The sequence below is a fragment of the Ruegeria sp. R13_0 genome (assembly GCF_017743995.1).
Classification (GTDB): Bacteria; Pseudomonadota; Alphaproteobacteria; order Rhodobacterales; family Rhodobacteraceae; genus Ruegeria.
In genome coordinates, this window is sequence record NZ_JAGHRB010000009.1 from 170,936 (window position 1) to 226,456 (window position 55,521).

Annotated in this window: 58 protein-coding genes (2 of these 58 only partly in view); 32 read left to right on the forward strand and 26 right to left on the reverse strand. The window is 58.5% G+C overall.

Annotated elements, in window-relative coordinates; all coding sequences use genetic code 11:
* The 3 genes in view from alr to J7394_RS13550 are tightly spaced (each overlapping or abutting the next) and all read left to right on the forward strand, a layout consistent with a single transcriptional unit that may run on beyond the window.
* Positions 1–174: the 3' end of an alanine racemase gene (alr, locus tag J7394_RS13540; RefSeq protein ID WP_209253723.1), read on the forward strand. It extends 861 nt beyond the left edge of the window; the window shows 174 of its 1,035 coding nt (coding positions 862–1,035); the start codon falls outside the window, past its left edge; the stop codon is at positions 172–174.
* Positions 171–953, forward strand: coding sequence for an ABC transporter permease (locus J7394_RS13545; RefSeq protein ID WP_209253725.1), 783 nt, complete (start codon positions 171–173; stop codon positions 951–953). The genes alr and J7394_RS13545 overlap by 4 nt, the downstream gene beginning before the upstream one ends.
* Positions 950–1,696 (forward strand): ABC transporter ATP-binding protein, encoded by a 747-nt coding sequence (locus J7394_RS13550; RefSeq protein WP_170764502.1) that lies wholly within the window; start codon positions 950–952, stop codon positions 1,694–1,696. Before J7394_RS13545 ends, J7394_RS13550 begins: the two co-directional genes overlap by 4 nt.
* Here J7394_RS13550 and J7394_RS13555 read toward each other — a convergent pair.
* The gene (locus J7394_RS13555) at positions 1,693–2,121 is read right to left on the reverse strand and encodes a thioesterase family protein (protein ID WP_209253727.1); all 429 of its coding nucleotides are present in this window, start codon (positions 2,119–2,121) and stop codon (positions 1,693–1,695) included. The genes J7394_RS13550 and J7394_RS13555 overlap by 4 nt on opposite strands.
* Before the next feature lie 103 nt (positions 2,122–2,224).
* Between J7394_RS13555 and J7394_RS13560 the strand changes: the two genes are divergently transcribed.
* The 7 genes from J7394_RS13560 to J7394_RS13590 all read left to right on the forward strand — a co-directional run bounded on the left by J7394_RS13560 (position 2,225) and on the right by J7394_RS13590 (position 9,031).
* A complete protein-coding gene (locus J7394_RS13560) occupies positions 2,225–2,671 on the forward strand; it encodes a paraquat-inducible protein A (RefSeq protein WP_170638573.1) in 447 nt (148 codons plus the stop codon).
* A 218-nt stretch (positions 2,672–2,889) separates the two neighbouring features.
* A complete protein-coding gene (locus tag J7394_RS13565; RefSeq protein WP_247748212.1) occupies positions 2,890–3,609 on the forward strand; it encodes a DNA repair protein in 720 nt (239 codons plus the stop codon).
* A 120-nt stretch (positions 3,610–3,729) separates the two neighbouring features.
* Entirely contained in the window at positions 3,730–5,094 is a 1,365-nt protein-coding gene (gene radA / locus J7394_RS13570; protein ID WP_170483608.1) for a DNA repair protein RadA, read from the forward strand.
* 40 nt (positions 5,095–5,134) lie between these two features.
* Positions 5,135–5,725 carry a CvpA family protein gene (locus tag J7394_RS13575; RefSeq protein ID WP_170641868.1) on the forward strand — a complete coding sequence of 197 codons (591 nt, stop codon included), beginning with the start codon at positions 5,135–5,137 and terminating at the stop codon, positions 5,723–5,725.
* 600 nt (positions 5,726–6,325) lie between these two features.
* Positions 6,326–7,849: an amidophosphoribosyltransferase gene (gene purF, locus J7394_RS13580; protein ID WP_209253733.1), complete on the forward strand. Its 1,524-nt coding sequence runs from the start codon at positions 6,326–6,328 to the stop codon at positions 7,847–7,849.
* Between the two features lie 234 nt (positions 7,850–8,083).
* Positions 8,084–8,332 (forward strand): hypothetical protein, encoded by a 249-nt coding sequence (locus J7394_RS13585; protein WP_170373882.1) that lies wholly within the window; start codon positions 8,084–8,086, stop codon positions 8,330–8,332.
* A gap of 42 nt (positions 8,333–8,374) precedes the next feature.
* Positions 8,375–9,031: an SDR family oxidoreductase gene (locus tag J7394_RS13590; RefSeq protein WP_209253735.1), complete on the forward strand. Its 657-nt coding sequence runs from the start codon at positions 8,375–8,377 to the stop codon at positions 9,029–9,031.
* Positions 9,032–9,090: 59 nt separating this feature from the next.
* On the opposite strand, the gene J7394_RS13595 is transcribed toward J7394_RS13590, so the two are convergent.
* The 4 genes from J7394_RS13595 to J7394_RS13610 all read right to left on the reverse strand — a co-directional run bounded on the left by J7394_RS13595 (position 9,091) and on the right by J7394_RS13610 (position 11,708).
* Entirely contained in the window at positions 9,091–9,933 is an 843-nt protein-coding gene (locus J7394_RS13595; RefSeq protein WP_209253737.1) for an ATP-binding protein, read from the reverse strand.
* A 222-nt stretch (positions 9,934–10,155) separates the two neighbouring features.
* The gene (gene tatC, locus J7394_RS13600) at positions 10,156–11,031 is read right to left on the reverse strand and encodes a twin-arginine translocase subunit TatC (protein WP_209253739.1); all 876 of its coding nucleotides are present in this window, start codon (positions 11,029–11,031) and stop codon (positions 10,156–10,158) included.
* On the reverse strand, positions 11,028–11,486 hold the full coding sequence (gene tatB, locus J7394_RS13605; protein WP_209253742.1) for a Sec-independent protein translocase protein TatB: 459 nt from the start codon (positions 11,484–11,486) through the stop codon (positions 11,028–11,030). Before tatB ends, tatC begins: the two co-directional genes overlap by 4 nt.
* Positions 11,487–11,492: 6 nt before the next feature.
* Positions 11,493–11,708, reverse strand: coding sequence for a twin-arginine translocase TatA/TatE family subunit (locus J7394_RS13610; RefSeq protein ID WP_170373887.1), 216 nt, complete (start codon positions 11,706–11,708; stop codon positions 11,493–11,495).
* 218 nt (positions 11,709–11,926) lie between these two features.
* Between J7394_RS13610 and J7394_RS13615 the strand changes: the two genes are divergently transcribed.
* Entirely contained in the window at positions 11,927–12,229 is a 303-nt protein-coding gene (locus J7394_RS13615) for a hypothetical protein (protein ID WP_209253744.1), read from the forward strand.
* 21 nt (positions 12,230–12,250) lie between these two features.
* Complete coding sequence (locus J7394_RS13620) at positions 12,251–12,922, forward strand: YafY family protein (RefSeq protein ID WP_209253746.1); 672 nt, start codon at positions 12,251–12,253, stop codon at positions 12,920–12,922.
* Between the two features lie 63 nt (positions 12,923–12,985).
* Here the strand turns inward: J7394_RS13620 and J7394_RS13625 are convergent, their stop codons facing one another.
* The 7 genes from J7394_RS13625 to J7394_RS13655 all read right to left on the reverse strand — a co-directional run bounded on the left by J7394_RS13625 (position 12,986) and on the right by J7394_RS13655 (position 19,278).
* A complete protein-coding gene (locus tag J7394_RS13625; RefSeq protein WP_209253748.1) occupies positions 12,986–14,167 on the reverse strand; it encodes a peptidoglycan DD-metalloendopeptidase family protein in 1,182 nt (393 codons plus the stop codon).
* A gap of 65 nt (positions 14,168–14,232) precedes the next feature.
* Positions 14,233–14,883: a protein-L-isoaspartate(D-aspartate) O-methyltransferase gene (locus tag J7394_RS13630; RefSeq protein WP_170373891.1), complete on the reverse strand. Its 651-nt coding sequence runs from the start codon at positions 14,881–14,883 to the stop codon at positions 14,233–14,235.
* A complete protein-coding gene (surE, locus tag J7394_RS13635; protein ID WP_209253750.1) occupies positions 14,880–15,662 on the reverse strand; it encodes a 5'/3'-nucleotidase SurE in 783 nt (260 codons plus the stop codon). Before surE ends, J7394_RS13630 begins: the two co-directional genes overlap by 4 nt.
* Positions 15,663–15,773: 111 nt before the next feature.
* A complete protein-coding gene (locus tag J7394_RS13640; protein WP_247748213.1) occupies positions 15,774–16,817 on the reverse strand; it encodes an ABC transporter ATP-binding protein in 1,044 nt (347 codons plus the stop codon).
* A gap of 126 nt (positions 16,818–16,943) precedes the next feature.
* Entirely contained in the window at positions 16,944–18,059 is a 1,116-nt protein-coding gene (locus J7394_RS13645) for a hypothetical protein (RefSeq protein WP_209253752.1), read from the reverse strand.
* A 2-nt stretch (positions 18,060–18,061) separates the two neighbouring features.
* Positions 18,062–18,841 carry an SDR family oxidoreductase gene (locus J7394_RS13650; RefSeq protein ID WP_209253754.1) on the reverse strand — a complete coding sequence of 260 codons (780 nt, stop codon included), beginning with the start codon at positions 18,839–18,841 and terminating at the stop codon, positions 18,062–18,064.
* A gap of 74 nt (positions 18,842–18,915) precedes the next feature.
* On the reverse strand, positions 18,916–19,278 hold the full coding sequence (locus J7394_RS13655; protein WP_209253756.1) for a nuclear transport factor 2 family protein: 363 nt from the start codon (positions 19,276–19,278) through the stop codon (positions 18,916–18,918).
* 110 nt (positions 19,279–19,388) lie between these two features.
* Here J7394_RS13655 and J7394_RS13660 point away from each other — a divergent pair, with 110 nt between their 5' ends.
* The 4 genes from J7394_RS13660 to J7394_RS13675 all read left to right on the forward strand — a co-directional run bounded on the left by J7394_RS13660 (position 19,389) and on the right by J7394_RS13675 (position 24,285).
* On the forward strand, positions 19,389–20,996 hold the full coding sequence (locus J7394_RS13660; protein ID WP_209253758.1) for a peptide chain release factor 3: 1,608 nt from the start codon (positions 19,389–19,391) through the stop codon (positions 20,994–20,996).
* Positions 20,997–21,045: 49 nt separating this feature from the next.
* Positions 21,046–21,801, forward strand: coding sequence for a hypothetical protein (locus J7394_RS13665; RefSeq protein WP_209253760.1), 756 nt, complete (start codon positions 21,046–21,048; stop codon positions 21,799–21,801).
* A complete protein-coding gene (locus J7394_RS13670) occupies positions 21,798–22,727 on the forward strand; it encodes a glycosyltransferase family 2 protein (protein ID WP_209253762.1) in 930 nt (309 codons plus the stop codon). Before J7394_RS13665 ends, J7394_RS13670 begins: the two co-directional genes overlap by 4 nt.
* A gap of 184 nt (positions 22,728–22,911) precedes the next feature.
* Positions 22,912–24,285, forward strand: coding sequence for a DEAD/DEAH box helicase (locus J7394_RS13675; RefSeq protein WP_209253764.1), 1,374 nt, complete (start codon positions 22,912–22,914; stop codon positions 24,283–24,285).
* 12 nt (positions 24,286–24,297) lie between these two features.
* On the opposite strand, the gene J7394_RS13680 is transcribed toward J7394_RS13675, so the two are convergent.
* The 3 genes from J7394_RS13680 to J7394_RS13690 are packed head-to-tail and all read right to left on the reverse strand — an operon-like array spanning position 24,298 to position 26,311.
* The gene (locus J7394_RS13680) at positions 24,298–25,200 is read right to left on the reverse strand and encodes an EamA family transporter (protein ID WP_209253765.1); all 903 of its coding nucleotides are present in this window, start codon (positions 25,198–25,200) and stop codon (positions 24,298–24,300) included.
* Between the two features lie 21 nt (positions 25,201–25,221).
* Complete coding sequence (locus J7394_RS13685; RefSeq protein WP_209253767.1) at positions 25,222–26,115, reverse strand: fatty acid desaturase; 894 nt, start codon at positions 26,113–26,115, stop codon at positions 25,222–25,224.
* Positions 26,102–26,311 carry a DUF2061 domain-containing protein gene (locus J7394_RS13690; protein WP_209253769.1) on the reverse strand — a complete coding sequence of 70 codons (210 nt, stop codon included), beginning with the start codon at positions 26,309–26,311 and terminating at the stop codon, positions 26,102–26,104. The genes J7394_RS13685 and J7394_RS13690 overlap by 14 nt, the downstream gene beginning before the upstream one ends.
* A gap of 109 nt (positions 26,312–26,420) precedes the next feature.
* Between J7394_RS13690 and J7394_RS13695 the strand changes: the two genes are divergently transcribed.
* The 3 genes from J7394_RS13695 to J7394_RS13705 all read left to right on the forward strand — a co-directional run bounded on the left by J7394_RS13695 (position 26,421) and on the right by J7394_RS13705 (position 28,821).
* Entirely contained in the window at positions 26,421–27,287 is an 867-nt protein-coding gene (locus J7394_RS13695; protein ID WP_209253771.1) for a helix-turn-helix domain-containing protein, read from the forward strand.
* A gap of 80 nt (positions 27,288–27,367) precedes the next feature.
* Positions 27,368–27,550, forward strand: a complete 183-nt coding sequence (locus J7394_RS13700; RefSeq protein WP_170373905.1) for a hypothetical protein — start codon at positions 27,368–27,370, stop codon at positions 27,548–27,550.
* Between the two features lie 290 nt (positions 27,551–27,840).
* Positions 27,841–28,821: a GlxA family transcriptional regulator gene (locus tag J7394_RS13705; protein ID WP_209253773.1), complete on the forward strand. Its 981-nt coding sequence runs from the start codon at positions 27,841–27,843 to the stop codon at positions 28,819–28,821.
* Positions 28,822–28,923: 102 nt separating this feature from the next.
* On the opposite strand, the gene J7394_RS13710 is transcribed toward J7394_RS13705, so the two are convergent.
* The 3 genes from J7394_RS13710 to J7394_RS13720 are packed head-to-tail and all read right to left on the reverse strand — an operon-like array spanning position 28,924 to position 31,934.
* Positions 28,924–29,970 (reverse strand): aldo/keto reductase, encoded by a 1,047-nt coding sequence (locus tag J7394_RS13710; RefSeq protein WP_209253775.1) that lies wholly within the window; start codon positions 29,968–29,970, stop codon positions 28,924–28,926.
* Positions 29,971–30,004: 34 nt separating this feature from the next.
* Positions 30,005–30,463, reverse strand: a complete 459-nt coding sequence (locus J7394_RS13715) for a DNA polymerase III subunit chi (RefSeq protein WP_209253777.1) — start codon at positions 30,461–30,463, stop codon at positions 30,005–30,007.
* Positions 30,464–30,467: 4 nt separating this feature from the next.
* The gene (locus J7394_RS13720) at positions 30,468–31,934 is read right to left on the reverse strand and encodes a leucyl aminopeptidase (RefSeq protein ID WP_209253779.1); all 1,467 of its coding nucleotides are present in this window, start codon (positions 31,932–31,934) and stop codon (positions 30,468–30,470) included.
* 229 nt (positions 31,935–32,163) lie between these two features.
* On the opposite strand from J7394_RS13720, the gene lptG reads away from it, so the two are divergent.
* From lptG to rsmA, 5 genes are all read left to right on the forward strand, one after another.
* The gene (gene lptG, locus J7394_RS13725) at positions 32,164–33,264 is read left to right on the forward strand and encodes an LPS export ABC transporter permease LptG (RefSeq protein ID WP_209253781.1); all 1,101 of its coding nucleotides are present in this window, start codon (positions 32,164–32,166) and stop codon (positions 33,262–33,264) included.
* Entirely contained in the window at positions 33,264–35,426 is a 2,163-nt protein-coding gene (locus tag J7394_RS13730; RefSeq protein WP_209253783.1) for an LPS-assembly protein LptD, read from the forward strand. The genes lptG and J7394_RS13730 overlap by 1 nt, the downstream gene beginning before the upstream one ends.
* A complete protein-coding gene (locus tag J7394_RS13735) occupies positions 35,417–36,670 on the forward strand; it encodes a peptidylprolyl isomerase (RefSeq protein ID WP_209253785.1) in 1,254 nt (417 codons plus the stop codon). The genes J7394_RS13730 and J7394_RS13735 overlap by 10 nt, the downstream gene beginning before the upstream one ends.
* Positions 36,667–37,632, forward strand: coding sequence for a 4-hydroxythreonine-4-phosphate dehydrogenase PdxA (gene pdxA, locus J7394_RS13740; RefSeq protein WP_209253787.1), 966 nt, complete (start codon positions 36,667–36,669; stop codon positions 37,630–37,632). The genes J7394_RS13735 and pdxA overlap by 4 nt, the downstream gene beginning before the upstream one ends.
* A gap of 84 nt (positions 37,633–37,716) precedes the next feature.
* Positions 37,717–38,559, forward strand: a complete 843-nt coding sequence (gene rsmA / locus J7394_RS13745; RefSeq protein WP_209253789.1) for a 16S rRNA (adenine(1518)-N(6)/adenine(1519)-N(6))-dimethyltransferase RsmA — start codon at positions 37,717–37,719, stop codon at positions 38,557–38,559.
* Positions 38,560–38,981: 422 nt separating this feature from the next.
* Here the strand turns inward: rsmA and J7394_RS13750 are convergent, their stop codons facing one another.
* From J7394_RS13750 to J7394_RS13770, 5 genes are read right to left on the reverse strand one after another with little or no spacing between them, the layout of a single operon-like run.
* On the reverse strand, positions 38,982–39,266 hold the full coding sequence (locus J7394_RS13750) for a hypothetical protein (RefSeq protein ID WP_209253790.1): 285 nt from the start codon (positions 39,264–39,266) through the stop codon (positions 38,982–38,984).
* Positions 39,256–40,308, reverse strand: a complete 1,053-nt coding sequence (locus J7394_RS13755; RefSeq protein ID WP_209253792.1) for a hypothetical protein — start codon at positions 40,306–40,308, stop codon at positions 39,256–39,258. Before J7394_RS13755 ends, J7394_RS13750 begins: the two co-directional genes overlap by 11 nt.
* Positions 40,305–40,706: a hypothetical protein gene (locus J7394_RS13760; RefSeq protein ID WP_371812012.1), complete on the reverse strand. Its 402-nt coding sequence runs from the start codon at positions 40,704–40,706 to the stop codon at positions 40,305–40,307. The genes J7394_RS13755 and J7394_RS13760 overlap by 4 nt, the downstream gene beginning before the upstream one ends.
* A gap of 5 nt (positions 40,707–40,711) precedes the next feature.
* Positions 40,712–42,199, reverse strand: coding sequence for an FAD-binding oxidoreductase (locus J7394_RS13765; RefSeq protein WP_209253796.1), 1,488 nt, complete (start codon positions 42,197–42,199; stop codon positions 40,712–40,714).
* Between the two features lie 2 nt (positions 42,200–42,201).
* Positions 42,202–43,194, reverse strand: coding sequence for an alpha/beta fold hydrolase (locus J7394_RS13770; protein ID WP_209253798.1), 993 nt, complete (start codon positions 43,192–43,194; stop codon positions 42,202–42,204).
* Positions 43,195–43,362: 168 nt separating this feature from the next.
* Here J7394_RS13770 and J7394_RS13775 point away from each other — a divergent pair, with 168 nt between their 5' ends.
* Genes J7394_RS13775 through J7394_RS13785 form a run of 3 tightly spaced genes read left to right on the forward strand, consistent with a single transcriptional unit; the run spans position 43,363 to position 45,838 of the window.
* On the forward strand, positions 43,363–43,908 hold the full coding sequence (locus tag J7394_RS13775; protein WP_247748214.1) for a GbsR/MarR family transcriptional regulator: 546 nt from the start codon (positions 43,363–43,365) through the stop codon (positions 43,906–43,908).
* Between the two features lie 41 nt (positions 43,909–43,949).
* Positions 43,950–44,651: a DUF4166 domain-containing protein gene (locus J7394_RS13780; RefSeq protein WP_209253802.1), complete on the forward strand. Its 702-nt coding sequence runs from the start codon at positions 43,950–43,952 to the stop codon at positions 44,649–44,651.
* Positions 44,648–45,838 carry a saccharopine dehydrogenase family protein gene (locus J7394_RS13785; RefSeq protein ID WP_209253804.1) on the forward strand — a complete coding sequence of 397 codons (1,191 nt, stop codon included), beginning with the start codon at positions 44,648–44,650 and terminating at the stop codon, positions 45,836–45,838. The genes J7394_RS13780 and J7394_RS13785 overlap by 4 nt, the downstream gene beginning before the upstream one ends.
* Before the next feature lie 262 nt (positions 45,839–46,100).
* On the opposite strand, the gene J7394_RS13790 is transcribed toward J7394_RS13785, so the two are convergent.
* A complete protein-coding gene (locus J7394_RS13790; RefSeq protein ID WP_209253806.1) occupies positions 46,101–46,700 on the reverse strand; it encodes an HdeD family acid-resistance protein in 600 nt (199 codons plus the stop codon).
* Positions 46,701–46,721: 21 nt separating this feature from the next.
* The gene (locus J7394_RS13795) at positions 46,722–47,033 is read right to left on the reverse strand and encodes a hypothetical protein (protein WP_209253808.1); all 312 of its coding nucleotides are present in this window, start codon (positions 47,031–47,033) and stop codon (positions 46,722–46,724) included.
* A 163-nt stretch (positions 47,034–47,196) separates the two neighbouring features.
* Between J7394_RS13795 and J7394_RS13800 the strand changes: the two genes are divergently transcribed.
* Positions 47,197–48,789: a hypothetical protein gene (locus J7394_RS13800; protein ID WP_209253809.1), complete on the forward strand. Its 1,593-nt coding sequence runs from the start codon at positions 47,197–47,199 to the stop codon at positions 48,787–48,789.
* 97 nt (positions 48,790–48,886) lie between these two features.
* Positions 48,887–49,117: a hypothetical protein gene (locus J7394_RS13805; protein WP_209253810.1), complete on the forward strand. Its 231-nt coding sequence runs from the start codon at positions 48,887–48,889 to the stop codon at positions 49,115–49,117.
* Between the two features lie 446 nt (positions 49,118–49,563).
* On the opposite strand, the gene J7394_RS13810 is transcribed toward J7394_RS13805, so the two are convergent.
* The gene (locus tag J7394_RS13810; RefSeq protein ID WP_209253811.1) at positions 49,564–52,944 is read right to left on the reverse strand and encodes a hypothetical protein; all 3,381 of its coding nucleotides are present in this window, start codon (positions 52,942–52,944) and stop codon (positions 49,564–49,566) included.
* 57 nt (positions 52,945–53,001) lie between these two features.
* Here J7394_RS13810 and J7394_RS13815 point away from each other — a divergent pair, with 57 nt between their 5' ends.
* From J7394_RS13815 to J7394_RS13825, 3 genes are all read left to right on the forward strand, one after another.
* On the forward strand, positions 53,002–53,292 hold the full coding sequence (locus J7394_RS13815) for a hypothetical protein (protein WP_209253812.1): 291 nt from the start codon (positions 53,002–53,004) through the stop codon (positions 53,290–53,292).
* 978 nt (positions 53,293–54,270) lie between these two features.
* Positions 54,271–55,173: a LuxR C-terminal-related transcriptional regulator gene (locus J7394_RS13820; RefSeq protein ID WP_371812013.1), complete on the forward strand. Its 903-nt coding sequence runs from the start codon at positions 54,271–54,273 to the stop codon at positions 55,171–55,173.
* A 121-nt stretch (positions 55,174–55,294) separates the two neighbouring features.
* Positions 55,295–55,521 carry the beginning of an MBL fold metallo-hydrolase gene (locus J7394_RS13825; RefSeq protein WP_209253815.1) on the forward strand. Its footprint extends 766 nt past the window's final position, so only the first 227 of its 993 coding nucleotides appear in the window; it begins with the start codon at positions 55,295–55,297; its stop codon lies off the right edge, out of view.

The following is a 55,521-nucleotide window of genomic DNA, read 5'->3' on the forward strand; positions in this document are numbered from 1 at the left end:
ATCTCGATGGATCTGATCACCATCGACGTCACCGATCTGGGCTTTGAGCCCGAGAAACTGCGCATCCTGAACGGTCATCAGACCGTCGATGATCTGGCCGAGGCCGCCGGTACAATCGGTTATGAAATCCTAACCTCAATGGGCCGCCGTTATTCACGAGGGTACGTGGAATGAACCCGCTGACTCTGCTGGGTGGGTTGGGCCGCGCAGTTCTGACCCTGCTGGCCGCATTTGGGCGCGTGACCTTGTTCGCTCTGGACTCGCTGTCGCATATCCTGCGCCCACCCTACTACCCGCGCGAGATCGCGATGGCGTTGTTGAATATCGGCTGGCTGTCGCTGCCCGTGGTCGGCCTGACCGCCATCTTTACCGGAGGCGCGCTGGCCCTGCAGATCTACGCAGGCGGCGCGCGGTTCAATGCCGAGGCCGTGGTCCCTCAGATCGTTGCCATCGGCATGGTGCGAGAGCTTGGCCCGGTGCTGGTCGGCCTGATGATCGCCGCCCGCGTAACCTCCTCCATCGCTGCCGAAATCGCCACGATGAAAGTGACCGAGCAGATTGACGCGCTGGTCACCCTGTCGACCCATCCGATGAAATACCTCACCGCTCCGCGCGTGCTGGCGGCACTGATCACGGTGCCGATCCTTGTCGGTATCGGAGACATCATCGGCATCATGGGCGGCTATACGGTGGCGACACAAAACCTTGGGTTCAACCCGGCCGCCTATCTGCAAAACACGGTCAACTTCCTTGAGGCCCGCGACATCGTCTCATCCCTTGTCAAAGGGGCAGCCTTCGGCCTGATCGCGGCCATCATGGGCTGTTACTACGGCATGAACTCGGGCCGAGGTGCCCAGGGCGTGGGCCGCGCCACCAAAGGCTCGGTCGAGGCCGCAGCCGTGCTGATCCTCGCCGCCAACTTCGTTCTGACAGGAGTGTTCTTCTCGCTATGATCCGGATGGAGAACGTCAAAAAGTCCTTTGATGACAACCACGTGCTGCAAGGCATGAACCTTGAGATCCCCAAGGGCACTTCGATGGTGATCATCGGAGGGTCCGGCACGGGCAAATCGGTCGCGCTGAAATGTATCCTCGGCCTAATCAAGCCCGACAGCGGTATGATCTATGTCGACGGCAAGGACGCCAGCAAGGGCGACCGCGACGCATTCCTGGCGCGCTTTGGCATGTTGTTTCAGGGCGCGGCCCTGTTTGACTCGCTGCCCGTCTGGCAGAACGTGGCCTTCCGCCTGCTGCGTGGTTCGCTGAAACGCCCCACGGAAGAGGCGCGCGAGATCGCCATCGAGAAACTCCGCCGCGTGGGTCTGAAATCCAACGTCGCCGACCGTTTTCCGTCCGAGCTGTCGGGCGGGATGCAAAAACGCGTTGGCCTCGCCCGCGCCATCGCCGCCGAGCCCGAGATTATCTTTTTCGACGAACCCACAACCGGTTTGGACCCGATCATGTCCGGCGTCATCAACGATCTGATCCGCGAGATCGTGACCGAGATGGGCGCAACCGCCATGACCATCACACACGACATGACCTCCGTCCGCGCAATTGCCGACAACGTGGCGATGCTGCATGACGGGGTGATCCAGTGGACTGGGCCTGTGGGTCAGATGGATGCCTCGGGCGATCCGTATCTGGAGCAATTCATCAGCGGAAGCGCAGAGGGGCCGATTGAGGCGGTGCGTTAATCTTCGCTCTTTGCCATCCACTTAGTCGAACGTTCAATAACGTCCTGCGGAATAGCTTCTGCGCGCCTTGTCTGCAGGTTGAGCAAAACGCATTTGAAAACAGTGGAAAATGTCGTTTCACCATCCGCAACTCGAATTAGTTTGTGGCTGAAGGTCATGGATTTCGTTCCCATCTCCAGGATTTCGCTTTCCATCTGGATCGCTTCGCCAGCCCTCAATTCCGCAAGAAAATTGCTGTCTGCATGGACCACCGCAAAGGATAGCTTTCGCCCCGAACGCATGTCTTCGGCCGTAAGCCCCAGCTCTGCCTGCAACGCAAAAACGGAATCCGAGCATGCAGCAAAATACTTGGACACATTCATATGCCCCAGAAAATCACAATCCGATGGATCGACAATTGACTTGTAGGCCACAAAACCCGACATCGTTCCTCCCCGTCTAAAAATAACTCAGTGGCGAGTACTGGTTTAAGTTAACCATAACAAAACATCGCCGCAAAATCTGAAATCTCGCCGAGACGCACAGCCAATGACCCTCCGCCTCGCTACCCTCTCCCTCCTGATCCTCTACCCGATCGCTTGGTTCGCCCCACTGATGCGCGCGGGCCTGCTACCAATCTTCGGCCTTTCCGAAATCAGCGTCATCACCGGCCTCCAATCCCTGTGGAAATCCGACATCTTCCTCGCGCTGGTCGTCACCGTCTTCGCCCTCTTTGCGCCCTACATCAAAACCATCGGCACCGCCTTGATCCAATGGGACCTGCTGGATGCCCGCGTCCAACCCGCGCTGAACATCCTGGGCAAGCTCGCCATGGCTGATATCTTCCTCATCGCGCTCTACATTACGCTGGCCAAGGGGATCTCTTACGCGACCATCGAGACGGCCTGGGGCCTCTACCTGTTCACCGGCTGCATTCTGGCCTCGATCGCGCTGGGATATATTACCGAGATGACATCCACTTCACGAAAAGCTTAGACCGTGTTGATTGAAAACACATTTCTAAGTATCATCTTTATATTTCGAGCAGCAAAGTTCTAGTGTGTACGGGTCCGCAGAGGATCACCTTGCGTGTTTGATATGTCCTCCGCTTCGGCCCGATTTGTATCGGTTTGAGAAGGAGATGGACGACCATGCCCGCCCTCAACAACATTACATTGCAATTTCAGAATGCCTTTTTAAGACTGACTTTTTTCATGATCTGCGTCGCAGCCCTCGGCGCGGTGGTTGCAACCTCACTTTCGGCGCTGGGGGTTTTGCCCTGGCTGTCTCTTCAGGCCGGATTCGGCCAGGCCGGCGTGATCGACGCTGGCATTTTTGTTCAGATCGGCCTGACCTGCCTGATTCTCATGCTGGGTTTCTACCTGCCCTCCAGCGCCCGGATGATGGCGCTCGAGAACGCGCACAGGAAGTTTTCGCTGAACATGCACGATATCGTCGAGGCCTATCAGGTCGCCCATGCCGCGGACCGTAGCGGCGTTTTCGCTCTGGCCTCGGAATTCGATGCAGTCAAGGAACGTATGGCCTTTCTGCGCGACCATCCCGACCTTCAGGCGTTAGAACCTGAGATCCTGGAAACCGCCGCTCAGATGAGCCAGATCAGCCACGAACTGGCCGAAACCTATGGCAACGAGAGGGTCGAACGCGCCCAGATGTTCCTGAAACAGCGGCAGGAAGAGGTCGAACTGTTCCAGCAACGGATCGAGGACGCCCAGACCATCCTGCATGAACTCAGCCAATGGACCCGCGATATCGAGATCGAGGAGTCCATCGCCAAATCCCAACTGTCGCGCCTGCGGGATGAGCTGTTCGAACTATTGCCCGAACTTTCAGCGCAATTGCAGACACCACCCGACGGCAGCGACCCAAGCGCCTCCAGCGTGGTCGCAATGTCGCCCCCTCGCGCAGCAGAATAGGCGCGTCAGCGCACGCCGCACCCGATGGCCCGCAGGGCCTGAGGACGCGGCGCGCCACTGGCGGAGATGAAAGCCCGCAAGGGCTTGAAGAACCGCCCATCCTCGGGCACCAAAGGCCTCATGGCAAAGACGACTTCTTTCTCCTGTTCGGCCTGCGGTGCGACACATACAAGATGGTCCGGGCGGTGCGACGCCTGCGGCGAATGGAACACGATTACTCAGGACGTGCCCCTGTCGGCGGGCCCGGCAAAGAAATCCCTCGGCGGCAAGCGGGGCCAGTCCATTGCACTCACGGACTTGTCGACCGAGGAGACCCCGCCACCCCGTACACTCAGCGGGGTGGATGAGCTTGACCGCGTTCTGGGCGGCGGCCTTGTCCCCGCCTCAGCCCTGCTAGTGGGCGGAGACCCCGGCATCGGCAAATCCACCCTTCTACTGCAAGCCGCCGCCCGGTTCGCGCGCGCTGGCGTCAAAACCATTTATGTCTCGGGGGAAGAAGCCAGCGCGCAGGTCCGTATGCGCGCCCGCCGTCTGGGGCTCGAGGACGCGCCGGTGCAACTGGCGGCGGAAACCAATCTCCGCAACATCCTGACGACGCTGGAGGCCGAAAAACCCGGCCTCGCCATCATCGACTCGATTCAGACCATGTGGGCCGACAATGTGGACAGCGCGCCCGGCTCGGTGTCACAAGTCCGGGCTGCAGCGCATGAATTGACCACGTTTGCGAAACGACACGGTGTTTCGATCGTGATGGTTGGTCATGTCACCAAAGAGGGCCAAATCGCAGGCCCGCGCGTCGTCGAACACATGGTCGACACCGTTCTCTATTTCGAAGGCGAACGCGGCCACCAGTTCCGTATCCTGCGCGCAGTCAAGAACCGTTTCGGCCCCGCAGATGAGATTGGCGTGTTCGAGATGACGGGCAAAGGGTTGGCGCAGGTCACCAACCCCTCGGCCCTGTTCCTGTCCGAACGCGGCACGCCCAGCCCCGGCTCGGCCGTTTTTGCCGGGATCGAGGGCACCCGCCCCGTCTTGGTGGAATTGCAGGCACTCGTCGCTCCGTCACCGCATTCGCAACCCCGCCGTACCGTCGTCGGTTGGGACAGCGGGCGGCTGGCGATGATCCTCGCCGTGCTTGAGGCCCGCTGCGGCATCCCCTTCGCGGGTCTCGACGTCTATCTGAACGTGGCCGGAGGGCTGAAGGTCAGTGAACCCGCCGCCGATCTGGCTGTTGCCGCAGCGTTACTAAGTGCACGAGAAGACAGCGCCCTGCCCGCTGATACGGTCGTTTTCGGAGAAATCTCGCTGTCCGGGGCACTTAGACCGGCCCCTCAGACCGAAAACAGGTTGAAAGAAGCACAAAAACTTGGTTTCACATCGGCAATCGCTCCGGCGGGCGGCAAAACCGGCACTGTGGCAGGTCTGACACTCACCCGACCCTCTGATTTGGTGGGGTTTGTTGGCGAAACCTTCGGAGCAGGTTAAAGTCCGGCCCTGAAGGGCAGAAAAAGAACAGGCGAGGGCCATGGAAGGTTTTACAATTATTGACGGGGTTGTGGCCCTGATCATCGTGCTGTCAGGCATTCTGGCCTATTCGCGCGGTTTCATGCGCGAGGTTCTTGCCATCGCGGGCTGGGTGGCAGCAGCTGTCCTCGCGTTCATCTTCGCACCGCAGGCCGTGCCGCTGGTCAAAGAAATCCCGGTGGTCGGAGACTTCCTGCGCGACAGCTGCGAGTTATCGGTAATCACCGGCTTTGCGGCCGTGTTTGCAATTGCCCTGATCATCGTCAGCATTTTCACGCCGCTGTTTTCGTCGCTGGTGCAACGGTCAGCCTTAGGCGGTTTGGATCAGGCGCTTGGCTTCTTCTTCGGCATCGCACGGGGCATCCTGCTGGTCGCGATCGCGTTCTTTGTCTACGACACCGTGATGACCGGCCAGTCCTACACTCTGGTAGACGAAAGCCGCTCGGCCAAGGTGTTCGAACAGTTCAGCACCCAGATCGAAGAACAAAACCCCGAGGCCGCGCTGGGTTGGGTCACGGCACAATACGAAGAGCTGGTGGCCAGCTGCACCGCAGGCGACTCGGCACCTGCTGCGGAAACCACCGACAGCTAATTTACAAAGACAGTTCATCGAAAAGCCCGGCCTCGCGCCGGGCTTTTTTCATTGAACGAAACCCTCACCCCCGCAGACCGTACAGCGGCTTGTTTTCAAGCCGAAACAGCCATCACAGCGGCTGGAAATCGGTTTGCCCAGAATATCTCGGCTTTTAACCACTTCACCCGCGCCATTGCAGATCGGGCACGGCGCACGCCCCATGCCGCGGCACCGATGGCAGCGCCTTTTGGGCGGCTCATCTTTCTTGTTTGGTGAGCGTTCTTGCCACATTCTGGCCCCCTCCCCGATAAGATCCGCGATGAAATTATGCATATGTCAGCACAAATGAATTCATATGTCACCACGCCGCAACTGTAGAAATCGGAACTGCGGCCTATAGAAATGTGATCCTTTGATGACAGCCGCGTTCTAAGGCAGTATGTGGAGGCCAAACTGCCACGGAATCGGAGCTGTCGGGTTTGTCCTTTCAATGTTCATCTGCCTGCAATGCGGTGATAATGCACCGTCTGGCCTGCAAGATGCGAACGGTACGACCCCTCCCTATCCGGCCGTCACTCAACCCTCTCGTCAAAACGTCATAGTAATTGGAGCCCGTAAATGTGTGGGATTTTGGGGATCGCAAGCCGGACACATGATGTGTTTGCGGAAATCTATGACGGGCTGTTGATGCTGCAGCACCGGGGGCAGGACGCCTCGGGGATCGTCACATATAACGGTGAGTTCTTTCGCGAGAAAAAAGCCAACGGTTTGGTCAAAGACGTGTTCAACGCGACGGATGCCGAAACGCTTCTGGGCAAGGTCGGCATGGGCCATGTGCGCTATCCCACTGCTGGGTCGCTCAGCGCGTCCGAGGCGCAGCCCTTTTTCGTCAACGCGCCTTACGGGATTTATCTGGTCCACAACGGCAACATCACCAACACTGCTGAGCAGCGCGAAAAAGTCACCGGTAAATACAGCCGTCACCTGCGCACCACCTCAGATTCCGAGATCCTGCTGAACGTTCTGGCCGACAAAGTGGCCGACGCGATCAAAGTGAACGGAAACGCAGAACCCATCCGCAACATCTTTGCCGGCGTGAAGATGACGATGGAGCGTGTGCAAGGCGCTTACTCGGTCATCTGCCTTGTCGCCGGTGTTGGCATGCTGGCCTTCCGCGACCCGCACGGCATTCGTCCCCTTTCGGTCGCAATTCGTGAGACCGAGGGCGACGGCAATGACTACGCCTTCGCCTCCGAGGATGTGGCCTTTGGCATCAACGGCTTTACCAAGATCCGTGACCTGAACCCGGGCGAGGCCATCCTGATCGATCTGGACGGCAACATGCACGAGTTTCAGGCCGTCGAAGGCAAGCTGACGCCCTGTATCTTCGAATATGTCTACCTCGCCCGTCCGGATTCCCTTCTGGATGGAGTCTCGGTCTACAAAACCCAGATGCGTATGGGGCAAACGCTGGCAAAACAGATTCAGGACTCTGGTCTTCAGATCGACCGCATCATTCCCGTCCCCGACAGCGCCCGCCCCGTGGCGCTTGAGGCCGCCAAGATCACCGGCATTCCCTATCGCGAAGGTCTGGTGAAGAACCGCTATGTCGGTCGGACATTCATCATGCCCGGTCAGGAAGAGCGGCAGAAATCCGTTCGCCGCAAGCTGAACGCCATTCCACTCGAGTTCAAGGATCACAATGTCCTGCTGATCGACGACTCGATCGTGCGCGGAAATACGATCAAGAAGATCGTTCAGATGTGTCGTGAGGCCGGCGCCAAGAAAGTTTATATCGCCAGCGCCTCGCCCCCGGTGAAATACCCCAATGTCTATGGCATCGACATGCCCACCAAGCACGAGTTGATCGCCAATGGCAAAGAGATCGAAGAGATTCGCGAAGAACTGGGTGCGGATGCTCTGTTCTACCAGAACCTCGATGATCTGATCTGGGCCGCCAGGGAGGGCAACCCCGAGATCGAGGCGTTCGACTGTTCCTGCTTTGACGGCAACTACATCACCGGCAGTGTCAGCGGTGACTATCTCGACAGTCTCGAAAACAGCACGCGCGTTAGCAAAAAGCGCGAAGATATGCAGGTTGTCGGTGGGTCGTGGAACGCGGCGAAACTGGCGTCTGGCTAAAGAGACAACGCGAATCAGAAAACAACGCAGGCCGTGGGCATCGCCACGGCTTTGGCTGGATTTTGCCGATAGGAATGGCCTGATTGCAAAGGCTTCCGGCCCTCTCACCTCGCCGTGATTTGACGCGAGCGGGGTGATCTTTTGATTTGCTCTGCAGTTTGGTAGGCAGCGATTCACCACCACTCACACAATCCACTCAGATGGGGGGGTCGAACCCGGTTCGAGCCGCAGAAAATGCCAAATGCCAATGTCAAAAGCGCGGCCACGCAGAGGGGCGCGTTGAAAAGAAATTCGGTCTCGGTTCTGGGTGTCTTTGGCCCGAAAGCCGACCTGCGCGCGTTGATGCGCCTGTCTTCGGGGCGTGTGAAAGAGGTCAAGCCAGGCAGCCGCGTGGCCTCGGGCACCGTTGTCGCCATTGATGAACACGGGATCATGCTGCGACAAAGCGGCCAGACCCGCCGGATTGGAATTCCGGGAGGCTAGCGCCCTCTTGACGACCTGCGCGTGGGCGTTCAAACCGCTGCCATGACCGATCAGACCAATATTGCCACCAAAATTGCCCTCGTCACCGGGGCCTCTCGCGGGTTGGGCGCAGCCCTGGCCGAGGCACTGGCCCCCGAGTATCACATCGTCGCCGTCGCCCGCACCACTGGCGGGCTGGAAGAACTGGACGACCGGATCAAGGCCAAGGGCGGTTCGGCCACCCTTGCGCCCATGGACATCACCGATCCCAACGCGATGGCCACCCTATGCCGGGGCATTCACGACCGCTGGGGCAAAGTGGATTTGTGGCTGCATACGGCCATCCACACCTCGGCCCTCACACCGGCGCATTTCGTTGATCCCAAAGAGTGGACAAAGGCGATGAACACCAACGCCAATGCCACCTCGGTTCTGATCCCTTACGTGACACCTTTGCTGGGTGAGGCCGGGCATGCCGTGTTCTTTGATGACCCCAAGGCGGGCGAGAAGTTCTATGGTATCTACGGCGCCACCAAGGCCGCCCAGATGGCTCTGGCGCGCAGTTGGCAGGTTGAGACGGAACGGACTGGGCCCAAGGTGTCGATTGTGGAGCCTGCCCCAATGCCGACAGCCGTACGCGCGCGGTTTCATCCCGGTGAGGATCGCGATGTGCTGACCAGCACAGCCGATGAAGCGGCTCGGATTCTGGCGTTGTTGTAGGGAATGGCCCGTTGGGCCATGCCTCCGGCGGGGATATTTTTAGCCAGATGAAGCTGGGATCACGCGATATGGACGCCGGTGCGCCCGGCGAGATCGACGAAGAATTGCCACGCAACGCGGCCCGAGCGCGACCCGCGCGTCGCCTGCCATTCGATGGCTTCCGCGCGCAGGGTGTCCGGGTCGACCGACACATTGTAGGCAGCGCAGTAACGCTCGATCATGGCCAGGTATTCGTCCTGATCACAGGGGTGGAAGCCCAGCCACAGCCCGAACCGGTCGGACAGTGAGACCTTTTCTTCGACCGCTTCAGACGGGTTGATAGCGCTGGAGCGTTCGTTCTCGATCATGTCCCGTGGCATCAGGTGGCGGCGGTTCGAGGTGGCATAGAAAACGACGTTTTCGGGGCGACCTTCGATGCCGCCATCCAGCACAGCCTTGAGCGATTTGTAGTGTTGGTCATCGTGGCTAAACGACAGGTCATCGCAGAACAGGATGAACCGGTGCGGCGCTGCGCGCAGGTGGTTCAACAGGCGCGCGACCGAGCTCATGTCTTCGCGTTGAAGCTCGACCAGTTTCAGGTCGGGATACTCGGTCTGCAGCGTGCCGTGGACGGCCTTGACGAGGCTGGATTTCCCCATCCCCCGTGCGCCCCAGAGCAGCGCGTTGTTGGCCTTGTACCCCGCCGCAAAGCGCTTTGTGTTGTCCAGCAGCGTATCCCGCGAACGGTTAATACCCACTAACAGATCCAGGTCCACGCGGTTGACCTGAGGGACAGGCTCAAGCCGGTCAGGCTCAACCTGCCAGACGAAAGCGGGCTCGGCATTGAAGTCCGGAGCGGCCAGTGGGGCTGGAGCCATCCGCTCTAGCGCGTCGGCGATACGGTTCAGGGCTTGGGTGTCCATGGCGGCCTCCGGGGTCGTATAGCGTTTCGGGTTAAACTTGTGACATGAATACCCTGCCACGCTTTCAGCGTTCTCGGGACATTCGTGTCACTTGGCGATTCAGGTAAAACCCGAAACGCTTTAATCCAACGGTGTCAAACCACGTTCAGCCTTTGGCAACAAGGGGTTCCAAGGAAAAAGGCGCGCCTGTCATGGCGCGCCTGTCTTGAAAACAGCAAGAGATTACTTCCCGTCTTCTTCCTGCATCAGGTCCACATCCGCTTCGGCCTCATCATCATAGTAGCCATCCGCGCGGAGTTGTTCTTCACGCTTCTTCTCGACCCGGGCGACGAGGAAGATCGACACCTCATAAAGGCCGTAGACCACCACGAACAAAATGATCTGTGTGATCACGTCGGGAGGGGTCACGAGCGCGGCAAGCACCAGAATGGCAACCACCGCGTATTTGCGGACACCGCCAAGCCCCTCAGCCGTGACCAGCCCTGCCTTGCCCATCAGCGTCAGCAACACGGGCAGTTGGAAACACAACCCGAAGGCCACGATGAACTTGATTGTCAGGTTCAGGTATTCCTGCGCGGAGCCTTGGAACACCACGCTCAGCGGTGCAGAGGTGGCGCCATCCACGACGGCCTCACCTTCAGCGCCGAACTGCTGGAACCCGAGGAAAAAGTCATAGGCCAACGGCGTTACGACGTAGAAGGCAAAGCTTGCCCCCAACAGGAACATGAAGGGCGAGGCCAACATAAACGGCAGGAACGCGTTCTTTTCAGACCTATAAAGCCCCGGAGCAACAAAGCGCCACATCTGCATCCCGATATAGGGGAACGCCAGAATGAAGCCCCCAAGTAGCGACACCTTGATCGCAACAAAGAAGCCTTCCTGTGGCGAGATGAAGATCAGCCCGCAATCCTGCCCACGCTCATTCAACACCTCACACAAAGGATGCGTCAGGAAGTTGAAAAGAGGCGTCGCAACCGTGAAACAGATGATCATACCGATCAGAAACGCCACGACGCAGTGAATGAGCCGTGTGCGCAATTCGGCCAGATGCTCGATCAGCGGCGCCGAGCTGTCTTCGATTTCGTCGGTCTTGCTCATGTCTTGTTCTCAGTGTTCAGCGCTGCTTCGGCCTCTTCGGCCTTGGCCAGCGCATCAGCGGCTTCTTTGGCCTTGCGCTCGGCAGTGGCGCGGGCGGAGGTGGCTTGAATCTTCTTGGCCTGTTCAGCACGTTCAGCCGCCAGCTTGCCCGTTTCGCTTTCAGGATCGAACTTGGTCGGGTCGATGCTACTGCTCAGATCCTGAGCGGCCTTTTTCACACCGTCCATCGCGCTGTTCACGGGATTCGTGGTCGCGTTCAGGCCTTTCTTGATCTCGTTCACACCCGCCTGATCGGCAGCCTCGTTCATAGCGCTGGTGAATTCGCGCGCCATCCCACGGGCCTTGCCGACAAACCGCCCGACATTGCGAAACAGCACGGGCAGGTCTTTTGGCCCCACCACAATCAGGGCAACGATGCCGATAACCAGAAGCTCGGTCCAGCCCAGATCAAACATCCGGGTTTAGACCTTGTCTTTCTCGGTTTCGGGCGTGACGTCCTTGGCCACCTCGGCTGCATCCTGCTCCAGCTCGTCCGCGCCTTCCTTGACGCCTTTCTTGAACGACGTGATGCCCTTGCCAACCTCACCCATCAGCGAACTGATTTTTCCGCGGCCAAACAGCACCAGCACCACAACAGCGATCAGCAGCAGGCCGGGAAGTCCGATATTGTTGAGCATGTTTATTCTCCTTCACAAAGGCGCACTGCGCCTGAACCCTTTTCTGACCCCGTGTTTACGCGGCAAGCCGCGTTCTCAAAAGGTGATCGAGCCAATTCTGGCGGCAAATTTGATGTGATCTTGCGGATTCATGGCCCTCGCTTTTCTCAACTGACAGGTTTATGTCAGTTGTAACGGGCTAGGACAGCGGTATCGCAACCTGGTCAACGGAGAAACACATGACCCATGTCGCCGAAATCGTCACCTTCACCCTGGCCGAGGGCACCTCACCCGAGGCCTTCGTCAAACTCAGCCAATCGACCGAGAGCTTCGTGCGCGCAGCACCCGGCTTTGCCCACCGCCACCTCAGCCATGGGGAAGACGGCCGCTGGACGGACTATGTCGTTTGGCAAGATATGAACGCTGCTCAGACGGCGGCTGCAGAATTCCCGCAACAGGAGTTTGCACCGGCCCTGATGGCGGCCATCAACCCCGAAAGCCTGCAGATGCGGCATGAGGCAGTGTTATGGAACATGACCTGACACAGGTCAGAACGGCGTATCATGCGCCGGACTGATCGCCTGTTCGACATCATTCAAATCCTGCGCGACGGTAAACTACACCGCGCGCAGGACATCGCGGACCGGCTCGAGGTTTCGGTCCGCACGATCTATCGCGACATGGACACTCTGGTCGCCTCGGGCGTTCCCGTCGAAGGCGAACGCGGCGTGGGTTACATGGTGCGCGAGCAGATCACTCTTCCCCCACTCAACCTAACCACGGCCGAGCTTGAGGCGCTGAACCTCGGGATGGCCATCGTAGCCGAAGCAGCTGACCCAGACCTGAAAGCCGCAGCCGAGTCTCTGGCGGAAAAGATCGACGCCGTCCTGCCCACGCAGGTCGTGGCCGAGGCCGATACTTGGAAATTTGCGGTCTACCCCTTCGCCGACGCCGCGCGCGGATTGGCACATATGGCCCCACTCCGCGCCGCCATCAAAACCCGTCAGAAGCTGCACCTGTCCTACCGCCGCATCGACGGCACCTTGACCGAACGCACCATCCGCCCCCTCCATATGGAGTATTGGGGCCGCGTCTGGACCCTCACCGCATGGTGCGAGCTGCGCAACGGCTTTCGCGTTTTTCGCATCGACCTGATCGAAACCGTCACACCCCTGCCCGAACTTTTCACAGACGAGCCGGGAAAACGCCTGAGCGACTTCGATCCAAACGAGTGATCCGCCCTTCATCTGGCCAAAAATATCCCCGCCGGAGGCATGGCCCGGAACGGGCCATTCTGATCACCTCAGATAAGGCTCAGGATCAACCGACTCGAACCCTTTGCGGACTTCGAAATGCACATAAGCATTGTCGCCGCCGCGAAGTTCCGCCAGTTTCTGCCCCCGCCGCACGCGATCACCTTTCTTGACGGTGATATCCTCGACATTGGCATAAACTGTCAGCAAGTCATTGTTATGCTTCACAACGATGATCGGAACCTGATCGGCATCTGCGGTAATCGCGGCCACGGTGCCTGCCTCGGCTGCGGTGACCGACGTGCCCGGCGCGGCCGCGATGTCGATGCCTTCGTTCTTACCCTTGTCATAGGTCCGGATAATGTTGCCCGCGACCGGCAAGGACAGCGCGGAAGAGCTAGAACTTCTGGTGGGCGCTTCGGCTGTGACATCCGGGGCTTCGGGCGCCTCGGCCAAAGGCGCGACCTGCTCATCCGGGAGGGGCTGGGTCGCACTCGGCGGTGTCGGTGTCGGAGATCCCTGCCCCGGCTGCGTCACCTCTGTCGCAGCGACCGGAGCCGCAGCCGCCGCCTGACGCGGCGCGGCCTGGTTCTTCACCGGGATTAACAGATACTGCCCCTCACGAATGGCGAAATCCGGGCCCAACCCGTTCCATTCGCCCAAAGCCTCAACCGGAACCTGATAGAGACGCGAGATGGTAAAGGCCGTCTCGCCCCGCTTCACCTTGTGGCGCAGCGGCTCTGGACCAGAGGCGACCGGTGCAGGCGTTGGCGCCGGTTCGACCGGCTTCAGCACCGTCGTCTGCACCCCGCCCGTATCCGGGGCCTGATCAATCGCGTTTCCAGCGATTGAGGCAATATCCACACCGCTTGATGCCCCTACGGATCGCGGCAGGGCCAGAACCTCACCCTCGCGCAGCGTGTCGGTTGTCTGCAAGCCGTTGAACCGCGACAGCTCACCTTCCGGCAGGCCGACCCGAGCCGCCACATCGCGCACTGTATCGCCCCGGCGCGCCACGGCTACCTGATAATTCGGATAAGTGATCACCCCGCGCGCATCGGGTGCGGGGCGGCTGGTGGTTGCGGATTGCGCCGCATCCGTGGTGGAAAACCCGCCGAGTTGTCCGCGCAGGTCGTAGTCCAACGGCCCTTCGCACCCGGCCAGAATGGCCAGAGCGGCAACTCCGGTCGCACAACGGCGCATCGTTGATTTGGTAACTGCTCTCATGACTTTTGTCCTCAACACCTGCCCCTGTTATCCGGGGTTCCGGCGATCCATTCCAAAAAAACCTGTTACGTCTCGTCCTTGCCAAGCCCTTCGAGCAGCGGCACGAACCGAACCGACGTCAATTCATCATAGTCCAATCCGGTCTCGGTGCGCGTCACCTTGATCAACTGCTGCACCGCATCCGACTGCCCGACGGGTAGCACCATGATACCCCCGATTTTCAGCTGCGCCAAGAGCGGGCCCGGCGGGTCCTCGGCTGCTGCGGTCACGATGATCCGATCAAAGGGGGCCTGCTCCGGCAAACCGAACGAACCATCCGACAGCATCGACGTGACATTGGTCAGCCCCAGTTCGGCAAACAGCTTGCCGGTCTCGCTGACAAGCCGCCTATGCCGTTCAACCGTGTAAACGCGCCGCGCCAGTTTCGCCAAAATCGCCGCCTGATACCCCGACCCGGTCCCGATCTCGAGAACAGTGTCTCGCGGACGCACATCCAGCGCCTGTGTCATTAACCCCACCACCGAGGGCTGGCTGATCGTCTGACCACAGGCGATGGGCAGCGGCATATCCTCATAGGCGCGGTCGGCGAACAGACCGGTGACGAAGCGCCCCCGGTCGACCGCCTCCATCGCGGCGAGGACACGCGCATCGGTCACGCCTCGCTTTCGCAAGGCGAACAGGAACTGCATGACGGTTTCTGGGTCCAGTCCACTCATTCGATCGACTTCAATGCCTCTAGCGTGTCATGCGCGGTCAGATCCGCGCGCATCGGCGTGACCGAGATATAGCCTTCCAGATTGACCGCCGCATCCGTGCCCGGCGCGGTCGGGTTGTGCTGATACCCGCCCTTGATCCACAGAAACCGCCGCCCCGAGGGCGAGCTGTGCGGCTCGACCGAGAAATGCGTATCGCGGCGGAACCCTTGCGGGGCAACTCGCGTGCCCAGAACCTCATCGGCGGGAACGGGTGGAAAATTCACATTGTAGAACAGGCGGTAATCGCCCTGTTCTGTGGGCGTCGCGTCCAGAATGCGGCGTACCAGATCAGCGCCAAAGCGACTGGCGGCCTCGAACGGATCCTCGAGCCCCAGATTGCGCGGGCCGAAATACTGCGACAGGGCAATGGCCGGCACACCCTGCAAAGCGGCCTCCATCGCGCCGCCAATGGTGCCGGAATAGAGCGTGTTTTCCGCCGAGTTGTTGCCCCGGTTCACCCCAGACAACACCAGATCGGGCGGGCAGTCCTTCATCACGTCATGCAGCCCCGCCAACACACAATCCGCCGGAGAGCCTTCGGCCGCAAATCGCCGCTCATCCAGTTTGGCGACCATCATCGGATGGGTGTAGCTGATGCAATGACCGACACCGGATTGCTCGAAGGCCGGGGCCACGACCCAGACCTCGCCGTCTGGCCCGGCCAGATCCTTTGCAATCGCCTGAAGCGTGATCAGCCCCGGCGCATTGATGCCATCATCATTGGTAATCAGAATACGCATGACCGTCCCACCCCCGCGTTTCGCCCTTGATAGACCCGACCCCGCGTTGCGGCAAGCAATGCAGGCCCGCAATCTGCGGCTTTCGCGCACCACTTGCGGGTAAATTGCGCTCTATCTAGGGAAAACGAAACAGCGGTCGCGTCGGATGGTCAGCCACATCGCCCGCCCAGGCGCGGGGACAAACACGTTCGGAACGGTCGCCTTGAGGATCGAGCCGTCATAGTCCATCCGAAACTCGACCAGGCTTTCATTGCCCAGGAACCGGGCCCGCTCAACCACGCCGCGCGCCGCGACGCCGTCTGTGGCCGTGGGCAAAGGCCCTTTGCCGTTTCGGTCGAAATCCAGCCGGAGATGTTGGGGGCGGAAAACGATCTCGACATCGGTACCGTCCGGAAAGCCCGGCGCCAGGAATTGTCCGAACGGGGTCTCGGCCAAGGCACCATTCACTTGCGCCTGCAAAACGTTGACATCACTGAAGAATGCGACGGCTGCCTTGTCCGCTGGCCGCGTGTAGACGTTGTAGGGCGCGCCTTGCTGCACGATCTTGCCGCCCCGCATCAAGGCGATCTCATCGGCCATGCGCATGGCCTCTTCCGGCTCATGGGTGACCAGCAGAACGGCGGCGTCTTCCTCTTTCAGGATCGCAAGCGTTTCGTCCCGGATACCGTCGCGCAGACGGTTGTCGAGGCCCGAGAACGGCTCGTCCATCAGCATGATCCTGGGGCGCGGGGCCAGAGCGCGCGCCAAAGCCACCCTCTGCTGTTCTCCGCCGGACAGTTGATGCGGGAACCCGTCGATAAATCGCATCAGATCGACTTTGGTCAGCAGTTCCTCAACCCGGGCGCGCTTCTGATCCTTACTGCCTTTCAGGCCGAAACTCACATTGTCGGCCACGCTGAGATGCGGGAACAGGGCAAAGTCCTGAAACATCAACCCAATCTCGCGGCGTTCAGGTGGGACACGGAACACCGTGTCGCAGATCAGTTTGCCGTCGACATAGATCTCGCCCGAGTCCTGCATCTCGACCCCGGCGATCATCCGCAAGGTTGTGGATTTGCCGCAGCCGGACGGCCCAAGCAGGCAGGTCACCCGCCCCGCCTCGACCGTGAGCGAGACGTCATCCACCACAACCCGGCCTTCGAACCGGCGGATCATATTGCGAATTTCCAAACGAGGAGGAGTTGCGTTGCCTGTCACAGATGGGTCCTGTTGCCTTTCCCGATCAATTCCATCGGGCTTGAGCGGGGATAGCAACCCCGCCCGTCCGGCGCAAGGGATCAGCTATTCCGCAAGCAGCTCGAAATCGACACCGGCGCGGATTTTTCCGTTCACCTGAACCTCAAGCCGATGCGCGCCGGGCACCAGTTTGAACGTGGTCGCATTGCCTTTGAGCTTGTGACGTTTGTCCAGACGCAACGCGCCGTTCTTCAGCGCGGCCTGTTTCAGCTTGTGAACCTTGGCCGAGGTTTTTCCGTTAGGGCGTTGAAAGTGAATGATATAATCCACCAAAACCGGTTGATCAGCAGACCCTTTCAAATCGACCGAGAACGCCAAAGCACCATTGATCCGGGCCTCGCCGTCCACTGAAATATCTGCAGTGACGTCCGCGTCCGGGTCATAACCCAGCATCTTCATCGCCCCCGGATACCCCGCCTTCACAAGCCCACGCAGGGTATGAGAGATCATCCACTCCAGCTCTGCCTCTTCTTGCTCACCCGCTTCGCGCCAGCGCTGCAGGCAGTCCAGAACCAGATCGGGGTCCTTTTTGGTAATATCGTTCAGATGGTTCGCAACCGAGCGCGTCACATAGCGTGTTTTGTCCCGATGCAGTTCATCCAGCAAAGGCAAGGGGTCGGTCAGCGCAAGACCCACCACCTGCCCCCATGGCAAACGGGGCCGTGTGCCCTCGCTGACCAGACGGCGCACATGATAGCTGTCGTGTTGGCTCCAACGCTGCATCCGAGCCAAGACCAGATCGGGGTGGCTGTTCAGGAACGGACGGATCGCCCATTCCATCGAAAAGCGTTGAGTCAGCTCCTCCAGAACATCCAACGCCAGCTCTGGATGCTCGGACCCTACCGCGACAACCCAATCCCCAAGCGGCGCAAAGATGAAATCGCCGAAATCATCATCTGTCTTGCTGGGATCCAATGGCGGCGGCAAGGCGCGCAGGATCACCGGCGCAACCGATGGCAAATTGCCTGGAAAGGATTGCTGGAGGCAATCGGCGATCCAGGCCATTCTCTCTTTCAGTTCCAAGTCCAACAGGCGCGACATGACCTGCGCTTCGAACGCCTCGGCGTCGAATTCCGGGTCCGCCACGTGGAACAAACCCGCCAGATAGCGGGTCTTTTCCATGTTGAACAATTGGTCCTTCAGAGAGAAATTCTGTGCCATTCCTACATCGTCAAATTGGTTGCACCACCGTCCAGCAGGATGTTCTGCCCAACGATAAAGCCCGCATGTTGAGAACACAGGAAAGCGCAGGCCGCGCCGAATTCCTGACGCGTGCCGTAGCGACGCGCCGGGATCGTGGCGGACCGGGCCGCGCGGGCCTCATCCAGTGAAATGCCCTGCTGATTGGACACACCGGTATCCAGCGACAAAGCGCGGTCGGTGTCATGAATCCCCGGAAGCAGGTTGTTGATCGTCACGCCCTGCGGGGCGACCTGACGCGCCGTTCCGGCCACATAGCCGGTCAGCCCGGTGCGCGCAGCATTCGACAGACCCAGAACCGGGATCGGCGCGCGCACGGATTGCGAGGTGATATTCACCACCCGCCCCCAACCTTTGTCCATCATCCCCGGCAATAGCGCTTTCATGAAAGCGATCGGCGTCAGCATGTTGGAATCCAGTGCCTTGATGAAATCCTCACGATCCCAGTCCGACCACAAACCCGGAGGCGGCCCGCCAGCATTTGTGACCAGAATATCAATGCCTTGCGCGGCCTCAATCACTTGTTCCTGACCTTCGGCTGAGGTCACATCACAGGCCACCGTCTCAACCGCGACACCATGGTCCGCACGCAACCGCGCCGCTTCAGCTTCAAGTGCTTCAGCACCGCGCGCATTCATCACCAGATCGACGCCTGCTTCGGCCAACGCCTCGGCACAGCCCAGTCCAAGCCCTTTGCTGCTGGCACACACCAACGCACGCTTGCCGCGAATTCCCAGGTCCATACTGATCCCCTCTGTCTGTTGTTGCCCGCATGTCTAACACCAGCCAGACAGAGAAGACCAGAATTCAACAGGCCTTAGTAGAAGAACTCTTCCCTCACGATTTTGCCATCGGCCACGTGGTAGACACCCACTTCGCTCATATCGAAATTCTCGCCGCTTTCTATGAACTTGCCCTTGATCTCGAAAATCACGGCAAAGCGGTCGTCGCCATGCAGCATCGGATCGCTGACCGAGACATGGCTGACCTCTGCTGCGTTGTCCCACCATTCATGTTTGCCGCGAATGGCGTCGAGACCCTGAACCTCACGCCCCATGCCAACGTCATCTACCGCCTCGGCCGAGACAGCATCCGCAGCATAGAGTTTACCCAGATTTTCAGCGGTCCGGTTTTCGCGGCAACCGGCCACAAGCTCGTTCGCAATCTCTTTCAATTCCATTGGTTCACTCCCATAATTTGTTCTCTATATGTTCTGATTGCCACAGCTTGCCGATTCGAACCAGTCCGTTTGTCTTGCTTCGGCGGGTTTCCCCGCCTATACGCGCGCTCATGCTTGATACCGCCTCGAACCAACCCGTATTGCCGCCCGAGATCGCTCGTCGTCGGACATTCGCCATCATCTCGCACCCGGATGCGGGCAAAACGACGCTGACCGAAAAGTTTCTTCTGTACGGGGGTGCGATCCAAATGGCTGGTCAGGTGCGCGCCAAGGGTGAGGCGCGGCGTACGCGGTCGGACTTCATGCAGATGGAGAAGGACCGAGGGATTTCGGTATCCGCCTCGGCGATGTCCTTCGACTATGGAGATTTCCGGTTCAATCTTGTCGACACGCCCGGCCACAGTGACTTTTCGGAAGATACTTATCGCACGCTGACTGCGGTGGATGCCGCCGTTATGGTGATCGACGGAGCGAAAGGTGTGGAGAGCCAGACGCAGAAGCTGTTCGAGGTCTGCCGCCTGCGCGATCTGCCGATCCTGACCTTCTGTAACAAGATGGACCGCGAAAGCCGCGATACGTTCGAGATCATCGACGAAATTCAGGAAATGCTGGCCATTGACGTCACGCCTGCCGCATGGCCCATCGGCGTGGGCCGCGACTTCATCGGCTGCTATGACATGCTGCGCGACCGGTTGGAACTGATGGACCGCGCCGATCGCAACAAGGTGGCCGAGAGCATCCAGATCGACGGTTTGGATGATCCCAAACTGGCCGAACACGTGCCCGAACACCTGCTGGAGAAGCTTCTGGAAGAGGTCGAGATGGCGCGCGAGTTGCTGCCCGCGCTCGACCCCCAGGCGGTGCTAGAGGGGCACATGACCCCGATCTGGTTCGGCTCCGCGATCAACTCGTTCGGCGTGAAAGAGCTGATGGAGGGCATCGGCGCCTATGGCCCGCAGCCGCAGATCCAATCGGCCGAACCCCGTCAGATCTCTCCGGACGAAAAGAAGGTCGCCGGTTTTGTCTTCAAGGTGCAGGCCAATATGGACCCCAAGCACCGCGACCGGGTGGCGTTTGTGCGTATGGCTTCGGGACATTTTAAACGCGGCATGAAACTGACCCATGTGCGGTCGAAAAAGCCGATGGCGATCTCGAACCCCGTCCTGTTCCTTGCCTCGGACCGCGAACTGGCCGAAGAGGCATGGGCCGGCGATATCATCGGTATCCCAAACCACGGCCAGCTGCGTATCGGCGACACACTGACCGAAGGCGAAGCGATCCGCGTGACCGGCATCCCGTCCTTCGCGCCGGAACTGCTGCAGACCGTCCGTCCGGGCGATCCGATGAAGGCCAAGCATCTGGAAAAGGCGCTCATGCAATTCGCCGAGGAAGGCGCGGCCAAGGTCTTCAAGCCGTCGATCGGCTCGGGCTTTATCGTGGGCGTCGTCGGTGCGCTGCAATTCGAAGTGCTCGCCAGCCGGATCGAGATGGAATACGGCCTGCCGGTGCGATTTGAGGCGTCTCAATTCACCTCGGCCCGTTGGGTCAGCGGTGAGAAGGCCGAGGTTGAGAAATTCGTCAACGCCAACAAACAACATATCGCCCATGACCACGATGGCGACATAGTCTATCTGACCCGTCTGCAATGGGATATCGACCGGGTCGTGCGCGACTATCCGGCACTTAACCTGACGGCCACCAAAGAGATGATGGTGTGATCCAACTGCCTGATTGCACAGCCAATCCCGGCTGTGCAATTCTGCCCGCATGAGCGATGACGACCTGACCTTTCCCGGCGGCCTGCCCGACATGCTGGAGATCCTGGAAAACAGGCGCGCGCCTTTTGTGTTCGGCCCCCGCCCCCTGCCCGATCTGGACGTTGATCTGGACGCACTGGCGCAGCAGATCGTGCCGGAAGTTGCGACCCATGCCCCCGAAGGCGACGATGCCACCGCGTGGGACCAAAAGCGCGCCAAGATCGCGACCGAGTTCGTGGGCAATTCGGAATTGGCTTTCCTGAACGCCCAGCTGATCGCCAATCTGCGTAAACGCTCCTACCCGCGTCACACGCCCGCTTTGTTCCGGCGGCTCTGGGCCGAGCAATCGCCGCATCTGCTTGAAACGCTCGATCTGCGCTGGCTCGTCTCGTCGGTGCAGACCTTTGCTGATCACGGCGACACCACAACCCAACGCGAGGTCGGTCAGGCGCTGCGGATGCTATTCGGGCTGATGAAGCTCTATGAGTTCGAGCGGTTGTTCTCCAAACGTGGACCCGAGGAAACCCATTGGTTTCGCGGCAAAAGCACCGCTCCGCTGCCGTTGCAGATGCAGTCTTTCTCACTGGAGCGCGGCGGGCTGGCCGTGTCGCTGATAGCGCCGATTTGGACCAAGGCGCTGACCGATCCGACCATCGCGCCGCTAGCGGATCACCTGATGACCGAGCTGAACAAAGACCCCGGAACCGTCTTTCGCCGTTTGAAAAAGATGCGCGAACGGCGACTCGCCCGGATGCAGCGCCGATGACCACATGGGGTGTTGTCTCCATGGTGCGAGGGCCCGCGCAGGATATCCTGCGGTTTGCGGCCCATCACCTCGATCTGGGGGCCGACCGGCTGTACCTCTATCTGGATGAGCCCAACCCCGAGGCGCAGCACCATTTGGAGCAGCACCCGAAGATGCAGGTGACACTCTGCGATGACGCCTTCTGGCTTGGCCGGAACCGGACGCGGCCAGGCAAGCATCAAGTGCGCCAATCCACCCATGCCAGCTATACCTATCGCAAAACCGATCTGGATTGGCTGGCCCATATTGATGTGGATGAGTTCCTGTGGGCGGACACCCCCATCCCGGAACTGCTGGATACCGTGCCCGCAGACATCCCAGCCGTTCGGGTCCGCCCGATCGAGGCCATTGCCGGGACCGAGGACCTCTACAAAGCGCATATCCCCAAAAGCCCGGACCGCGAGGCTTTGGTGCAGGCGCTCTATCCCACCTATGGTGCCCATGTGCTTGGAGGGTTCCTCAGCCATGTGCAGGGCAAACTGATCGTGCGCACGGGTCTGAAAAAGCTGAGTTTTCGCATCCACAACCTGTTTCAGGACAAGACCCTCCTGCCCTGCAAATTCGAACTGCCCGGACTGGAGCTGTGCCACCATCACGCCCCGAGTTGGGAGCATTGGTTGAAACATTACCGTTTCCGGATGGAGCGCGGCTCGTACAAACCCGGCATGTCCCCGAACCTGCCCCGCGACCAAGGCGGCGTGAACAAGAACGAACTGTTCAGTCAGATCGAATCTGCCCGCGGCCTTGATGGGCTGCGCGCGTTTTACGATGAACTCAGCGCCGCCGACCCGGACGTCCGTGCGCGGCTTGAAGCACATGGTCAGATCCGGCACCGTCCCTTGCAACTGGGTGAAAAAGTGGCGAAACACTTTCCCGGAAGCTGCTGAATTGTTGCAAAAAATGCCAATTCCAGCCGGTTGACCCTGTCGGGATTTCTGTTCATTTGACCCCGCCCCACGTTTTTGTTATGTCCCGCCTCAAGCCGAAACGCGCATGGTGCGCATGGTCAGATGGACCCGGCATGACGCAGACGCGCGGGCCAGGTCAAGTGTCCGCAATAATCGGACATACATGACAAAGTTTACTGAACTGAACCTGAACCCGAAGGTCCTCAAAGCCATTGAGGAAGCCGGATACGAAACCCCCACTCCGATCCAGGAAGGCGCGATTCCACCCGCGCTTGAAGGGCGCGACGTTTTGGGCATTGCCCAGACCGGCACCGGGAAAACCGCAAGCTTCACGCTGCCGATGATCACCCTTCTGGCCCGTGGCCGCGCCCGTGCGCGGATGCCGCGTTCGCTGGTGCTGTGCCCGACGCGGGAACTCGCCGCGCAGGTGGCCGAGAATTTCGACACCTATACCAAGCATCTGAAACTGACCAAGGCCCTTCTGATCGGCGGTGTCAGTTTCAAAGAGCAAGAGGCTCTGATCGATCGCGGCGTAGACGTTCTGATCGCCACTCCGGGCCGTCTGCTGGACCATTTCGAACGCGGCAAGCTGCTGCTGACCGGCGTGCAGATCATGGTCGTGGATGAGGCCGACCGGATGCTGGACATGGGCTTCATCCCCGATATCGAGCGCATCTTCTCACTGACGCCTTTCACCCGCCAGACGCTGTTCTTCTCGGCCACCATGGCCTCGGAGATTGAGCGGATCACCGACACCTTCCTGTCCGCCCCCGCCCGGATTGAGGTCGCTCGTCAGGCGACCGCGTCCGAGACGATTGAACAGGGCGTGGTGATGTTCAAAGGCGGTCGCCGGGATCGCGAAGCCAGCGGAAAACGCAAGGTTCTGCGCGCGCTGATCGACGCCGAGGGCGACAAATGCACCAACGCGATCATCTTCTGCAACCGTAAGACGGATGTTGATATCTGTGCGAAATCGCTGAAGAAATACGGCTATAACGCCGCCGCGATCCATGGCGATCTGGACCAGTCGCAGCGGATGAAAACGCTGGACGGGTTCCGCGATGGGTCGCTGCGCCTGCTGGTTGCCTCGGACGTGGCGGCACGTGGTCTGGATATCCCGTCGGTTAGCCATGTGTTCAACTTCGACGTGCCCGGGCATGCCGAGGACTATGTTCACCGCATCGGCCGTACAGGCCGTGCCGGACGTGAAGGCAAAGCCGTGACGATCTGTTCGGGTCGTGACGAAAAGGCTCTGGATGCGATTGAGAAGTTGATCCAGAAGGAAATTCCGCGCCTCGACAACCCGGTCAAGGAAGAACCCAAGCCCGAGAAACCAATAGCCGAGAAGCCCGCCAAAGCTGCGGAAGGCAAGCGCAGCGAAGGCAAGCGCAGCGAAGGCAAGAAAGAGCGAGAGCCCCGCGAACCCAAGGGTCGCGGTCGTGGCCGCAAGGACGATCATGGCCCGGCCGTTGTCGGCATGGGCGATCATCTGCCCAGCTTCATCGCTCTCAGCTTTGATGAACGTCGCGCGGGCTAATCACCCAGGCGCTTAGATCGACAGCACCAGCGCCAGAATCGACGCACCCAGCAACAGCATCCCGGCGATCTCGCGCCGGGTGATGGTCTCACGGAAAAACAGGGTCGAGGCAAGCAGGCTGAGCAATAACTCAACCTGTCCCAGTGCTTTGACATAGGCCGCGTTCTGCAAGGTGAAGGCGAAGAACCAGCAGAACGAACCGCAGAGACTGGTCAGGCCAACGAACACTCCGGTTCGGCGCGTATTCCACACCGCGCGCAACTCGGCCCGGTCGCGCCACAACAGCCAGATCCCCATGCTGACGAATTGAAACGTGACCACTGCAGCCAGCGTGACCAAAGCGCGAAACCACGCGTCGATATCGCCCAGCTCAAGCGACGCACCGCGATAACTGACCGAGGAGAAGGCGAATAACACCCCCGAGCCCAGCCCAAGTCGCGAGGCGCGATTGGTCAGATGCTGCCACCACGCCCCGTCCCCTCCGGGTGTTTTGGACAAAAGCAGCACCGCCAGCAGCCCCGCGACGATCGCACCCAACGCCCCGGTCGAGACCTGATCGCCCAGCACCACAAATCCAACGATCGCGGTTTGGATGACTTCGGTTTTCTTGAAGGTGATACCGACGGCAAAATTGCGCTGCTTGAACAGGGCGACCACACAGATCGTCGCAAGGATCTGCGATGTGCCGCCGATGATCGCGAACACCCAAAACCGCGCGGATAAATCTGGCAGGCTCAAGCCAGTGACCTGAATCGCCACGACCAGCCCCAACAGGGCCAGAGGCAAGGAATAGGCAAAGCGCGCAAAGGTCGCCCCAGCCGCAGACAGTTTCACGCTGCTTAGCGATTTTTGCAGCATAAACCTGACCGTCTGAAAACCGGCGGCGGCGATGGTGATTGGAATCCATAGACTCATGAACTCCGTTCTGTCGCTAAATCAGGGTTTTGGCCAGAGCGGATGCGGCACCGGGTCCTTTGCCCGCCAGAAATACGCCCTGAAGATCTCGGCATAGGATGCGTAGACATAGGCCTCGTTGCAGTCCTGATACCGCTCTTTTCCCGATTGATAGAGCGCGGGTAGTTCGTACCAGGGGGCCGATGGGTTCATATGATGAACCACGTGCAGGTTGTTGTTCAGAAACAAGAAAGCCAGAAAACCGCGATCTTCGACGATCACCGTGCGGGCGCGTGATTTCTCATGCGCGCGGTGTTCAAGGAAGGTGCGGATCTTCACAAGGCCCAGCCCGATATAGGCCGACATGACATAGGCCCAAATCGGCATGGAGGAGTGCGCGACCACCCACAGAACCACCGCAACTCCGGGGATATGCAGCGCCCATGCAAGTGCGACCGAACGGTCTCCACGGATCAGGCTGTTCCATTCATCCCGCAGAAACATAACCTGCCCAATTGCAGGCCCCAACACCATACGCCCGAGCAGAGTGTTGTTGGCGGCAAGCAGCCTCTTTTGCCATCCAGACAGCTGCGCCCAGACCTTTGGGTCATGGTAGTTGCTCTCGGGGTCATCATAGGGATCTGTCAGGTTCGAATCCTGATGATGCGCAAGATGTAGGTCGCGAAACCGGTTGAACGGAATGAACAGGGTCAATGGCAGGGCCATCAGTGCCTCGTTCAGCCACTTGGTGCGAAACGGATGGCCATGCAATGCTTCATGCGTCAGCGAAGAATGAAGGGCGGCGATCGCGCCCATCATCGGGATAGCAAGCGACAGGCTCCAACCCGCCACGTAGAAAGTGGCAATCAACCAGGCGGCGTAACATGCGGAGATCAGGGCCAATGTGCCCCATTCGGGCGTTTCAGCTTTCCCCATGACGCCCCCAGGAGATCCCGGCCCAGACCCGCTCATAGACAATGTAAAGCGTCAGACCGATGGCGGTGTTGACCAGCGCCACCACGCCACCCACGGCAACCGACCCTGTGGCGATCAGGCCCACCAGAGTCATCATCACCAACCCCATCACATTCCAAATGAGTGGCTTCACGACAGATCTTCGTCGCGTTTCCATTCCGGACCCCGTTTTTTGTTGTTGTCACCAAAGCGTTACTCAACGGGCCGCGCGTTGGGAATTCTGAATATGATTAACAAAAATCATCAAAAGTGTTAATTTTCATCACATGATAGATAAAATCGACAAACGAGTGCGCGCTGTGCAGTTTCGCCAGCGGCTTTCCCGCGCGATGGAGGACTCCGGTGTCAGCCAAAGCGCCCTCGCCCGACATATCGGTGTCGACCGCTCGACCGTATCACAGCTACTGACCGATGAGGGCGCCCGCCTGCCCAACGCCCATGTGGTCGGCAGTTGCGCCTCTGCTCTGGGCGTCTCGGCAGATTGGCTGCTGAGCCTGTCAGATCGCCCCGAAAGCGCCGCCGAGCTGCTGGCCAGTTCTCTGACCATGACCGAGGCCCCCCGCGCCCTTGTCGATGAGCGTATTTTCCAATGGCATCAAGAGGCTGCGGGCTACAAAATCCGTTACGTGCCCGCCACCCTGCCCGATATGCTCAAGACCCGCGCCATACTCGAATGGGAATACGCCCCGCATTTGGGCCGCACTGCGGATCAAGCCATAGGCGCGTCCGAGGATCGCCTGTCCTGGATGCGTAGCGCCCAGTCGGACTATGAGATCGCCATGCCTTTGTATGAAATCCGTAGCTTCGCACTCGGCACCGGCTACTACGAAGGCCTGCCCTTACCGGTCCGTCTGGAACAGATCGACCACCTTGTGGACCTCAGCGAGCAGCACTATCCCCGCTTGCGCATCTATCTGTTTGATGCCAAACGCCTGTATTCCGCGCCGGTCACGATATTTGGCCCGCTTCTTTGCGTCTTCTATGCGGGCAGCCACTATATGGCCTTCCGCGACCGCGACCGGATCGAGGTGTTCAGCCGGCATTTCGACACCCTGATCCGCGAGGCTGAGATGACCGCTCGCCGATTCCCGGTATACCTGCGCGGATTGCGGGCCGAGATTGCAAAGGTCTGACGCCTCAAACGTGCGGTTTTTCAGATCCTATTGTATAGTGACACCGCGAACGCGCAGACACTCTACGGAGGATGATCAGAATGGACGCACTACAAACCGCTCAATACGCACGCGCCCTCTATTCCGCGCATGGCGACAGGGCCGAGGCGGAAGCCGCTCAGAAGATGCGCGAATGTGAGGCCGCGGGAAACACGCAAGAGGCCAAAGATTGGCAGGCCGTCCGCCGCACAATCCGCCAGATCCGAGGCCCGAATCAAGGCTGACGCCCTAGCTCTACGCGCTTGTAGCGCCATCAAAAACAACACGCTCCGCCCATCCGGTTAGCGGGCTGTTTCCGCTGGCCAGTAAATCGAAACAAGGTGCCCGGCCTTGTCTGATGGGCGGGCTCCAAACAATGGAATACCTGCCGTTTTCCGGGAAAAAACGTTTTCCCCAAGTTATACCCAGTTTTGACCAAAGTTTTCCCCAGGCTTCTCCCCGGATTCCGATTTGCGCAACCGCCGCCTCTGACGCAGCCTTGTGGAAACACTTGTCAGAATGCGAATCGAACTTGATGAAATCCGCAAGAAACATACTGCAACCGGAGCATCGTGCCCTGAAAACGGCTCTGTTGGTTCTGGATGAATGCAGCACGCTCAGCTTCGCCTCGGCCGTGGACCCGATGCGCGCCGCCAATCGTCTGGCCGATCGTCCGGCCTTTGATTGGGACTACGTGACCCCAACGGACGCGCCGGTGATGCTGACCAGCGCGCTCACCGTTCCCGGCATACCGCTGGCCCGTCTGCAAAGCTGCGACCTGATGATTGTGGTTGCCGGATTTCAAATGGCCCGCCAAGCGACCCCTAGCCTTCTCGCGGGATTGCGGCGCATCGCGGCCACGGGTGCCACCATAGCCGGCATAGACGGAGGGCCCTGGCTGCTGGCCGAGGCTGGTCTGCTCGATGGTCACAGCGCGACCACCCATTGGGACGACCTTGACAGTTTCGCGAGCCGCTTTCCCAATGTCGATGTTCAGGCAACCCGCTTCGCAATCTCCGAAAACCGCCTGACCTCGGGCGGAGCGATACCCGCGGTCGAGATGATGCTGCACATCATCGCCGCACGTCATGGCGCAAGCTTTGCCGCACGTGTCTCGAACCAGTTCCTGTACGAAGGCGCTCCGGCCCAAACCAAAACAGACGCCCCCAAGGCGAACCACCACTCCGCGCTGACGTCCAAAGCCAACAGCCTGATGGAGGCCGCCCTCGACGATCCGCTGCCACTAGCCCATATCGCCGACAGATTGGGCACCAGCCCGCGCACCCTGCAGCAGCAGTTTCGCCTACGCCTGAACACCACGCCGCAGGACCACTACTTGCAGCTGCGCATGGCCGAGGCCCGCCGTCTGGTGACCGATACCGACATGTCCCTGATGGACGTGGCCCAAGCCACCGGCTTCACCTCGCAATCCAGCTTTGCCCGCGCCTTCCGCTTAGCCCACGGGTTGTCGGCCCGTGACCTCAGACAGGATAGCGCCCACCCCACCCATCACTGACCGGATCCACTTCATCTGGCCAAAAATATCCCGAGGGAGGCGCGCGGCACGCGCGACGAGGGCAGCGCCCCCTGGATCGCTTCGGGAAAAACCCGAAACGTCTTAATACGGCATAGGATGCGCTTTGTGCGCCGCCTCGATCTCCGCCAGAACTTCATCGGACAAGCGCAGATCAACACCAGACAGGATATGCTCCAACTGCGCCACTGTTGTCGCGCCAAAGATGGCTGACATCATGAATGGCCGAGTCCGGCACCATGCCAGCGCCATCAATGTCGGGTCCAGCCCATGCCGCGCGGCGATCTGCAAATAGACATCAACCGCATCAAACACCCGCTCGGATTTACGACCGCCTAATTCAGGTGACAGTGACATGCGCGAGGCTTCGGGAATAGCTCCGCCCTGATATTTGCCAGTCAGCAAGCCCGTTCCCAAAGGCGAAAACGCCATCAGCCCCACATCCTCATGAACGCTCAACTCGGCCATGTCCGTATCAAACAATCGGCACAGCAGCGAGTATTCGTTCTGAACCGACGCCACCCGAGGGGCACCCATCTGCTCGGCCAGACGCAGCCATTGCGCCGTGCCCCAGGCACTTTCATTGGACAAACCAAAAGCCCGGATATTGCCCTTGTCGACCTGAACCTGAAGCGCCTCCAGACACTCCTGCATATTCTCAAGCACCTCATCGGTGTTGTGCCCCTTGGGCGAGAACGTCCAGTTCTGCCGGAACATATAGCTGCCGCGATTGGGCCAGTGAAACTGATAGAGGTCGATATAGTCGGTCTTCAAGCGCTTCAGTGAGCCCTCGATGGCCTCAGGAATCGTCTGAGCGGTGATCGGCGCGCCATCGCGGACAAAGCGAAGCCCCTCACCCGAGTGCTTGGTGGCCAGAACATAGTCGCCCCGGCGCGCGGCATTGGCCGCATTCCAGTTGCCAAGGATTTCCTCGGTCCGGCCAATCGTCTCTTTGGCGATCGGATTGACAGGGTACATCTCGGCGGCATCGACAAAATTGATCCCGGCTGCCAGCGCCAAATCCATCTGCGTATGCGCGTCTGCTTCCGAGGTTTGCGATCCGAATGTCATCGTCCCGAGACACAGATCAGACACCATGATACCGGTACGGCCCAAAGGCTTCATTTCCATTTGTCGCTCTCCTGATTTCCGCAACAGCCGGGCGCTAGGCTTCGGCTTTCTTTTCCCAACGGCCCGATTCCTCGGACCAGTATTGCGCTGAACACCCCGCGCCGGTCAGCGCTTTCCACTGGCCGCGCGCATGTTGAACGGCCTCCATGTCGTTGCCGTCGAACAGAATGCAAACCCGATCCAGCGCGGCGACCTCATCCGGGTCAATCGCGGCCCCGTCCACCGCCATCACGCAACTGGCATCATTTGAGGCCTGCATGTCCGACGTCAGCAGGATCGGTTGCATCGCATCATGCGCCCCACCGGCCCGTCCATGCGGCAGGAACCCGTCCTCAGGTCCCAACCACAGTTTTTCATCCAGCCAGTCCAGCCGCGCAGGATCAGTCCCCCGCACGGCGATTTTCCACCCGGCCTGACGCGCCTTGTCCAACAGGACCGGCAAAGTTTGCTCCAGCGGTTGACGGGTCAGGTGATAGAAATAGACGGCCCCCATGGGTTTACTCGAAATTGTCCTGCACAAAGCGGCTCAGCGCGCGCACGCCCCAGCCTGTGGCGCCTTTGGGGGCATAAGATGTCTCAGCCGCGACCGAGGCGACACCGGCGATATCGAGGTGAATCCATGGTATCTCTTCCTTGACGAAGCGTTGCAGGAACTGCGCCGCCGTGATCGAGCCTGCAGGCCGTCCGCCCACGTTCTTCATATCCGCGATCCGCGATTTAAGCTGCTTGTCATAGGCCGCGCCCAAGGGCAGCCGCCACGCGCCTTCGTCCTCGGCCTTGGCCGATTTCAGGAAGGCATCGCAGAAGGTGTCATTGTTCGAGAAGACACCTGCATTCTCATGGCCAAGTCCGATGATGACCGCCCCGGTCAGGGTCGCCAGATCGATCATACCGACCGGAGAGAACCTCTCCTGCGCGTACCACATCACGTCGCACAGGACCAAACGGCCCTCGGCGTCGGTATTGATGATCTCGACCGTGTCACCCTTCATGGACTTGACCACGTCGCCCGGACGGGTCGCATTGCCCGAGGGCATGTTCTCGACCAGCCCCACAAGACCGACCACATTGGCCTTGGCCTTGCGCTTGGCCAGCGCGCGCATGGTGCCGGCCACAACGCCTGCGCCGCCCATGTCCATGGTCATGTCTTCCATGCCACCCGCTGGTTTCAGCGAGATCCCCCCTGTATCAAACACGACGCCCTTCCCGACCAGAGCCAGAGGCGCATCATCCTTGTCGCCTCCATTCCAATGCATCACCACAACTTTCGACGGGCTGACCGAGCCTTGCCCAACGCTCAGCAGCGTGCGCATGCCCAGTTCGGCCAGCTTGTCTTCCTCCAACACCTCTACCTCGAGGCCGAGCGATTTCATCTCGTCCAGACGGTCGGCGAATTCGGTGGTGGTCAGGATGTTTGCAGGCTCATTCGTCAAGTCGCGGGTCATCCGCACCCCATCGGCAACCGCATACATCGGGGCGAAGGCAGCTTCGGCCTCGTCATGTTTGCCATGGCTGATCGTGACCGAACCTGCCGCATCGCTTTCTTTGGTCTTGTGGGCGTCGAAATCGTAGCTGCGCAGAGCGATGCCCATCGCCAGATCTTCCACACGCACCTGATTGCCCGCCATCACCAACAGGTCTTTGCCACCGGCCAGTTTCGCCAACGCAGCCCCCGCTTTGCGCGCCTCATCCGCTTCGGGGCGGCGCGGCAGGACCACGATGTCCAACGCGTGCGCAGCCATTCCAACCGGCCACGTCAGCGAGATCACATCCCCGGTTTTCACCTTTTCGAACCGATCGCTTTCCACCAAACGAACTACCGCACCGCGCGTCAGTTTGTTGGCACGACGCACGGCGGGACTCATCTTGCCATCGGCGGGAATGATGATTGCCACGCGCCCTTCCGCCTGCGCCATGGCATTCACGTCAAAAGCCTCAAAACGGATTGGTACCAGACTGCTCATAGCAAACTCCTCAAAATCTGTTCCCCAAGACCTAGCCCGCGCTGCGCGGCTTGACCAGATAGCAGTTTTCCCCGCCCGCCATTTGCATTAAGGTCCTGCAAAAATAAACGGCAGGCTCGGGGGAGATCTAAGTGGCACCAAACGGCAGGCATTCGCTGTCGCGCATGATGGCATGCATTGGCGATCCGGGCGTGAACCCCTGCGTTTCAAGCCCTGAGAGGGTCTTTCCGTGATCCTCGACCGCTATTTCGCGCGCCGCTTTCTTCAGAGCTTTGTGGTCATCGGCGGCATCTTTCTGACCCTGATGATTCTGATCGACCTGATCGAACAGCTGCGCCGCTTTGACGACTATGACCTGTCCGTCGGCCAGCTTCTGGGCCTGACACTGCTGAACACCCCCGCCGCGATCAGCGAGATGCTGCCCCTGCTGGTTATCCTGTCTACCATCGCGCTGTTCGTTGGGCTGGCGCGCACCTCAGAACTTGTGGTGACCCGCGCCACCGGGCGCTCGGGCCTGCGGGCGCTGGTGGCCCCCGTCACCCTGGCCCTGATGATTGGCATTCTGGCCGTTGCTTTTCTGAACCCGATCGCCGCCGCGACCTCGGAAGAGTTCGAGCGTCTATCAGATGCCTATCGCGACGATGGCAGCTCTGCCCTGTCGATCAGCCGCGAAGGGCTGTGGCTGCGCCAAAGCTCGGACAATGGCCAATCGGTGATTCATGCCAGGGGCACATCGAACGGGGATACTCTGGGTCTTGACGACGTGACCATCATCACCTTCTCGGGCGACGGAAAGCCGAACCAGCAGATCGTGGCCGAACGCGCCGAGCTGACCAACGGAACCTGGGTTTTGACCGACGCCAAACTCTGGCCGCTGCGGGACGACCTCAACCCCGAAACAAACGCTGTGTCCCATGACCGGCTTGAGCTGCCGACCTCGCTGACGCGGGAACGCATTCTGGACACGCTGGGCAAGCAGGATTCGGTCTCGGTCTACGATCTGCCCACGCTGATCCGCGATCTGGGAGAGGCCGGGTTTTCGACCAAGCAATATGAGGTCTGGCTGCAGGTCCAACTTGCCCGGCCCCTGTTTCTGGTCGCCATGGTCCTGATCGGAGCGGCCTTCACCATGCGCCATGTGCGCTTTGGCGGAACCGGTGTGTCGGTGCTGACGGCTGTTCTGTTGGGCTTTGCGATCTATTTCGTTCGCAACTTCGCGCAGATACTTGGCGAGAACGGCCAGCTTCCGATCTATGTCGCCGCATGGGCACCGCCCTTTGCGGCGATCCTGCTCTCGCTTGGCCTGTTGCTGCACGCGGAGGACGGCTGATGCGGCGTATTCTACCGTTTGCAGCGACCAGCCTGCTGGCCTTGACCTTGCCCCTTGGCCTGGCCGCGCAAAACCTGACCGATCCGACTGTCACCCAAAGCCCGGCCCAAGAGGAAGAACCGGCGCTGCTTGTGGCCGACAAGATCTTTATCACGCCCGAACGCAAACTTGTGGCCGAAGGCAATGTCGAAGCGTTTCAAGGTAACGTCAAACTCAGCGCCAATCGCATCGTTTACGACCGCGAAACCGGCGAGCTGACGCTGGATGGCCCGGTCCGCATTGATCAAGGCGGGCAATCGACTGTGCTGGCGGATTCGGCGCAGTTGGACAACGGGTTGCAGAATGGCCTGCTGGTGGGCGCGCGAATGGTGTTCGAGCAGCAGGTGCAAATCGCATCCGTTCAAGCCCGCCGCGCCGGAGGGCGCTATACGCAGTTCAGCAAGATCGCCGCCACTTCGTGCCATGTCTGCACCGATGGCCGCCCGCCTCTGTGGCAGATCCGGGCGCGCAAGGTCACGCATGACTCGCTCGAGCGGCAGCTTTACTTTGAGGGCGCGCAATTGCGGGTGCTGGACGTCCCCGTTTTCTACTTCCCCTATCTGCGCCTGCCCGACCCGACGTTGGAGCGTGCAACCGGGTTTCTGGTCCCGTCCATTCGCACCACCTCGCAACTTGGAACCGGGGTTCAGGTACCGTATTTCTTCAAAATTGGCGACCACAAAGACCTGACCCTGACGCCCTATATCTCGTCCAAAACGAAAACGCTTGGCTATCGCTATCGACAGGCTTTCGTGAATGGTCGGATCGAGATCAACGGCGCGCAGACCCGGGACGACATACAACCGGATCAGGATCGCGGCTACCTGTTCGCCGAAGGCTGGTTCAACCTGAAGAATGACTATCGCTTTACCTTCGATCTTCAGACAACCTCGGACGATTCCTATCTCGCCGATTACGGCCTACCCGATTTGGACCGCCTCCGCAGCGAAGTTGCGCTGGAACGGATCAAGCGCGACACGGCGTTCCGGACCAGCTTCATCCACTATAAGACCCTGCGTGACAGCGAAGATCAGGATGAAATCCCCTCGCGCATATTCGATCTGAACTTCCAAAAGCGCTATTTCCCAACCTCTTTAGGCGGAGAGGTTCGGGTAAACGTCATCGCCCACGCGCATGAGCGCACCAGCGATGAGGACGTGGTCGGACGCGACGTGGCGCGTACAACCTTTGACGCGGAATGGTTGCGTAGTTGGACCTTTGCCACCGGATTGCGGGCTGATGCGTCGTTCGGCGCCTCAATTGACGCGTTCAACATCCGCCACGACAGCAATTTTCCCACACAGGCCACCCGGACAACCCCTCGGGCCGCGCTGACCCTGCGCTATCCGATGACACGCCGCGAAAAATCCGGGGCGACGCAGTTTCTGGAACCTATCGTTCAGTTCGGCTGGACCAATGTTTCCGACAATGACGTGCCGATCGACGAAAGCACGTTTCAGGAATTCGACGAGGGCAACCTGCTGTCACTGTCGCGCTTTCCGGCAGAGGATCGCCGCGAGGACGGCGCAACCGCCGCTGTCGGCGTCAACTGGGCGCGCTATGGTCGCGGAGGCTGGCAGGCGCTTGCCACGGTGGGCCAAGTCTTCCGTGCGGATGCCGATCCGGATTTCACTCTGACTTCGGGACTGCAGGGCACATCGTCCGATATCCTGCTGGCCGGTCAGCTCAAAACCGCCAATGGCTGGTCTTTGGCCGGTCGTGGGATTCTCAACGGCGACCTGAGCTTTGCCAAAGCCGAACTGCGCGGAGAGTGGGCAAAAGAAGGTTCAGGCTTCACCGGCAGCTACATCTGGCTGGAACCAGACCCGGCTGAAAACATCGACGAGGAGATTTCCGAGATCTGGCTGCGCGGGCGCTATCAGGTTGACCAGAACTGGCTGACCCGGGCCGAGGTCCGCTATGATCTAAACGAATCCGAACCCATCCGCCTGGGCTTCGGCGTGACTTACCGGAACGAATGCGTTCAGGTTAACATGTCCGTAAGGCGACGCTTTACTTCAACATCAACTATTGAGCCTTCGACCGAATTCGGCTTTACCGTATCACTGACAGGATACGCCCTCGAAGGCGCTGGTAACACTTACAAGAGAACATGCAGTTGATATCAACTTTCTCACGGTTTCTTCGTTCCGCTTCGATCCGGCTGGTGCTTCCGGCCCTGGCTGCTACGATTCTGACTTTGACCGCGCCCCAGACGTTTGCGCAAAGCCTGTTTTCGCCTGCAATTCGGGTCAATCAAGACGTTGTCACCTGGTATGAGCTGGAACAACGGCAACAATTCATAAACGCACTCGGTATCGCTGGCGGGTCCGAGGCCGAAGTCCGACAGGCTCTGATCGACGAACGCCTGCGCAAACAAGCGGTGCGAGAAGCCGGGATTGAGGTCGCGCCCGAGGCGATTCAGGCCGGGGTCGATGAATTTGCGGCCCGAGGGCGCCTCAGCACCGAACAATTCCTGCAATTGCTGGCCAATGAGGGCGTCGATCCGGAAACCGTTCGCGATTTCGTCACTGACCAGCTGACATGGCGCAACTATGTCAGCGCCCGTTTTCTGTCTCAGGCCACCCCCTCCGAAGAAGAGATCAACCGCGCGCTTGGTCAGGGCGGCGGCGGTGGACTTCAGGTGCTGCTGTCCGAGATCATCATCCCAGTAAACCAACAAACCCTCGCCCAGACCGAGCTTTTGGCCGAAGAAATCGCCAATCTAGAAGGGTTCGACGCGTTTTCCGCAGCGGCGGCCCAATACTCGGCCGCAGAAACTCGCAACAATGGCGGTCGCCTTGACTGGTTGAACCTTTCTGGTTTGCCACCAGCGCTTCAACCCGTCGTTCTGGGCTTGAAGGATGGTGAGATCACCAGACCGATCGGCCTCCCCAATGCCATAGCTCTGTTCCAGATGCGTGGTTTGCGTGAAGTTGCAGCGGGCACACCGACTTATTCCGAGATTGACTACGCCATCTATTACATGGCCGGTGGCCGCAGTGCTGAGACCCTGGCAGCTGCAGCAAAACTACGCGAAGAGATCGACACATGCGATGACCTATATGGCATCGCAAAGGAACAACCTGGCGAAGTACTCAACCGTGTCGTCGCCGCCCCTTCCGAGATTCCACGCGACATAGCGATCGAACTGGCCAAGCTGGATCCGAACGAAGTCTCGACAGCGCTGACAAGCAACAATGGCCAAACGCTGATGTTCCTGATGCTGTGCAACCGCACCCGCGATCTGGGTGAGAACACCTCGCGCGCCGATGTGGCGAATGCCTTGACACAACAGCGCCTTCAGGCCCTTGCGGACAGCCTGCTGGAACAATTGCGCGCCGACGCCAGCATCATCGAACAATGAGCGCGCCCATCGCGCTCAGCTGCGGCGATCCGGCGGGCATAGGCCCCGAGATCGCCGCCAAAGCATGGGCGGAATTGCGCGACACCTGCCCCTTTTTCTACATCGGCGACGTCACGCACCTGCCATCAGGCACACAGACCCAGCTGATCAGCGACCCGGCCGAGGCCATCTCGGTTTCCCAAACCGTGCTACCGGTTTTGCAACTGAACTTCCCAGCCCCCAATACGCTCGGCCAACCCGACCCGGCCAATGCACCGTCGGTTATTGATGCCATCGAAAAGGGCGTTTCCCTTGTGCAATCCGGTGCGGCCTCGGCCCTGTGTACGGCTCCGATCCACAAAAAGGCGCTCATCGACGGTGCGGGCTTCTCATACCCTGGCCACACGGAATTTCTGGCGGCTCTGGCGGGCCGTGAACGGGTGGTGATGATGCTGGCCAGCGATCAGCTGCGCGTCGTGCCAGCGACCATTCACATCCCCCTCTCCCGCGTCCCGCAAGAGCTGACCCCGGCCCTGCTGCACGACACGATCGAAGTTACTGCAAACGGCCTGCGCGCCCAATTCGGTATTGAGGCCCCGCGCATCGCCGTGGCCGGTCTGAACCCCCATGCGGGCGAAGGCGGCAAAATGGGAACCGAGGAGCTCGACTGGATCGCCCCGATGCTGGCGAACCTGCAGCCCGAGGGCTACAGCGTCACCGGCCCACATCCCGCCGACACCATGTTCCACGCCGCCGCGCGCAGCCGCTATGACGCGGCCATCGCGATGTATCACGATCAAGCGCTGATCCCGATCAAAACGCTGGATTTCGACAGGGGCGTGAATGTTACCCTCGGCCTGCCCTTCATCCGCACCTCGCCCGATCACGGGACCGCATTGGATATCGCAGGGCAAGGCATCGCTAACCCAACCAGCCTGATCGAAGCGCTGAAACTCGCACAGAAGATGGCACAAAGCGCTTGATCCTTCACCTGGCTGGAAATATCCCCGCCGGAGGCAAAAAATCATTGGCGTTGACCCCTCCAATCGCGCCACGGTAACCGGATCATGAGCGCTATCGACACCCTCCCTCCCTTGCGTGAGGTCATCGCGACCCACCAGCTATCCGCCCGCAAATCGCTGGGCCAGAACTTTCTGCTGGACCTGAACCTGACCGCCAAGATCGCGCGCCAGGCTGGAGACCTCAGCACCTGTGACGTTTTGGAAGTCGGCCCCGGCCCCGGAGGGCTGACCCGTGGGTTGCTATCTGAGGGCGCGCGCAAGGTCGTGGCGGTGGAAAAAGACACCCGCTGCATCGCCGCTCTGAACGACATCGCCACCGCCTACCCCGGCCAGTTGGAGGTGATCAACGGCGACGCGCTTGAAATCAATCCGCTGGAACACCTGACCCCACCGATCCGCGTCGCGGCCAACCTGCCCTACAACGTCGGTACCGAGCTACTGGTGCGTTGGCTGACCCCGCCGGAATGGCCGCCCTTCTGGCAAAGCTTGACGCTCATGTTCCAGCGCGAAGTGGCCGAACGCATCGTCGCCCAACCCGGAAGCAAAGCCTATGGCCGTCTTGCGATTCTCGCTCAATGGCGAGCCGAAGCACGCATCGCCATGTCTCTGCCCCCCGGCGCGTTTACCCCTCCGCCCAAAGTCTCCAGCGCGGTGGTTCACCTGACCGCCCTGCCCGAGCCGCGCTATCCCGCCGACGCCAGCACCCTGTCCCGCGTCGTTGCCGCCGCCTTTAATCAACGCCGCAAAATGCTGCGTGCATCCTTGAAAGGCGTGGCACCAGATATCGAGGACCGCCTGATCGCCGCCGGCATAAAGCCCACCGAGCGGGCAGAACAGGTTCCGCTTGAGGCCTTCTGCGCCCTCGCACGCGAAGTAAAAAAATCCTAAAGCGTTTTGCGTTATAGCCGAGGCAAAGCCATCGAAATGCGCGTTCGACCATAGGGAGGGCCGCGTATTTCGATGCAAATCAAACGCAAAGCAATCTAGGCGCAATAAAGATCCCAAGATCAAAGCGTACGCATTCCGTGTGGTGGGACACACGCTAGGCCCCAGCGACAGCTGCGCTCGGGGCTAAACAACTATGTTGGGCGTACTTCGATCTTCCTCAACATCTTCCACGATGCAATGCAGAAGGGCCCCCTTTCGACCCATGCCGGACCTTTCAAACATATCGCACATCTTGTGGGCGAGACCGCTTTTGGGACATTCGCTACCAATGCAAAACCTCGTGGTGCTCGAACCCACCGATCTAAAGATATTGCCGGAATCAACCCAAACTAAGGGAATGTCGGTTTGCCTTATGTTTCTTCTTACGAACGCGAAAAGCAGCTCTGAAGACCGGCCGGCAACACCATCAATGCTCCGCTTTGATACAGTTTGAAGGAAAGATCTGCTTGGTCTGACGCCAAGGTCACGCTGTACGGTGTGGCACGCAATACCGCCACGTCTTCTGGCAATCGCGACAGGAGGTCTTGGCGTGGAAACAACACCAATACGGCGGGTGCATCATCACTGATCAGGGTTACGCCAGCTAAAATGCCGATCCATCCAAACAAAAGCAGCGTAACTGCGAGAACCGTGCCTCTAGTAGTCATGGATATGCTCCAAACGCTCTGTGCCGCCATCCAAGGCACGTATATCTGAGGCGAGATTGGTAACTTCTGTCAAGATGAGGTGGCGATGATCTGCAAAGCCCTGCCTGGCGTCGCTGTAGATCGCGCGTGGGTGCTCTGCATTCTCGGACACAATAGTAAACATGATGAGGTCATTTCCGGCAATTTCGACAAATTCCACACCAGTATTTGCCATTTCCTGCATCAACTGTGTCAGTGCACGATAGCGCACCGTCTCGACCTCAATCCCAGAGTTCGTTTTACCGATGACAGTCACGCCGTCGAAGCTCGACAAAGCCTCGACCGTTGCGCCAGAAACAATCATGCGAAGTGTCAGCGCGTCGGCTCCAACTTCAGACACCGCCGCCGCAATAACCTCGGCATAGGCCGCTTTCGCACGATATTCTGCGCCTAAGGCAATACGACGCTCGTGATCTCTTGGGCTTTGGCCTTCCGCATCCGCCAGAGCCTGCGCATCGGCGCGGAAATCCCATTTATACCACGGCACCTGTTGCAGAAACTCTGCGTAATCCTTTGCTTGTTGGGCAGATAGGTCGTCCGATTGGGCTCTGTCAGGTCCACGTAGCGCAGCAAAGAGACGGCCGACCGTTTCCTCATAAACGGCCTTTGCCAGAAGTTCCGCAGTGAAGCTGACGCCGATCACATAGACCATCTGTTTTGTCGCACCGTCTACCGGCCCAAGCTGACCCGAGTTCTTGGACAATGCGCAAACCGAATCCCAAAAACCCGAAACCCCTTTGATAAACTGATATTCATGCGGGTCACCCGTTTCGAGGACACGGGCGTAGTCCTCGTAGGCGTGAACGATATGCCATTCCGGATATGTCAAAAGCGTTCTGGTTTCCGAACGGTAGTGGGCGGGATCAAGAAGCGCTTGATAGGCTTCCGGCTCACCCTTTGGGCGGCACATAAGTTCTGCATAGGCCACCGGGGACAAAAGCCCAAGCACAACCACGACAACAAGCACGGTCAACCGCTTGAGCCATCGCCAGAGAAACCTCATGTGGGACGACCGATATTTTTGACCCCGGCCCAGACAGCCACAGCTCCGAGTGCCAAATGAGGTACATTCGCAAGGACTCTGCCCAGCGAAAAGTCCAGACCTGCGGAGGCGTTCGTAAAGATGCCGAGGTCCAGATAGCCGTAGCCGGTGAAGAACCCAAATACCCCGTCGCCGAGATATGCAGCGCCAAACAGGATCATGAACATCCGCGCGGCCCGGTGTGACAATAGCCCAGCGATCAACGCCCATAGCGCGGATGCGACATGCAGGGCATCATCGTAGATATCCAGCGCGAATATCCCGAAAGCCAGCCCGTCGTCGTCAGTTAGACCGGGAATATAGTTCAATGATGCCGCGATCATAAGCACCACGAAATAAACGAGGCAAAGTTTCTGCATTGAGGTCATAGTTGCACCAGATAGCTGTCCCAGAGATTATTGCGCAGGATCAGTTGCGGATCCAATTGACGCTTTTTCGCCGCAAAATCGGCCGCACCGGTGTAAGTCAGCGCGAATTGATCCAGACGCGCATGCGGACGGTAAGGAAGATAGTACGCACCACCGTCTTGCGCGATCTGATCAATCAGTTCTTCAGTCATCCGCTTCATGTCAGCTTCGGCGCGTTCGGTCATCTCCTGGCTAAAGGACATAACCGCAGCGATGCGCGGTGTTGTAGCAAATGACAGATCACTTTGGTCATCCTGCGCCACGTAGCGAAGCGTCACGTTCAGGAACTCTTGATAAGAGCCTGGGATCACGTCGCGGCACGCTTGCAAGAATGCGTCAAATGCATCGAAACTGACAAAATACTCATGCAGAATATCGGTGCGATCAGGATTTCTGTCGTCAAGCGTCACAACCGGTTCGTTAATCAGCGAATTGCGGGTCACCTCCCCGCCTCCCAGCACGGGTCCCAGGGTCGTTTCATTCCACCAGCGGAATGACTTCATCGTTTCATTGCCAAGCTGAGCGCGGTAGAGACGGCTCGCGACATGGGACATCCAGCCAGAGCCGGACGCAGGCGGTAGGGCCAATTGATCGTCGGTCTGCCGGTAGGTAACTAGCAAGGCCTGTTCGAAAAAAGTCTCCCGTTCGACGTTCAGGCGACCGTAAGCCATGGTGACAGCCGGGTCATCAATGGCGGCTTGGAACGCCGCAGGAAAGGCACTGGCGGCCATGGTCTCGAAGGTTGGAACGAGACGCGCGTTGGGCACCAAGTCGACCTCCAGATCCAGGATCACCCCAACAAGCCCATAGCCCCCCATTGCCATATTGAAGAGTTCCGCGTTCTCGATAGGTGAGCAATTCACCAGATCGCCGGACGGTAAGATCATACGGAACGACCGGACCGTCGCACCCATGGGCCCATATGGCACAGGCCAACCATGCGCATTGACGGAAAATGTCGCGGCCACGCCGAAATCATTGTTGGATTGCATGACCGCAGGCGACCAACCACTCGGGTCAAGGGCTGAAATAACTTCGGACCAACGGGCACCCGCGTGGGCTCTGTAGCTGCGATTAGCGCTGTCGATTTCCACCGAGCCGTTGTCAAATGTCACGGCTGTTCCGCCTCTTGGAATAGCCTGCCCGCCCATCGAATGCCGGGCCGCGCCGACGTTGAAGGCTCTGTTTGTCGCGCGAGCTTCTGCCAGTTCTTTACGAATGGCACCGATCAAGGTTTCATCCGCATTCTCTGAAAGAACCAGATGTTTGTGGATCGGCGTAGACGATAGCCCACTGGCGTCGTTCATGACCGTTTCAGTCGGCGTCTGGTCCAATCGCGAGGTGCCGTCAAGAACAGGCAGTCCGCTCCCGAGTTTGCGGGCAGCGACCCATCCTGCCGCTGCGCCGCCTAGGACAAGGGCTGATCTTCGTGTGAAAGGTTTCATATCTATTCACGCTCCTCTTTGTGGGGCTGCGTCATGCGATTCAACACGAAAACAAGCTCTGCTGAAAAGTCTGCAGGCGCTTCGAGGTGAGGGATGTGGCCGACATCTTTCATAATCGTGAGTGTCGAATTCGGGACAAGTGATGCGAGTTCCTTGCCCTGAGAAACCGGTGTGACCGTGTCGTTAGCCCCCCAAATCAACGCCACAGGGAGGTCAAGCGCGGACCAAGCCGTCGGCTTCAGGCTGACTGCATGGTCGGGGGTTGTAAACAGTTCCGGGATCCAATTGGAAACAGCGCGTGTATAGCCTTCGCGAACGATAGGTTCTTGCAGCACTTCTACCACATCGGGCGTTGCAGTGTCATCGCGATGCATGAAGTCCCGCAGGAATTTTCGGGTCAGCAATGGGTTCGAGGCTGTTGCCGCCGTCAAATACTCTCGAAGGACCGAATTGCGCAGTACTACCGGCGGTTGTTTCGAATTGTCACGATCGCTAAGCCCAATCGCCCCCGCCACAATCACGAAACCGGTGACCAAATCAGGTCGCCTCAATACGGCTTCCGATACTGGGCCCGCGCCAACTGAATGGGCGACTATGATTGGATTGTCGTCTAAGGTTTCCAACAGCGCAATGACACGGTCAGCCTGCGTTGATCTATCGAAGTCATTTCCGTCAGGATACTCGGACCAGCCAAAGGGCGGCATATCGAATGCTGAGGCAAAATAGTCGGCCTTCGACAACTCATACATGGTTTCGCGCCAAATCGCTGACCATGCGGCCGTGCCATGAGCAAACAGAACGCGAGGATTCTCTGCACTTCCTGTTTCGAGAATGAAAAACGAGCCTTCAGTCGTTTCAAGAAGCCGGCCCTCGTCGGGCAGCCCTGCAGCAAACGGCACTGTTTCACGATGAAATGCAGCCCCTCGAAATGCCAAAATCACAATCAAAAGAAGCGTCAGTAAAGAGACGACACTACGAAGAATCCATTTGCTCATAAATCTTAGTGCTCAGTTTAATTTCGGACCCACAATTGCATCCCTTGGTCCAAAGACAAGTGGGGAATCCCTGATGACGCGTGTCGCATTATGGAGAGAGACTAAAATGCTGGCCTTGACTTCTCTATCGTTTTTGCTGATATTTCTGTCATGACAGAAATTATAGACATGACCAAATCCGACGCCGCAAGCAAGTTCATCCTGTATTGGGGCGACATGGGCAATCAATGGGGCGTCAATCGTTCTGTGGCTCAGATTCACGCGCTCCTCTATTTAAGCTCCAACCCCCTGAATGCCGAGCAAATTGCTGAGGCGTTGGGCATCGCGCGATCGAATGTTTCGAACTCGCTCAAGGAACTCGTGAGCTGGCGGCTTATTCGGCGCGTACCCGTTCCAGGAGACCGGCGCGAGCACTATGAGGCCGAGGTGGATGTCTGGGAAATGGGAATCCGGATCGCTCAGGGACGCAAAGAACGCGAGATTGATCCGGCGACACAAGCCCTGCGTGCCTGCGTGGCTCAAGCAGAAACTGAAAGCGGACTGGACCCAACTGCGCTGCGGCGGATGCAAGACATGCAGGAGTTTTTGGCAACGGCCGACACATGGTTCCGCGATATGCTGACGGTACCTCGTCCTAAGTTGGTGATGTTGATGAAAATGGGCACCAAAGTTGTTTCGCTTCTCAACTTCGCCGGGGGTAAAAAGAGCAGCTAAAAAATTTGACTATCTATTTCTCTCATGACGGAAAAAACAGAATGTTCGAAACTAGAGACAAGCCCTCCCTACCCCGTAGGAAGCCGATTCAAACGCAATCTGATTTATCCAGTAACCAGGATCTTCGTTTCAAAAACCTGCTGGGAGCAGCCGCCTGGACACGTTTGCCAAGGGCAATCCAACGCCGATTCAGCAAACGACTTATGGATGATGCCAGCCTTGCCTATCAGGGCCGCGTGACTCAGATGCAGATGAATACCGTTGGGCGCGCGCTGGCCCTTGCGTTGCGCGCCATTGGAGCACCGTTGCCATTTGATCGTACCTCTATCGGTCGATCTGCGGTCGTAACAGTCACCGAAGACCCGGCAACAGGCGGGCAGTTTTGGATACGGCAATATGGCCGGGCCGCAGGGTTTCCCCAGATGGTTGGCAGCTCTAAGCGATTTGCCGGTCCGACCGGATTGGAAGAGTATATCGGTTTCGGTATTGGCATCTCGCTGAAGCTCGAAAGCACAACGAACGGTCTCTATTTCGTCAGCGACCGATATTTCCTGAAACTGGGCCAAAGGCGGGTTCCGATACCAAAATGGGCCGAACCCGGGAGGCTGGTGGTTGGTCACGAAGAACTCGGGCACGGGCAATTTCGATTCACCTTGGAGTTGGCGCACCCGCTTTTTGGACGGCTGATCTGGCAGGACGCGACCTTCCAGGATGCTGAGATCGTCAGGGGCATCCCGTCATGAAGGTCGTAATTATTGGAGGATACGGTGTCTTCGGATCCCTGACGGCCCGATTGCTGGCTCGTGACGGTCATCAGCTTTGGCTGGCGGGGCGACACCCTGAAAAGGGCCGCGCGCTGGCTCAAGAACTCGGCGCGCAGAATATGAAACTGGACATCCGCAAAGCACCGCAAGCACTTTTCGAGGTCGCGCCGGACGTGGTCATTGATGCAGCAGGGCCTTTTCAACATTATGGCGCAGATCCCTACACAGTCCCAAGGCTCTGCATTGCGCATGGCTGCAACTATCTAGACCTGTCGGACAGCGCCACGTTCACGAAAGGTATCACTACGCTAAACGCAAAAGCGAAGGTAGCAGGTGTATTTTTGCTGTCAGGGGCATCCAGCGTACCCGGCCTCTCCTCCTGTATCGTTGAGGAATTGATCGAACCCCTCGATGAAGTCGACCTTATCGATATTGCCATCCTGCCGGGCAACCGAGCGCCAAGAGGCATGTCTGTCATCAAGAGTATCGTGAGCGGAGTGGGAAGGCCGTACCACGTGTGGCGCGACGGCGCTTGGCAGGTCGCCATCGGATGGACAGATCGCAAAATTTATGAACTGGAACCGGGTATGAGACGCGCAGGTTATAGCGTCGAGGTTCCAGACAACATGCTTCTTCCCGAAAGAACAGGCGCAAAAAGCGTCATGTTTCGTGCAGGTTTAGAACTGCCATTAATGAACTGGACCCTGCATCTGTTGGCTAAACTCAGACAGCACGGGCGCTTCGAGATGCCAAGTCTGGCATATTCAGCACTCTACATCCTGTCCAAAGCGCTTTACCCCCTCGGCAGCGACCGCGGCGGTATGTTGGTCCGTGTTTCCGGGACGTCAAACGGTCAGAGCGTAACCCGGACATGGAAGCTGATCGCGGAAAAAGGGCACGGTCCCTTTGTACCCGGAGTCATGTGTCGCGCGATCTCAAGAGAACATAAAAACATAGAGGCGGGTGCACGGCCTTGCCTGGCAGAGTTGCCAAGGCCTCTGGTTGAGGGTGCATTGGCGGATTTGGAAATCCACACTGATATCATCGACTGTCCAATCAGTGAGCCTTTGATCCTCGAGAAGGTGAAAACCCGAAAGCGCATGAAACACAGACGGGCATGGCCAAAACCCGGCGACCCCTTGAAAGGGCCGCGACGCGAAGTGTGAACAATTCAAGATGTCGACCGGTTTCGAACCTTCGTCGCACACCCTTGGTGCTCCGGCGCGACCCACCAAAAAGCCGTCCACTGCGTGCGGAAGTTCAACCGCTAGACGACGTTACAGATGGCGGATTTTTGACATTGGATTCTCGGACTTTTTTGGCGCAGCATTCGCTCGCCCACGCGGCGCGGCTAACCGCATAGCCCAAGTGACAACGGAAAGCAGGAGCATCAGAAGCCCCTGCCATTCCGCGTCCACCGGGACCGGCTTAGTTTTGTGAGCCCTCCTGCGCCGAGGACCGCTGCGACCGCCCCAAGTTGATCAGGGACACACCGGCAAATATCAGATTCAGGCCGGCAAGAACCCCCAGCAAAACAAGGGACGTGCCATTGACGATACCGCTCAGGATCAGGCCTCCAAGCAGGAGGGCCATCGCACCGGACGCAATCATCAGCGCCATGGGCCGCTCGTGACGCGATCGAATGGCAATCACGATCCGCAACACGCCTTCGACCAGAAAGACCATACCAAGCGCTAGGGTCAGTGCCAGAACGCCGCCAAACGGATCAAACAACAGGACAAGACCTGCAAGCAGGTTTAGAACTCCAATGGCCAATAGCCAGAAGAACCCTTTCCACGCCTTCTCCGCAAAGGCGTGAATCGCGGTAACGGTGCCTCCGACCAACAGTGCCACACCGATAAAGGCTTCGACGGCCAGGGTGGACATAAGCGGGAAGGCTATGGCGCACAGCCCCGCACAGAGCATTGCGATGCCGAATACGATCAGCCAAGGCGGTCGAGGTTGCCAGCCGGCTGCCCCTTCCATCAATGCGGGTTTCGGCACGGTTTCATTAACTGAATCAGTCATATCGAACTCCGGGATCAGGGTTCAGGCGACCGATTTGTCGAGGTGATCGCGATAGGCGGCAACGGCGGCGTGCAGGGCCTCCCAATGGTTCTTTGCCTGATCATGCGCGTCCGTTACGGCGTCTTCGCCTTCTTGCTGGATGCGATCGGCAAGGTCGGTGACCTTGTCTTTTGCTTCCTGCAGATCGGATTGCAGCTTTGTTACCTGCTCCTGGGTCCACTTGTCAGTCGCTTCGCCCGCGTCCTTGACCTTCTGTTCGAACGATTTCAGCTCGTCTTCGACACGAGCATAGTCGTCTTTGGCTTTCTGTACGAATTCGGAAAACGTTGTCATGGTTCAGTCCTTTCATGGGTCATATGTTTGCTGGGCCCGTTTGAGCGCCATGACCCGGACCCTCGCAAATCCCGACCCTGCGTCCGAGTGAGTCACGGTTAAACCACCGCGCAGCCTTGTGACGCGGCCTCTCATCGGACAAAGTTGAACGACGGAGGGAAACATGCTTGCCGAAGTAAGCTCTGCCATAGATCCACGCGCCATTCAGGAACAGCTGAAGCGCATCCTCGTCAGCCCGCATTTCGCGGATACCACGCGTCTGAACCGTTTTCTGTCGCATATTGTCGACGAAGCGCTGGCCGGCCGGTCTGAGACGCTGAAAGGCTATGCGATCGGTATTGACGTGTTCGACAAACCCGAGGATTTCGACCCCACCATCGACACGATCGTCCGGGTTCAAGCCAACAAAATGCGCAGCCGGCTGGATCTTTATTACGCTCAGGAAGGGCGTGAAGACCCGGTGAGGATTCACATTCCCAAGGGGTCCTACGCGCCGGTGTTTGAGATCGCATTTGATCCCGAGCGCCGGGCGGATGCCAGCCCGCCCCCGGCGACGACCAGCCGGGTCGCAGTGGCGGTGATGCCCTTTGACAACCTGAGCGGAGACCCGTCTCAGGAGTATCTGGCCGACGGATTTACCGAAGAGGTCATCTCGGCCATCGCCCGGTTTCGCGAGGTGAGCGTATTGTCTCGGCACGTAACCTTTCGCTTTCGTGGGCGCGGCCGCGATCCGCGCGCAGTCGGCAGCGAACTGGATGTGCAGTATCTGGTTGAAGGTAGCGTGCGTCATTGGAACGATAAGCTGCGCGTGACCGCCCAGCTGATTGACGCGGAAACCGGCCAACAGGTTTCCACCGACACGTATGATCGCGACCTAAGCGCGGACAGCCTGTTTGAAATTCAGGACGACATCGCAGCCCGGATCGCCACGGAAATCGCGGAACCCCATGGGGTAATCCATCGAACGGGTGCCGTGCAGCGCAGCGCGCAGACGCATACACTGGACGCCTATCAGTGCAGGTTGCTGGCCAGCGAATACTGGCGTGAGCCTACGGCTGAAAAACACAAGAAGGTTCGCGATCTGCTGGAGCGCGCCGTTGAGATTGATCCCGAATATGCCGGGGCGTGGGGAATGCTTGCGATTGTCTACGGGGATGAAGTGCGCGGCGGTTTTAATTTTCGTAAATCGCCTCCACCCTTCGATCGCGCGCTGGAGGCCGCGCAGCGGTCGGTCGCTTTGGATCCGCTGAATGCCACCGGCCAACACGCGTTGTTTCTGACCCACTTTCATCGCGGCGAGTTCGAAAGCTTTGAAGAAGCCGCCGCGAAGGCCTTGCGCGCCAATCCGAACTATCCGGACATGTTGGCCGATCTGGCGGCCTGCTTCGCCCTGCGCGGCGATCTCGAACAGGCCGCAAGACTGAGCGCCCGCGCGATTGAGCTGAGCCCGAACCCGCCCGGCTGGTATCACGCAAGCACGTTTCTGATCTGTTTCATTAACGGCGATTACAGCGGCGCGCGTTCAGCAGCCCGCAAGGTCGGTGGTGGCATGTGGAACGGTTCTGAAGTGCTTGAACTTATGTGCGTTCCTTACACGGAACCGGATGCCGATCTGAATTCGGCCCTTTTGGCTCTGAAGACCAAAATTCCTGATGTAGACCGGTTTATCCGGACGCTATACACGATCTGGCACGTGCCGTCGGACATTTCAGACCAAATGACCGAGGCGCTGCGCACATCTGGGGCGCTGGACTGAGGTCCTGCAGATGGGGATTTAACAGTGACTCACTCTGCCCATAGGGTCGTTGCACATAGGAAAGTTCTGACATCGCAGCCAGACCCGGAAACAACCAATGCTTACTCTGCCTCAGCGCCTTGATCTGATGAAACTTGCAACCGACATCGCAAAGACCAAGGCTGGCTGGTCCGACAACAAGCCAGCCAAACTGGAAGAGGACATTCTGTCCATATATGAGCGGCTCAGGCCAAGTGTCGAAAGTGGCAGTGCCTTCGAGAATACCAGCATATCCGATGTGAAAACCGCCGTTGATGTCGCCTCGACCATCGATGGTTTTCTGGAATAGGCAGTCCTTGTTTTCAAAGCCGTGACTGCTGCTTCCTGTCCGGATGTTGTGTGTCTGCTAGCCGTTCAATCAGTTTTCAACTGTGATCGGCCCATTTCGGAACTTCGGTGCCGGTACAGGTGCCGTGCAGAAGCTTCCTGATGGGCGACATTGACGGACAAGAAGGCGAAACCGTCCGCAAAGCGACCGACCAAAGGACAAAACGAGTGCAGCCAGCATCCTAGTTCACGCCGATCCGGCGTTCGCGCAAAAGGTCTTCGACCTTTCGCGGAGAAACAAGAAAACGGATGAACGCGCCTTATGGCCTAGAGGTTTCGGGCCAACCCGCCGACGTTCCGATCCACGCGACGAAATCTATAGTGGGCCAACGCGTGCCAAACTTCAGGCGTTGGCCTTGGATGCGATCATTGAATTGGTATTTCCTGTCGCACATCAAAAGTGGTCCACTAGCGTGCACCTGTAGAAAACTTGACGGCTACCGGGTTCGCACCTTTTGCGCGCAGTTCCGCCACATGCTCACCCGGTTTGAGTGCGTCGACCCAGGCATCCAGATCTTTCGCGACCTTTTTACCGTCCAGATACCATTCAACAGACTTTACTGCGGTTCGCCCTGTGAATGTGCCCCAGAGGTGTAGCGGCCGGTCTGCACGCACCACCTGACCCTCTAAGGGATGAATGATGGCAAGCTCGGGCGGCGCCACGGGCAGTTTGACTGGCTTGGTGTCGGCCGTCGCGGTGGAATAGCCGTCATGCGCCAGAACCCTGATCCTGACTTTGTCGGCAGGGATGATGGCTGGGTCGATCTCCACTGAGTTGCCCGTCACACCAACCGTCAGGCCGTTCCAGCGTTCGCCATCAGCGGACCATTGCAGCCAAACATCAGGGGCGTAGCCTCGTTTGGCTCCATTCGTTTTCCAGGAAACCTTTAGACCAGATTTGCCAATACTTGCTTCGGCCGATGCTAGTTGAATGGGCCGCGCCGGGCGTTTGCGTTCCCATAGGGTCGTATCGCCCTGGCAAATTCGAATTGCAGTTCCGAGGTCGACATCACCCATTGCCGCAATGAAGTTGTAGGGCGGTTCAGCCGGATCCTTTTTGCCGCCCCCGCCGCAACCGCAGCCATCACCATTGGCGTCGTGCGTATCCATAGTGAAGACGGGCGCAGATGAGATCACCTCGTCGTTGTCACCGAGCAATTGGATAACAAGATCAGTGCGCGCGCCAGACATCCTTAGGGGTCGCGTTGGAACCCGCACGAGGCTTGCAACCGATGCTTGCATGTCTTTGTCAAGCGCTCCGACAATCGTCACGAATGAACGTATTTGGTCTTGCCGGTCGACTTCCATGTCACCTGCCCCTGTCGCATTGCCGCCAGAGACACCAGTTGCCAGTGCAACGGGGTCAAATTCGGCACGGTTCAGCATGTAGTTATGCGTAAAGATCGAAACCCAACGTGGGCCGCAATAGCCCATCAGATCCTCGCTGTTAGCCGGTCGGTGTATGGTCCCGTCATTTGTGTCGAGACCGTATTCGCCGATGCTCGCATCCGAATAGACTGTATTGCCGCTGGAATTGGTTGTTGTCATACCGGTATCATAGGGTTCGTACAGCGGATAGCTCGCGTTCGGTGTGCCAACCGCACCGCATGGGGCATGCGGCAGGCCCGCCTGATGGCCCAATTCATGCGCGAGCGTGACCGGATTGTTGGACAGGCCGGCACCGTTGCCGCCGCTGGCGCATCCTGTGTTGCCATGCGAGCGCGGGATCGCCGCATTCACCAGACCATAATAAAGCCAATCGCCCTGATTGCCGTCATTCGTGCGCGCATTGGCCACGAAATTGAGGATTGGTGTCCAGTTGGGATCGCATCCACCCGCCGGGAACATATTGTTTGTCAGCCCCTGTGTTGTGGTCTGACTGTCGATGATCCGCACGTTGGGTGTACTGCCCACCGGGAAGACCCGAAGCGCAAAACTGGTGTCAGCGGCCACCTGCGCTGCGTTGGGTGCTGGCAACGTAATATTCGCTCCGCCACCCATTGGCGGGCCTTGATAGCCGATCGTGACGGCCGCAACGCGCAACTCTTGCTCAAGGTCGACATCGACAAGCTGTTGGGCTGTGTCACTACCGCCATAGCAATCATCCGGCGAAGAGACGGTGATCGAAAGACGCAATAGCCCTGTCATAACATTTGCCGGGATGATGAAGTTCAGAGTCGCATCGATATCGCGCCGCTCTGCATCATAGCTGGAAAAACTGTCCTGGGCCGTCATTGGGGCGTTGAACGGTGGGATGTTGGCCACCGTGGACCAAACTCCGCCAACCCGGCGTTCCACTTGAAGTGTGCCGCCGACATTGCTGAGTTGCCCGTTGTCGAAACTCGGATCCTGTCCGCTGCGCAAGTAAGTCCGAACCCAGGCCGATTTATTGGCCACCAGTTGCAACGAGTTGTCTGGGCCGCGATCAGCCGGATCAGTCAGATGCTGGGCGGCACGGTAATACTGGATCGCCTGCGTTACCTCTATCCCGTCGATGGACAGGTCCGGCGGGTTCTGGAAGACAAGGTCCAGACCCTGACTGACGGTAGCTGGTTTGCATTGCCCGGTCGCGACGATTTCGACACGTACCTTTGTCGTCTGATTGAAATCGGTTTGATCAAAGTCCCAACGCCCCAGATCAGGGGCCGGTGCAATCTGTGCAATGACAGCACCGGTCTCGGTGTTCACGATGCGAACTGTCACAGTGTCTGCGGCACAAACTTTCCAGCGGATTTTGAGGACCTCGCCAGGCAACAGACAGTCGTCATTTTGATGCCCTTTGACGATGAACTTGAGGATATCAGCGCTTGTTCCTTCGAACTCAGCCAACATCTTTCCGCTTATGCGGTAGTCCAGAAAACGATCACAGACGTTGATGGTCTGAGCAGGCGGGATGATCGTCAATCCGCACCCCGCACTGGTGGGCACGACCACGCAGATGCGTTTGTCCGACCATGAGGTCGGCACCGCAATCGGGCCGGGATTCATCGTTCCATGCTGAGTGAACTGCACCTTCCCAGCTATTTCGCCAAAGCCGCATCCGCAAATAGCGACAGTATCACCAGGGCAAGCACGCTGTGGGTTGATCTCGGTCACGGTGTAGCAGTCGATACCGCACCAGTTCCGATAGGCATCTGTGATGCAATCCAAAATGGGCTGACGGACACAGAGGTGGCAGCAAGGTACCTGACCGCAGTGGGCCTGATCGGTGCAGATACACAGCACGTATTCCAACAAATCAATAAAGTGCCGCTCTGAATGAGGCTTTTTGCAGATCAGGTTGACGGCTGCTTCGTGTAGCGCGGTTAACACTTGGAAACGACATAGTTGCTCCAACAGCGCACCGACATATTTGACCATTGTTGGTCGGTGACCGCAGGACACATGCATGGCTGCGAATGCCATAAGGCTAATATCTTCGTCGGCGATCAGGGATTTTCCAGTCGGACAGACATGGTCGGAACAGCAGGCCGATTTATGTTTGGATTTGACCGGTTTGCAGTCGTCGTCATTGCAGTCATCGTCAAATATATCCAGCAACACGGTTCCAGCATCCTCGCCGGACGCGCCGTTACAGTTGCAACCCTTTGACGAAGTGGCGCAAAGGGCATTGAGCACATCCACATATCGCCCCTTGGCAGCAATATTGCCGTTCAGAACATGCCATGCGTCATCAAGCGCATTGCCGAAGATCGCAAGCGTTGGGCGAACGCACTCAAAGAGGTCCACGCGCTTTCGCTGCAACCGTCCAGCATCCACAAGCTCAAGTGCTTCCTCTATGTCATCCAAGATACTGTCTGGCAAAAATGGCTTGTCGGGTGCAACCCAGCTTAACGGGCGGTTCAGGTGGCAAATGAGCTCTTCTGCCGGAACGGCAACATCGAAATTGATGCCTTCGCTGCAGGAACAGACATCCACCTTGAGCCGGGCCTTGTGAATGCGCGTTCCATCACGATCAAGCAGCTTCATCCGAAGTTCCATGGGGCCTTCGCATCGGCAATCCTCAGGGAATTTGGACGGATCTACTGTGAGCACAAATCGGCCATCAGCGGCCGTCAATACACACCCCAAGTCGATCTTACAGTCATCTCGCTGGTGCCAGGCGTTGCCAAAAACGGCGCGAATCTTGACCAATAGTCCGTGTACCGGTTGACCGTTTTCCTTCTGAATGACACGACCAAAAACAAATTGAAATTGACTAGGCATAGCTGAAACAAGCCTCCGATTTAAATATGAACTTCTGCTGATTTCACTTGGGAATTGCGCCAAAAAGAGCGCTTTGCACCAATTGCGACCAAGCGTGATATGCAAATTTCAAATAAGGTTAATAACGATTAAATATGCTATTATTTTGCGCCAAAATCCCCAAAATGTCAATCAAGTGCCGCCTGCAGCGGCACGCGGAAAGGCATTTGGAGCAATGAACGCCGTGCCATTTCCGCACAGCGGGAGCTGTCGAATGTCACGCAATTCTGACGCGAAACCCGGTTTTCAGAACAATTTTACCGCGCATGCAGCCAGTAACACCGGCGGCCACAAGAGCCCTTCACCACCCACCTGCATTGCTGCGATCGTCGCCCGAGTCCGAATCCCCACCATGAACGCGCGCCTTTGGCTCGCCGGAGTTGCAAATCGTGATCACACTAGCCCTTTGATTTCGTCTTCTAATGGCCAACTTTCAAAAAACTGAATTTTTGCCTTTTCATTGAGTACTGCTAAAAAAAGCCATGGGATGGCCCACAGGTTAAAACACCTCGTAACCAAACTGGACTACGAAGGTCGCTAGAGCCGTGTTTTTGCTGGTCGCTGCGCGTACTCGAAAAAGTAACCACGGTTTTCTCAAAGATTCTTTGGCTTAGTGCTTGGCAGGGGAAAGGACCGGTGTCGAACTCCGTTATTTTGTGACTTCGGGCCCCAGTTTGCAGCACATATGTCTTGTTCAAATGGTGAACGAATAGCTGAAGCAATAGGGCTTGATCGAAGGGCAATCGGCTTGTTCTAGTTGTTCCGATGCTTGGGATTGGTGATGGTGGCACCAAGACAGCAATTACAAGGGGTGCTGTTTCGCCAATGTTGAATATACCGAAAGAAACAATCGATAACTGGCAGAGAATTGTGAACCTCATCGCTAGACTGGCGGATGTGCCTGCCAGTCTAGTGATGCGCACCCGCGCCCCCGATCACTCAGTCTTCGTCAGCAACGACACTGCGGACCACCCTTATGACGTTGGGCTGTGTTTCAGGCTGAACGAAAAACTTTACTGCCATGGCGTTCTGGAACAGGGCGAATTGGTGGTGGAAGACGCACAACACGATCCCCGATGGGCGGACAATGACGACATGGAACACGGTATGAGTTTCTATGTCGGCTACCCGCTCTATTGGCCGGACGGGTCTGTATTTGGAACAATCTGCGTTTTGGATTCGAAACGGAACCGACGTGCTCTGATGTTCCGCGAAGGGCTGAAAGAGTTTGCCCGCGTGATCGAAGCGGATCTCAAACTGCTTGTCGAAGCGGACCGGCGCGTTCAGCTTGAACGACAGCTTCAGGAAAGTCTGGATCAACTGGAAACACGTGTCGAAGAACGCACGGCCGAGCTGGAAGAGGCAAATATAGCCCTACGCGTTTTGCTCCAAAGCGTCGAGCGGTCGCGCGATGACTATGATCAGAACATTATGCGACAGATCAAAGGCGTTGTCGCACCGACCTTTGCCAAGCTGCGCAGCCGGGTCGCAGGAAACGACGCGGCGCTGGTCTATTTGGATATTCTTGAAGAGAATCTAAGATCCATCACCGCCTCGATGACCGACGAAAAGCGGGATGTGTTCGAACAACTGACCCCGTCCGAGCAGGACATCGCCCAAATGATCATGCGTGGCCAGACCACAAAAGACATTGCTCAGGTTCTGTCGCGTGAACCGAGTACAATTGAGTTTCATCGCAACAACATACGCAAGAAACTGGGCTTGCGGAAAACAGGTCAGAACCTGCGTAGCAAGCTGCTGTCCTTGCAATAAACATGGGGGCAATCCCCATGGTATACTCTTGGTTTTCTGGCACTCATCTGACCGAATACTGTTGTTACCCTTTTGTCCATGGCGCCAATCCGGGTGCTGGGCAACAACAGGGAAACACGAAATGGAACGAGAAGACCTAAAGCTTGAACCGACATTGGTAAATGGCAAAAAAGACAATCTGACGCCAGGCCTGTCGAGACGCTCATTTTTCATGGCCGCCGGAGCAGCAGGGGTCGGTGGAGCTGCGTCTTTGTGGTCCAGCACATCGGCTCAGGCGCAATCGACCGACTGGACTCAGCCAGGCAACAACAATGGCGTCATCGAGTTGCAGAAAACCACCGGCACTTC

What these genes read in the sequence shown, in the direction of transcription:
- J7394_RS13545 (WP_209253725.1), top strand. Translation starts at nt 171, where the DNA reads ATGAACCCGCTGACTCTGCTGGGTGGGTTGGGCCGCGCAGTTCTGACC.
- J7394_RS13550 (WP_170764502.1), top strand. Translation starts at nt 950, where the DNA reads ATGATCCGGATGGAGAACGTCAAAAAGTCCTTTGATGACAACCACGTG.
- J7394_RS13555 (WP_209253727.1), bottom strand. Translation starts at nt 2,121, where the DNA reads ATGTCGGGTTTTGTGGCCTACAAGTCAATTGTCGATCCATCGGATTGT.
- J7394_RS13560 (WP_170638573.1), top strand. Translation starts at nt 2,225, where the DNA reads ATGACCCTCCGCCTCGCTACCCTCTCCCTCCTGATCCTCTACCCGATC.
- J7394_RS13565 (WP_247748212.1), top strand. Translation starts at nt 2,890, where the DNA reads ATGATCTGCGTCGCAGCCCTCGGCGCGGTGGTTGCAACCTCACTTTCG.
- radA (WP_170483608.1), top strand. Translation starts at nt 3,730, where the DNA reads ATGGCAAAGACGACTTCTTTCTCCTGTTCGGCCTGCGGTGCGACACAT.
- J7394_RS13575 (WP_170641868.1), top strand. Translation starts at nt 5,135, where the DNA reads ATGGAAGGTTTTACAATTATTGACGGGGTTGTGGCCCTGATCATCGTG.
- purF (WP_209253733.1), top strand. Translation starts at nt 6,326, where the DNA reads ATGTGTGGGATTTTGGGGATCGCAAGCCGGACACATGATGTGTTTGCG.
- J7394_RS13585 (WP_170373882.1), top strand. Translation starts at nt 8,084, where the DNA reads ATGCCAAATGCCAATGTCAAAAGCGCGGCCACGCAGAGGGGCGCGTTG.
- J7394_RS13590 (WP_209253735.1), top strand. Translation starts at nt 8,375, where the DNA reads ATGACCGATCAGACCAATATTGCCACCAAAATTGCCCTCGTCACCGGG.
- J7394_RS13595 (WP_209253737.1), bottom strand. Translation starts at nt 9,933, where the DNA reads ATGGACACCCAAGCCCTGAACCGTATCGCCGACGCGCTAGAGCGGATG.
- tatC (WP_209253739.1), bottom strand. Translation starts at nt 11,031, where the DNA reads ATGAGCAAGACCGACGAAATCGAAGACAGCTCGGCGCCGCTGATCGAG.
- tatB (WP_209253742.1), bottom strand. Translation starts at nt 11,486, where the DNA reads ATGTTTGATCTGGGCTGGACCGAGCTTCTGGTTATCGGCATCGTTGCC.
- J7394_RS13610 (WP_170373887.1), bottom strand. Translation starts at nt 11,708, where the DNA reads ATGCTCAACAATATCGGACTTCCCGGCCTGCTGCTGATCGCTGTTGTG.
- J7394_RS13615 (WP_209253744.1), top strand. Translation starts at nt 11,927, where the DNA reads ATGACCCATGTCGCCGAAATCGTCACCTTCACCCTGGCCGAGGGCACC.
- J7394_RS13620 (WP_209253746.1), top strand. Translation starts at nt 12,251, where the DNA reads ATGCGCCGGACTGATCGCCTGTTCGACATCATTCAAATCCTGCGCGAC.
- J7394_RS13625 (WP_209253748.1), bottom strand. Translation starts at nt 14,167, where the DNA reads ATGAGAGCAGTTACCAAATCAACGATGCGCCGTTGTGCGACCGGAGTT.
- J7394_RS13630 (WP_170373891.1), bottom strand. Translation starts at nt 14,883, where the DNA reads ATGAGTGGACTGGACCCAGAAACCGTCATGCAGTTCCTGTTCGCCTTG.
- surE (WP_209253750.1), bottom strand. Translation starts at nt 15,662, where the DNA reads ATGCGTATTCTGATTACCAATGATGATGGCATCAATGCGCCGGGGCTG.
- J7394_RS13640 (WP_247748213.1), bottom strand. Translation starts at nt 16,817, where the DNA reads ATGATCCGCCGGTTCGAAGGCCGGGTTGTGGTGGATGACGTCTCGCTC.
- J7394_RS13645 (WP_209253752.1), bottom strand. Translation starts at nt 18,059, where the DNA reads ATGGCACAGAATTTCTCTCTGAAGGACCAATTGTTCAACATGGAAAAG.
- J7394_RS13650 (WP_209253754.1), bottom strand. Translation starts at nt 18,841, where the DNA reads ATGGACCTGGGAATTCGCGGCAAGCGTGCGTTGGTGTGTGCCAGCAGC.
- J7394_RS13655 (WP_209253756.1), bottom strand. Translation starts at nt 19,278, where the DNA reads ATGGAATTGAAAGAGATTGCGAACGAGCTTGTGGCCGGTTGCCGCGAA.
- J7394_RS13660 (WP_209253758.1), top strand. Translation starts at nt 19,389, where the DNA reads ATGCTTGATACCGCCTCGAACCAACCCGTATTGCCGCCCGAGATCGCT.
- J7394_RS13665 (WP_209253760.1), top strand. Translation starts at nt 21,046, where the DNA reads ATGAGCGATGACGACCTGACCTTTCCCGGCGGCCTGCCCGACATGCTG.
- J7394_RS13670 (WP_209253762.1), top strand. Translation starts at nt 21,798, where the DNA reads ATGACCACATGGGGTGTTGTCTCCATGGTGCGAGGGCCCGCGCAGGAT.
- J7394_RS13675 (WP_209253764.1), top strand. Translation starts at nt 22,912, where the DNA reads ATGACAAAGTTTACTGAACTGAACCTGAACCCGAAGGTCCTCAAAGCC.
- J7394_RS13680 (WP_209253765.1), bottom strand. Translation starts at nt 25,200, where the DNA reads ATGAGTCTATGGATTCCAATCACCATCGCCGCCGCCGGTTTTCAGACG.
- J7394_RS13685 (WP_209253767.1), bottom strand. Translation starts at nt 26,115, where the DNA reads ATGGGGAAAGCTGAAACGCCCGAATGGGGCACATTGGCCCTGATCTCC.
- J7394_RS13690 (WP_209253769.1), bottom strand. Translation starts at nt 26,311, where the DNA reads ATGGAAACGCGACGAAGATCTGTCGTGAAGCCACTCATTTGGAATGTG.
- J7394_RS13695 (WP_209253771.1), top strand. Translation starts at nt 26,421, where the DNA reads ATGATAGATAAAATCGACAAACGAGTGCGCGCTGTGCAGTTTCGCCAG.
- J7394_RS13700 (WP_170373905.1), top strand. Translation starts at nt 27,368, where the DNA reads ATGGACGCACTACAAACCGCTCAATACGCACGCGCCCTCTATTCCGCG.
- J7394_RS13705 (WP_209253773.1), top strand. Translation starts at nt 27,841, where the DNA reads ATGAAATCCGCAAGAAACATACTGCAACCGGAGCATCGTGCCCTGAAA.
- J7394_RS13710 (WP_209253775.1), bottom strand. Translation starts at nt 29,970, where the DNA reads ATGGAAATGAAGCCTTTGGGCCGTACCGGTATCATGGTGTCTGATCTG.
- J7394_RS13715 (WP_209253777.1), bottom strand. Translation starts at nt 30,463, where the DNA reads ATGGGGGCCGTCTATTTCTATCACCTGACCCGTCAACCGCTGGAGCAA.
- J7394_RS13720 (WP_209253779.1), bottom strand. Translation starts at nt 31,934, where the DNA reads ATGAGCAGTCTGGTACCAATCCGTTTTGAGGCTTTTGACGTGAATGCC.
- J7394_RS13730 (WP_209253783.1), top strand. Translation starts at nt 33,264, where the DNA reads ATGCGGCGTATTCTACCGTTTGCAGCGACCAGCCTGCTGGCCTTGACC.
- J7394_RS13735 (WP_209253785.1), top strand. Translation starts at nt 35,417, where the DNA reads ATGCAGTTGATATCAACTTTCTCACGGTTTCTTCGTTCCGCTTCGATC.
- pdxA (WP_209253787.1), top strand. Translation starts at nt 36,667, where the DNA reads ATGAGCGCGCCCATCGCGCTCAGCTGCGGCGATCCGGCGGGCATAGGC.
- rsmA (WP_209253789.1), top strand. Translation starts at nt 37,717, where the DNA reads ATGAGCGCTATCGACACCCTCCCTCCCTTGCGTGAGGTCATCGCGACC.
- J7394_RS13750 (WP_209253790.1), bottom strand. Translation starts at nt 39,266, where the DNA reads ATGACTACTAGAGGCACGGTTCTCGCAGTTACGCTGCTTTTGTTTGGA.
- J7394_RS13755 (WP_209253792.1), bottom strand. Translation starts at nt 40,308, where the DNA reads ATGAGGTTTCTCTGGCGATGGCTCAAGCGGTTGACCGTGCTTGTTGTC.
- J7394_RS13760 (WP_371812012.1), bottom strand. Translation starts at nt 40,706, where the DNA reads ATGCAGAAACTTTGCCTCGTTTATTTCGTGGTGCTTATGATCGCGGCA.
- J7394_RS13765 (WP_209253796.1), bottom strand. Translation starts at nt 42,199, where the DNA reads ATGAAACCTTTCACACGAAGATCAGCCCTTGTCCTAGGCGGCGCAGCG.
- J7394_RS13770 (WP_209253798.1), bottom strand. Translation starts at nt 43,194, where the DNA reads ATGAGCAAATGGATTCTTCGTAGTGTCGTCTCTTTACTGACGCTTCTT.
- J7394_RS13775 (WP_247748214.1), top strand. Translation starts at nt 43,363, where the DNA reads ATGACCAAATCCGACGCCGCAAGCAAGTTCATCCTGTATTGGGGCGAC.
- J7394_RS13780 (WP_209253802.1), top strand. Translation starts at nt 43,950, where the DNA reads ATGTTCGAAACTAGAGACAAGCCCTCCCTACCCCGTAGGAAGCCGATT.
- J7394_RS13785 (WP_209253804.1), top strand. Translation starts at nt 44,648, where the DNA reads ATGAAGGTCGTAATTATTGGAGGATACGGTGTCTTCGGATCCCTGACG.
- J7394_RS13790 (WP_209253806.1), bottom strand. Translation starts at nt 46,700, where the DNA reads ATGACTGATTCAGTTAATGAAACCGTGCCGAAACCCGCATTGATGGAA.
- J7394_RS13795 (WP_209253808.1), bottom strand. Translation starts at nt 47,033, where the DNA reads ATGACAACGTTTTCCGAATTCGTACAGAAAGCCAAAGACGACTATGCT.
- J7394_RS13800 (WP_209253809.1), top strand. Translation starts at nt 47,197, where the DNA reads ATGCTTGCCGAAGTAAGCTCTGCCATAGATCCACGCGCCATTCAGGAA.
- J7394_RS13805 (WP_209253810.1), top strand. Translation starts at nt 48,887, where the DNA reads ATGCTTACTCTGCCTCAGCGCCTTGATCTGATGAAACTTGCAACCGAC.